The sequence below is a fragment of the Evansella halocellulosilytica genome (genome assembly GCF_002335745.1).
GTDB classification, from domain to species: domain Bacteria; phylum Bacillota; class Bacilli; order Bacillales; family Salisediminibacteriaceae; genus Bacillus_CA; species Bacillus_CA halocellulosilytica.
The window spans coordinates 4,532,007-4,589,677 of sequence record NZ_NIST01000001.1; the positions used below are offsets into that span (position 1 = coordinate 4,532,007).

Consider the following 57,671-nt stretch of genomic DNA (forward strand, 5'->3'; position numbering starts at 1 on the left):
TCATTCAAAGTACTATGGCCTCTGCTGACTCCTGACTGTTCAGCTATTTATCACTAAATAGGTTACCAAGTGAGCTTGGCGTTACAGCCAGGCCTCCCCAGGTAAGAGTGCAATCTTTCCCTCCACCTATCTGCTTCATTTACTCTGTACCACCTTCGGCAGAACGGACTTTGTTTTGTTTAGCAAACTCATCCAGTGATACCTAGCCTCATATGAAGTTCGTGTTCCTCAGACCGGAGGTCTGCCGCTCGCTTCCTTCAGATTCCACGTCACCATGGACACCCTTGCGTTTGGCTAACCACTACTTCTGCCTTCGTGGTTCGGGACTTTCACCCTATAGATTACACCCATGCTGGGCGCACGAAAGATGCAGCGCGAAGCTGTACTTCGGCTGCATCTGACTTGCAATTATTTTGTTTTTTTGTCGTTTTCTTCAATAATACTCCGTTTAAAGTCTTCCAATGAGACTACTTCTGTTTCTTTTTGTCCATAACGTCGAACATTGACACTATTTGCCTCAATTTCTTTATCTCCTAAGACGAGAATGTATGGGATTTTCTTCATTTGTGCCTCACGAATTTTATATCCGAGTTTTTCATCTCTTGTGTCGACATGTACACGTACTCCTGCCTGTCTCAGTTCATCTTCTACTTTTCGAACGTAGTCCATATGCACATCACTGACAGCAATCGCTTGAACTTGAACCGGAGCCAGCCATGTTGGAAACGCGCCTTTATACTCTTCAATAAGAAAAGCGACGAAGCGTTCCATCGTTGATACGACCCCACGGTGGATAACAACTGGACGATGCTCTTTCCCATCTTCCCCAACGTAAGTTAAGTCGAAACGATTTGGCAAATGGAAGTCTAGCTGTACAGTTGATAACGTTTCATCTTTTCCAAGTGCAGTCTTGACTTGAACGTCCAGCTTAGGACCATAAAACGCGGCTTCACCTTCTGCTTCAACGTACTCCACCTTCATGTCATCCATCGCTTCTTTTAGAAGTGCTTGTGCTTTTTCCCACATTTCATCGTTGTCAACATATTTCTCTTTATCTTCAGGATCGCGGTATGATAAACGGAAATAATAGTCTTCAATTCCGAAATCTTTATACACTGCCTCAATTAACTCGACGACACGAATAAATTCATCTTTCATTTGATCTGGTCGGCAGAAAATATGGGCATCATTTAACGTCATTGCACGAACCCTTTGAAGCCCGGCTAATGCACCAGACATTTCATGGCGGTGCATCATACCGAGTTCAGCAATTCGAACAGGCAAATTACGATAGCTGTGCAGCTGATTTTTGTAAATCATCATATGATGCGGACAATTCATTGGACGTAACACTAAATCTTCGTTGTCCATTTCCATTGTTGGGAACATGTCCTCATTATAGTGGTCCCAATGGCCTGACGTCTTGTAAAGCTCCACGCTTCCTAAAACCGGAGTATACACATGGTCGTATCCTAGTCGTTCTTCAATGTCAACGATATAGCGTTCAATTGTGCGGCGGATTGTCGCTCCTTTTGGCAGCCATAATGGAAGCCCTTGCCCGACTTTTTGATTGACAGTAAAGATGTCTAATTCTTTCCCTAACTTGCGATGATCACGTTCTTTTGCCTCTTCTAATAAACGCAAGTGCTCTTCAAGCTGAGATTGTTTCGGGAAAGCTGTTCCATAAATACGTTGCAGCATTTTATTTTTGCTGTCTCCACGCCAATATGCTCCATTAATTTGCATGAGCTGAAACTTCTTAATTTTACTCGTTGACGGGATATGAACACCACGACAAAGGTCAAAGAATTCCCCTTGCTCATAAATGCTGATTGTATCTCCTTCCGGAATATCTTCAAGCAGCTCGAGTTTTAACTCATCACCTATTTCTTCATAACGTCTCACAGCTTCTTCTCGAGAAACTTCTATTCGTTTGATTTCATGGTTTTCATCGACAATTCGTTTCATTTCTTTCTCGATTTTCGGAAGGTCTTCAGGCGTTAACGCATGCTCCATATCAATATCGTAATAAAAGCCACCATCTATGACAGGACCCACCCCGAGCTTTACATTATCATAAAGACGTTTGATTGCCTGTGCCATTAAGTGAGCAGTACTATGACGAAGAATTTCGAGCCCTTCTTCAGAATCGTATGTGACAATTTCAATCTTTCCACTTTCTTCGATTGGTGTACGAAGATCTACTAATTCTCCATCTACTTTTCCAGCAAGTGAGTTTTTTCTTAGCCCAGGAGAGATGGAAGCAGCAATCTCTTCTGTTGTGGTCCCCTTTTCAAACTCCTTTTTTGCCCCATCAGGGAACGTCATGACAATTTGCTCAGCTACTTCTGACATCGTAAATCCACTCCTTTTTTAAATGTAGTTGGGACGTTGCTCTGTTTTATACTTTTCCAGTCGGTCGATCAAACCATTTATCTCTAGAAATTAAGAAAAGCGCAAGGCGCCCGCCTATCGGCAAAAAGCGCTGGAGTCCCGACAGGAAGAAGTCCGAACTTAGACTTCAAGTGGCGGGGCGAAGCGACCTCGAGCCGATGGCGCCTGAAGTCTAGACATCAATCGAGAGATTGATATTTTATAAATTCTTATCTTTAAACAAAAACACCCGTCCCTAAAAATAAGGGACGAGTGTGTCACACGTGGTTCCACCCTAATTTCCAACAACATGAATCAAAATTATGTTGGCTTCATTTGCTCCGTAACGGGGAGACCGTCAGTACATAATAAAGAATCTCTTGTTCCGTACTGATGCTCTGAGGTGGTAAGCCGTATCACGTACTAGGAAACTCACAGCAATTGTTTCCCTCTCTGGAAAGCCGGTTGATCTGACTCATGTCCTCGTCATCACGTTCATTTTTAAAATAAGATCTTTCAAATACATTTGAATAGTTATGTCTATGGATAGTATTATAATAACCTGTTTTCAGAAAATCAAGTAGGCACCTAAATAAATCCATAAACAATGTTTCAGCAGACCTTCCTTTTTCTAAAAATACCTAAGCTCGCTTCCGTTCATACCATAATAGAAAGGCCGCCATCAATACGAGAAAGGCGGTAATGAAATGTTGCCAACTGTCTTGTGTCTCTCCACCGTACTGTGTCAGAACTAGAATGCCATCTCCGATAGGGATAACAGCTGAGACACAGGCAAGGAGCATTAACGTCTTTTTCATTTTCAACCATACAAAAAGCCCGATGGTTAAGCCTAGAACGAGATCACGCAACGCTTTGGCCATGACCATTCCACTGTCTTGCGAAGCGACAATGCCCAGACCAAATGCCCTCGAAGCTGCCTCCGGTTGAACTAAACCATTGACACCAAGTGCGATTAAACCGATAGAAAAAAGTAGACTTAACCAATATGTAAACGATCGACCCCCCCACCCCTGTACTCCAATTTCATCGGACTGTACTTTAGCTAGCATGATAATCCCTCCAGTTATTTATGAACAATGGCCATGACTGATTGAACAGCCAACCTCTCTACTTGTTCTCGTTCTGTATACATGCGACCTGATAAATACAAACTAGCTAAACCGTGTAAAGTCCCCCAACATGCATGTACAGCTTCCTCTATTTCTGTATCACGATAATCCGGAAGATACTCCTTCAAGATTGCACTGCAGATTTTGCCGATATGCATGCCTTCTTGCCACGTTTCAGCAACGCCGAAAGGAACACCATCCATTCCGTACATAATGCGATAATATACGTCGTGCTCCCATGCAAACCGACAATACGTAACCGCCAGAGAAGTTGCTTTTTCTACGGGAGGTATGTTTGCCTCTCTCACTTGCTCAAGTTGTTCGGTTAATAATGAGAACCCTCTCCGCAAGAGCTCGAGAACAATCTCATTTTTGTTCTTGAAAAGTTCATACACTTTAGTCGTGCTATACTCTATACGATCAGCGATTCCACGAACACTAACGGCTGACCACCCGTCTGAAGCAGCGATATTGAGCGCTGCGTTTAAAACCTCCTCCCGCAATCGAATTTGTTCACGTTCAAACCTTGTATTCAACTGAATCACCTACTTATGAGAATTGATAACCACCGTTTCGGTTAGATAACACCGTCGCTGAAAAATCATCACCGGAAAGTATAAACGACCCACGAAATAAAACAGTGTTATAATTTATAACACTGTTTTATTATATAACGATATAGTAAAAATAACAAGATAGTTTGTTATTTTCCATGCTCCAGCACGATCCTATTTTTCATTTTACGTTTTTTGGGTACTTGTGAAGCAATATAGCTGCAAATTTGTCTGTTCAAACGAAAAAATTGGAGCATTTTTGCGAACGTTATTGCGTTTGTGAAGAGACCCATAACTATGTCGGATTCCATCTTTTAAAAAATTGTAAGAATACTAGCGAAGTTATACTTTACAGGAAGAGTTAAGTACAAAAACATACTAACATTAGTAGTACAGACCCAGGCCAGGGTTTGTGCTACTATTTTTTTATAGTAGAAGTGAAGTAAGGCCGACCAGCCTCTAGGACCATTTAAGAGTCCGTATTTTAAACCGGCCAACTTCACACCCTTATTTGAATCAGTTTAGTATGTTGGGTCCATAGAGATCGAGTAAAAGAAAGTGGAATCGATAAGGCAATGTGAGGGCTTCTATGATTGGCAAGAGAAGGAGAAATGGATATGAAACATGTACTGGCGTTCGATGTTAGTATGGGGAAAAGTACAATGGTTATCTATAACCACTATAAGAAATGTGAATTTGAAGGCGAAATTTATCATAATAAATCGTCCTTTAAAGCCTTAAATGATAAGATTTGTGAAATGACTAAACTGGATGGTCAAGCACCTGAAATTGTATTTGAAGCATCAGGAGTTTACTCAAGACCATTAGAATACTTCTTTCAAACAGAAGGCTACACCTATCATAGAGTTAGTCCGTTAGAAGCGAATCTACAAACGGCTTCGATGCGCCGTCATAAGACGGATAAAAGTGATGCTCATGAGCTCGCTAAATCCCACTTTCGAATAGAACGTTCAACGACGTACCAGGAAGACAACTATTTTAAACAAATGCGTGCACTAACACGTTATTATGATGAATTAGCTAGTGAAGTAACAAACCTATATAGCCGTATGCATGCTATTTTACAGCTAAGTTTCCCTGAATTAGAGCATCTCCTTTCCAAACGTTCTGCACTCTTTTTAAATATCGTTCAGCTTTACCCACACCCAGAGGAAGTATTGGCATGTTCAAAAACCGTGATACGAAACCGAATAAAAGCAAATACAAAAAAGAATATATCCCTTACACGTGCCGAAGCAAAGGCTCTAGAGCTACTTAACGCAGCAATAGACTCTTATCCAGCAATTTCGAAAGAAGATATTAGATGTGAACAAATACGTGATTATGCCAAACGTATTACAGATTTAAAAGAGAAAAAAGAACAACTTATAAAACAGATGGTTGACCTTTCCAAAGAACGTATCGAGTATCAGGTTTTACTTTCATTTCCAGGGATTGGTGAAGCTACAGCTGTAAGATTAATTGGAGAATTTGGGGATCTACGACGCTTTCAAAGCCACAAACAATTGAATGCATATGTTGGGATTGATATCATGCGTTATCAATCTGGCCATACATTTTATAAAGATAAAATAAATAAACGAGGAAATAACAAGCTACGAAAAATCTTGTACTTTATGATTCAGACAATGATTAAACTTCGTAAGAAGACTAACAATCATATTGTAGAGTACTACGACAAATTAAAAACGCAACCTCAAGGAAAACCCCACAAAGTTGCGTCAATTGCGTGTGTGAATAAGTTTTTGAAAGTGGCATTTCATCTAATTACACACAACATCACCTATAATTACGAAGCAGCATAAAACTGTTCGTAAATAGTTATTTATACTATACCATACATGGCCTTTCGAAAAAATGTAACTCGTCAGGTCTATTTGGTATGCGTAAATTAATTTTGAGTGGGAGGGGTACCCCTCCCACTCAAAATTAATTCCATCTAACATAAACAAAAAAGAAAAAATCACTTGACTGTAGGTAAGAAGAGGCTGGGACAAAACCCAGCTAAATAGAAGGGCCCTCACCATCGGTGAGATCCTTTTCTTGTATGCAGCATTATGGTTGATTGTTCAAAAGTACACTCGCTTGCACTCCAGAGCACAAGTGCGACATCTACTCGTGCTGCACTTCGTTTGCATTCGTAGTGTCTTCTTTGCCGCGGGCAAGGCTTCAGCTAGCCGGGGTAAAACGTCCCGTCGGATCTTCTGCTCCTGCGGTTACTCGTCGCACAAGAGAAAGCTCTTGCTTTTCCCGCAGGCGTCTCGTGATTTTTGAACAATCAACGAATATGTACACAAAAAGGATACCTTCTGATAAAGTTAAATCACCACAACATAACAGAATCGGAGGTATCCTTATGTTAAAGATTATAACATGAATCAAGTCGTTCTGCCGATGGACCTATCCTATAAACTTCAGGAAAATGACGTTGCTTTTGCCGTCAACGATCTCGTGGAAGCCATACCTGATGAAGCATTCAGTGCCTTCCTGCGTTCAACCGGCTGTCCAGCCTACCACCCAAGAATGATGATGAAGCTGATCCTTTGCGCTTACACACAATCTACTTTCTCAGGAAGAAAAATCGATGGGCTTTTAAAAGACAGCGTTCGCATGATGTGGCTGGCTCAGGGTTATGAACCAAGTTACCGTACGATCAATCGCTTTCGGGTCCATCCTGAAAAATCGGAAGGTTCATTACAATGAAAAGTGGGAGAGCCAAAAAAGCCTTTACTCGGGAAGTGCTTTCGGAAGCGGAAACAGGCGAAATCTACGGAAAGCGTAAGATTGATGTAGAGCCTGTCTTCGGATTTCTGAAGACTAATTTGCATTTCACCCGAATGTCGGTGAGGGGCAAAGAACAGGTTAAAAACGAAATAGGATTTGCCCTGATGGCGGTGAACTTGAGAAAGTACACCGCCCGACAGTCTCATCAACCTATTTTAGGTCAACAAAACGGTGCCAACTATCGAAAAGCGATAATTGACACCGTTTTTTACTTAATTTGAGACAATTTTGTCCCAGTCTCCTTTTTCGTAAATCTGTGTAAATGCTTCGTGATTTCGTAAAAGATTACGGTTATGTCCCTCCAAGTAAACTCATTCATAATCCTCTCATATTTTCAATATATAGATGCTCTTTTATCCGAACGAATTTCCACTCTTTCTTCAAAAATTGTTAATAACGTTTGAATAATGCCATCGTGCTCATAGTTTGGATAAATAATGAGTTTCTTAGGTGCAATACTGACGACTGGACTGATGATCCATTGTGAAAAAGGTAACGGTGCCTCAAAAGAAAGGTCGTTAGAACACCATTTTCTTAATTGATTTTCACTAATTTTTTTCCCAAGATGATCATACATATCAATCGTTTTATCAAGTAATAAATGGATCGTATGAATACGAGGCGGATGATCACGTAAATAATCTCTGCATGCTGCAATCATTAGCTGGTATTCATGTTCAAGTTTATATTCATCTATTGCTTTTTCAACTACTTCAACAAGTTCCTCCTTCTTTTTGCGCAAACGAAACCGAAGAAACGAGTCAAAGGAAAACAGCATTGACTGATGAATAAACTGGTAAAACAGCTCGAAAATGTCATGCTGCCACTTTCTAAATGAAAGATTTAAAGGTACATGTTCATTTTCCTTCAAAAATAGTTGTTTTGCATAATCAACAATCGCTTCTACTTCATAAGGGTCTTCATAATAAAAGCCTTCCTTCACCCAGTCTGCTAGCCAAAGGGGGAGGTGTTCTTTAATCGTTACATTCGTTAACACTGAAGCTACTTGACTAAAATTCGCCCCTCCTTGCTTTAAGGTAGACAGCTTTATCGTTAATAAAGAATGATCCCCCTTATCTTCTATGAATGCAAACTCCTTGTCACCAACAGTTGTATGTAGTGAAAGGCATAGTTGATCGTAGAAGGCTTCACATAACTGAATATCTTTAAATTGAATCGTTAACAACAGCAGCCCCTCCCAATCGTGCAAATCGAGTTGAGAGTCATCATGTATGTCTTAATCTATGTTATTCAACTCTTTGCAAACATCTAATACATGTATATGGTGGTGCTGTCCAATTATGAATCGAATCAAAGAAAAGTCTCCCCTGCTTGTTCACAAAATTGTCACGGACCTGGTCAGTGACAATTTTGCTCTTATTGAAAATGAAAACGAGACTACTCAGTTGAATGAGAAGCCTCGTTTTTCCTGTTCTAATAGAGAAAAATCCTCTATTGTTTTAAGCATTCATTTTAGTTTTGCATGATAAAGTCTTTTTCTACTGAAGAATCGCCTTCAAATACACGCAATGTATTATACTTCGTATCACGCTGCGCAGGAATTTTTCCTGCTTCACGGATTAGGCGTAGAATTAAGTTTGTATTTACTTTATGAGTTGCACCTGCAACAGAAACAACGTTCTCTTCCATCATTGTACTTCCGAAGTCGTTACAGCCGTAAGAAAGAGATTTTTTACCTGTTTCAGCCCCCATCGTTACCCATGACGACTGGAAGTTTGCAATGTTATCTAAGAAAATACGCGAAATTGCAACGTTTTTCAAATACTCTCTCGGTGTCACTTTTTCCGCTTTCATATTCGTGTTATCAGGCTGGAAAGTCCACGAAATAAATGCTAAAAAGCATTCTGTTTCATCCTGAGCGTCACGAATACGTTTTAAATGTAGAGCACGCTCTTCAGACGTCTCGCCAAATCCGATAACCATTGTTGCGGTTCCGTGCATCCCTACTTTTTTCACCGTCTTCATGCAGTCGATCCATTCTTCCCATGTTCCTTTTAACCGGCTGATGCGTTTACGAGTTCGGTTATCAAGAATCTCTGCTCCTCCACCAGGCACTGAATCAAGACCTGCTTCGTGAAGCTGTGTTAACACTTCTTCTAAAGAAAGTCCTGAAACTTCAACCATTTTATAAATCTCAGCTGGTGAAAATGAGTGCATCGTTATATTAAATCGCTTTTTAATTTCTTTTAATAAGTTCGTATAATAGCTGAACGGTAAGTCAGGATTCGTTCCTCCCTGCATAAGAATCTCCGTCCCGTCAACATCAACCGTTTCTTGAATCTTTTCAAAAATATGGTTGTCATCTAACACATAACCTTCCTCATGCCCAGGCGGACGGTAAAATGCACAAAAGCGACAATATGTATCGCAGAAATTTGTATAGTTAACATTTCTTCCAATTACGAAAGTTGTGATTGGATCTGGATGCCATTTTTGCATAATTTCATTTGCTACCTCACCCATCTTTTCAACTTCATCACTTTCGTATAATTTCACAGCGTCTTCAACAGAGATACGTTCTCCATTACGTGCACGATCAAGAATATGATCAATACTCATTCGTTTCTCCCCCATCCTGATTAAAACTTTGTGAACCTTTTATCTTGTAGTGGCGGACAAATACATATCATTGATGGATACTGGAGTATCCGCTTGCAAACGATGAAAATTGCCTTGTCTATCTGCCTTTTGCGTTGTTCTTTTACTATCGTAACATAGAACAACGATATTTTGCTGAAAAAATGTCTTCCGAATTTGCGATAACCCCAATCTCTTACTCTCCGTTTCGTCGTAGTTACTCTCCATTTCGTAGTTACACATTGCAAAAAATAAAACACGTCCAAAAAAGAAAGAAAAAAATCCTGTTCCAATAAATGAAACAGGATCTTATTTAGCCGCGTTTATTATCACCTTTCATCTCAATGACTTCGTTAAGGTGGCGGATACGCTCTAGTATTCGTTTTGCCTTTAATTTATCCATCTTTTCTACTCCGCCTCTTTGCGTATACGTCAAATGCTCTTCGAGGCCTTCAAGATCAAAATTAGATGTGTAGAGAGTAGGCAGTTTTTCCATCATTCGATACTGTAGCATTGCACCTAAAATATCGTCACGAATCCAATTTGACATCGTCTCAGCGCCAATATCATCAAGGATAAGAACCTTCGCATTTTTCACAACATCTAACTTTTTTTGATAGGAACCATCATTGATTCCATTTTTCAATTCACGAAAAAAATCAGGAGCATAAACAATCATCGTTTCAATCGAACGTTCTGCCAATTCGTTTGCAATGGCTCCTATTAGAAAAGTTTTTCCTACACCAAAAGGGCCATGAATATACAACCCTTTCCCCTCTTCTCCTGGCTGTACGTTGACACTAAACTCCATTGCCTTTGCAAATGCCATCGTACGGGAAGTGTTATCCTCATGAAAATCATCAAAGCTAACTTGCGTAATTTCTTTAGGAATGTATAAACTTTTAATAAACGATGAATGTCGTTTTCTTTCATCATCTTTTCTCTTTAATGGACAAGCATTATACGTTATTTGCAGATCGGAATGATAGATGTTCAATTCAGGCTGATGCCCTTGAATTAAATTGGGACATTGATCTAAACCCGGACATTCATCACAATTGTCCCATTGCGATTTATACTGAAACAATTCATTCATTCCCCGTTCAACTTGTTCATTCGTCATTGTACTATTTACCTGCAAAAATGATTGAACACGTTTATTCTGTAAAATTTCCGCTTTCATCTTCGAAAACCTTTTTTCAAAACTGGTGTCCGCCATTTTTTTTAGAGAATGACCAATCGAATCCATCTATTAACCCTCCTCTCGCTGCTTCTTCTTTTTTAATTTTTCTTTATACTCTGCCGCTTTCTTTTTTGCCTCTAGCAATTTATCAGGTGATTCTTTTTCTTTATTCCAATTTTCATCTGTCATCCACTTTGGGAGTGGCTCCGTTCTGACAGCATTTGAATAAGATTTTTTTGACTGTGGCTTAGCAGAAGATTGATTCTGTTTAAAATCCGCTCTTTTCTGGTGTTCCTGTTTTGCTAAATCCATTGCTTGCTCGACAGTTTGGATTTTCTTGCGACTCCAGTGACCGGCAATTGTAAAAGCTAGTGCCTTCGAGATTTTTTTGTCATTTACTAACGTAATGTATTCGAGCAAAACATTGACAACACCTGGCTCCAATTTGTATTCAAACATGAGACGTTCAACCATGTCTAGTTCACCTTCATACACCTTTGCACCGCCACTCAATTCTTCAAGATATTCCATTGGTGATATCGTCTCAAAATATTGAATTTGTTTTTCTTTCGCTGATTTTGGTGTCGTCATTTTTTTTCGCAAATGTTCAGGCTGTGTTCTCATCCCAAGCTTCGGCGGCTGATCTTTTTCATTCATACGATATCGTCTTTTCGCTTGTTTTCTCAATTCTTCTTGATCCAATTCATCAGCATGCAGCATCGCATCTTGAACAACCTTTGACATTTCATGAGGATTAAATTTATAGAGGAAGGCCATCTGCCTAATAAAAAAAACATTTTCCTCTTTTTGAAGTTCAGACTTTGATACAAATGGCGGCATGTTTGCAACGAATTCCGTGTAATTAAATTGATGATCACCAATTTCATATTTACTTTCTTTTCCACGACCTTCCAATGTATCTTTATGAACTAACGCCTCGGTCATTTCCGGATGTGCGCTATTCATTTCTGACGGGTGAACAGATGTAAATACTTGATCGAATGATCTCGTCATCACTTCTAGGTCATCACTGTCAATTGTATCTATTTTAAAATAATTTCTTACTTGGATATATTGTTCTTTACTACCCATTCGATTATATAAAAAGACACTTAACATGTCATCATGAAAAAATGAATTTGGAGAAAGCGGGGATTGAAGTTCATAATAATAAATGATTTCATCTTCAATTTTTTTCCGATAAACGTTCAGCAATCCTATTGCTTCAAGCTTTTTGCGCTCTTCAAATATAATATCAAGTGATTTACCAGAAAAAATCATCAACGTTTTATGAGTCCGTTCAATCATTTTACCTTGATTGCGATTAATTTCACTCGCTAGTGTCATATAAAGACTGTAAGCAGTCGAACCAATTAATGGTTGATACAATAAAGTAAGGACATCGCGGTCTGTTTCATGTAGCTGCTCTTTCATACAACCAATATAACGATCTGAAGGGAGAATTTCTTTCCAATGCACCTTTTGTCACCTATACTTTCTCATAAAAAATCTTAGTTTCTTTCGTACTCACTTTGACAGATGGATAAAATACGGAAAAATGGAGCCTTTTCGCTCCATTTAATTAGTCATTTTATTCATTGTTTTTACCGTTTTCACGATCCAAAAGCTCTTTTAGTTCATCGACGAAGACGTTAATATCTTTAAACTGCCTGTAAACGGAAGCAAACCGAACGTAAGCCACGTCATCAAGTTTCGCTAGGTGCTCCATCACCATTTCGCCTACTAAATGACTATCTACTTCAGATACTCCCTGGTTTCGAATGTCTTTTTCCACTTCTTCAACAATTGTTTCAAGCTTTTCTAACGGAACTGGCCGCTTTTCACATGCTCTTATGAGTCCGCGCAGCATTTTTTCACGACTGAATTCTTCTCGGTTCCCATCTTTTTTTACGACAATTAAAGGCGTTTTTTCAACTCTTTCAAAGGTCGTATAACGGTAACCGCACTCCTCACACTCTCGACGTCTTCGAATAGACTTGCCTTCGTCACTCGGGCGTGAGTCAAGTACCCTTGTCCCATTATGCTGACAGCTTGGACATTTCATGAATGATCATCTCCACTTTGTGCGTTTTTAAAAGAGGATGTTATTCTTGTCTGTTTTATCACGAACTAAAAGGAGTCAGTTAATTTTTCTCCAAGGCCTGTACCTACGAAGGTCAACCGGCTATTTAAATCTTTGTATAAACTTTGAGCGATTTTACGGCTGTAGCCAAAGTCCGTAAATAAAAAAGTATCTGTAGAAACAGAAAAGTCTACCGCTGTTCGAAAAGGTTTCACCATAATAACCGTACCAACGATCAATGCTTTCTTTCCCTTTTCAATTCGGACAATTACCTCTCCATGTTCTTGAGAAACAGAAGAGACGGTAAATCCATTTCGCTGGTTAAACATTGTTTCAACTTCTTTTAAAACTTTGTCTTTTGTTGATTTATAATAGTGTGTTCGTAAATGTTCATCGTAGTGCTTTTCTGATGTTTCAGTATTTGTACTAAAAACACGTTTAAAAGTTTGTTTTATCCCCACTTCACATCCCACCTTACCACTATTAAGAATAGCAAGAAATTGCGGGATATTCAATCTTAAATGTCCAAATTCATATGATTATTTTTTCTGTTATGTTACACTGATATATTTAATATCATCACGATCATTGAATGTCCTCTCGTTTAGCGGGGTTTTGAAGCGTTCGCCCTGTGACCACTTTTTCTCGGTCGAACTTCAATAAGACTTTGACGGACACTGAATCTGTTATTCCTATCAAAAAGCTTATATGTATAGTTGCATGGACATACGTTCCTCTATTATGCAATTATGGTCGGCTTTTTCCTACTTTTTTATCAAATAACGAACCCTATATCCGTGAGATGTATTGTGGTTCACTAATGCCATTAGAAAAAGGAGGTGGAAAACACCTCCTTGTTGTTAACGTTGGTAAGTTTTGAACGCTTTACTTTCTCCGACTTTAATTGGACCAAGTCCTCTAGGAACTTCTACCACTTCTGTCGTTTTTGCGTCCAATGCTTGAGCAATATAATTAGAAGCTACGTTCGGGTCAATACGGTCGCCGCAAGTATACACATCAATACTTGCATACCCGTGTTCAGGGAAACTGTGAATCGTCAAGTGTGATTCACTAATGATGACAACTCCACTCACACCATGAGGAGCAAACTTATGAAAAGCCACCTCTCGAACTTCTGCACCTGCTTCTAATGCTGCGTTTACAAATAATTTCTCAATGTATTCCATGTTATTTAATTTTTCGATATTGCAATCCCATAGTTCTGCAATCACGTGACGTCCCATGGTTTCCATAAGAAATCCCCCTTTAATTAACAAAATTTCATGCCTTCTTTAAGCATGGAGGACATACATTACTGGGGGAAAGTTAGTCCAAAGAGGTCCTAACCCTTTACAAGGATGTCCAAAAGTTCCGGATAAATAACAGTTGAATCATTATGTCTTTCTAGGTCGTGTAACGTTTTGTCACCTCAATACCTTCTCATCCATAATGTTCAATGTCAGGACAAGCTCCTGTAGTTATTTTCACAAGAAAACCTCGGATTTACATTGTTGCGTCGTTTTACCGAAGAACTTCTTGTAGTCCACCTTTTTTGAACAAACTCTTTACGTAATGGATCTCCCGATTGCTTTTAGTGAAGTTCACGGAAAATAGTATACTTCGTTTGTTATGGATTTGCAATCTTTTTTTCGAAAATTACTTTGTTGCATGCAACTTCCGATATTCTTATCGTACACACGGTAAGCTCCCGCTATTCTGTGGAGTTTCGAAAAAGTATTGGTAACTCTAAAATACATATCATCCGAATAAAATAGCAATTCGGATGATATGTTTCGTGCCATTTACCAGTCAATTATGAAGCACTTACTTGTGACTCTTGTCTTAAGTGATGGGCAACGAGTTGAACTAAATTAACAACTCTGCAAGAATATCCCCATTCATTATCATACCAAGCTAACACCTTTACTTGGCGATCATTCATGACCATCGTTGACAGACCATCAATAATTGAGGAATTTTCATTTCCATTAAAATCTGTTGAAACGAGTGGTTCTTCCGTATAATCAAGTATACCGTATAACTCATTTTTAGCAGCAGCTTGTAACTTTTCGTTGACTTCCTCCATTGTTACATCTCTTTTCACATCTACAACGAGGTCAACTAAAGATACATTTGGTGTTGGAACCCGTAATGCCATTCCGTTCATTTTTCCTTTTAATTGTGGAAGAACTTTGGAAAGTGCTTTTGCTGCGCCTGTTGTAGTTGGAATAATCGATTGTCCGCAAGCACGCGCCCTTCGCAAATCTTTATGTGGATTGTCAATGTTTTTTTGGTCATTCGTATAAGAATGTACTGTTGTCATCATTCCAGACTCAATGCCAAATTGTTCATCCAGTACTTTGGCTACTGGAGCAAGGCAATTCGTTGTACATGAAGCGTTAGAGAGAATGTGGTGATGATTTGGTTCATATTCATGATCATTTACACCGACAACAATTGTGACATCCTCATCTTTACCTGGTGCTGTAATAATGACTTTCTTCGCTCCCGCCTCTAAATGTAATGATGCAGTCTCTTTTGATTTAAATTTCCCAGTTGCTTCTACAATAATATCAATGTTCATCTCTCCCCAAGGTAATTCGCGAGGGTCCCTCGATGAAAGTAGATGAACTTTTTTTCCATTGACCAATAAGTGGTCTTCTTTTGCTTCAACATCCCCAAAAAAAGGACCGTGAACGGTATCATATTTTATTAAATGAGCTAATGTTTCGGCAGGATAGCTAGCATTAATTGCTTTTACATCCAGATTAGGATCTGTAATCGCTTTCCTAAAAACCATTCGACCGATTCTGCCAAAACCATTAATCGCAACTTTTGTCATATGAGATACCCCTTCCATCTATTTATGCCATACTTTTTATCAAAAATCTGTAATATAGTATAACATATAATATGCAAAAGGAGTGTTTTTTTCTAAACATTTTTTTCGAATTTGTTTAGATATTGTTAAACAATATGGGCCAGACGTTTAACCCTTCTGTACTCCACGATAAATAAAAGTCCATGAAAAAACCGACCAACTTTGGCCGGCTTTCTAAGTTTATGTTACGTTTACGTTCCATTTTGTTAATATTCGTTCTAGTTGTTCTTTCGTATTTTGTAACGTACCGTCATTGTAAATAATCTCATCTGCCTCTGTTTTTTTCTCTTCGATCGGAATTTGAGATTGAATGCGGTTTAATGCATCTTCTTTCCCAGCGTTATCGCGTTTCAGCAGCCGCTCCAACTGTAATTCCTCAGGAATATAAACGAGTAAAACCCGATCTACCATGTGATGTAATTTACTTTCAACTAATAACGGTATATCCATTACAACTGTTTCATTGCCACTTTCCAAATAACGTTTTGCTTTCTGCTTCATTTCTTCTCTTACAGCTGGATGAACGATATTATTTAATCGCTCCCTCTTAGATTTATCATTAAAGATCATCGCACCTAATTTTTTTCGGTCAATTGTAAGGTTCTCATTTAATATTGATTTACTAAAGGTTTTAACGATCTCTTTATATGCCTTCTCTCCTGGTTCAACAACTTGACGAGAGATTAGGTCAGCATCAATAATCGGGAGTCCCTTCTCCCGCATCATCTTGGCGACTGTCGATTTTCCAGTCGCAATACCACCTGTTAAGCCGATAATCATGACCAACACATCCTTTCGCTCGTTACTCGTGCTGATCGTATTGAAAGGTCAAAGCCTCCAAACACCGAGGATAATGAGTAAAAGACCTGGTATAAAAGAAAAATGTTTAATCCACCTTGTTTCTGAAAACAACCAGCCGCTCTTCATTCCTAATGTGACAAACATTCCACACATGATACCGACGCTAATAGCCATTATCCATGGTGAAAAGCCAATCAGTGCAGCCCCAATTCCTGCTCCAAAAGCGTCTAATGATAAAGCCACTCCTAGTAAAAAGGCTTCTCTTCCAGTAATCGTTCCAGAATTATCAAGGTCAGCAACCATTGGTTTTCTCAGCACTTTAATAACAATACCTAATTTTTCTAATTCTAAATTGATGAGCGTTTCTTTTTCTTTTTTAGTTTGCTTCTCATCAGATTTTGCAGGACGATAAATTTGATAGATCGCCCAGCCCCCGATCCCAATTAGAATGATTCCACCTAATGCCTCGGCTTGAGACGGTGAGATAAATTGTAATAAAACACTTCCGATCACCATTGCTAAAAGAATTGACAGCGCAGAGCAGCCGGCAATGAACAGCAGTGACATAAAAGGCATTTTCATCCTTCTTAATCCGTATGTCAGTCCTACGCCGAAGCTATCCATACTAACCGCAAAGGCGAGGAGTAATAACGATGCAAACTCAACCATCGGCATAAGCTCCTTCCTACCGTAGATACGATAGTATATGGCAGGAGCCCATCCAATGTACTCGAAAATCGTGTAAAATGCCTATTTTTTTCTCACCGATTGATGATTCTCTTTTTTCTTAACGTAAGAATGACATTATAATGTCTGACATTTAGAACATGTATGGGTACCTCTTCCGCCGACAACAGATCGGACAATGTCAGAACCACATACGTGACACGGTTCTCCTGCACGACCGTAAACGTTCAATGTTTGCTGGAACATCCCCATTTCTCCTTGCCCATTTACATACGTTTTAATGGAGGATCCTCCCATTTCAATTGCTTCTTTTAATGTTTCCCTAATCGCAGGATATAGACGTTCAACCTCGTCAGAACTTAGCTCATTACTCACTTTTTCTGGATGCACTCTAGCACGAAAGAGTGCTTCATCTACATAAATATTTCCAAGTCCTACAACACCTACTTGATCGAGCAATGCAGGCTTTACTTTCCTTGAAGTCTTTTTTAAAAAATCAGCTAAATGTTCAGGCGTAAACTGATTTGAAAAAGGTTCAACTCCTAATTGAGAAAGGGGAAGATGCTCTTCCTCTTCACCTAAAGGAAATAAGTGCATTGTTCCGAATTTACGAACATCGCGATAGCGCAGCTCTTTCCCTTCGTCTAAAAGGAAACGGACGTGTGTATGCTTATCTGGTTCATCTTTGTCATTAAACATCCCGTACCGGCCTTCCATTCTTAAGTGTGAAACGAGTGCATGTTCATCTAGCTCGAATATTAAGAATTTCCCTCGCCGCCTAATATTGTGAAACGTTTGTCCTGTAAGTGATACTTTGAATTGTTCCACATCATCAGGAGACTTTACCATTTTTGGCCACGTAACCAATACATCCTTTATTTTCTCTCCTAAAATAAGCTGACTTAACGTTCGTCTTACTGTTTCGACTTCTGGTAATTCTGGCATGTTGTGCACCTTCTCGTCCATTTCAAATTTCTTATTTAGCATCGTACCATGTGTCACCATAAGAATAATCAACTGTCAACGGGACATCTAATTGAACAGCGTTTTCCATCACTTTCGGGACGAGCTCCTTCATTTTTTCAAGCTCATCTTCTACTACTTCAAAAATCAATTCATCGTGTACTTGTAAAAGAAGACGTGACTCCATCTTTTCTTTATCCATTTCTTCAGCCATATCGACCATCGCTTTTTTAATAATATCAGCCGCAGTACCTTGGATAGGTGTATTCATCGCTGTACGTTCTGCAAAACTACGTTGGTTGAAGTTTCGGCTCGTTATTTCCGGTAAATAACGTCGTCTGTTCAGCATCGTTGTAACGAAGCCCTTTTCTCTTGCCGTTTCAACAATTTGATCCATGTATTCCTTTACACCTGGGAAACTGTTGAAGTAACGTTCGATAAATGTTTTCGCTTCTTTTCTCGTTATATTTAAATTTTGAGAAAGACCGTAATCACTGATGCCATATACGATTCCAAAGTTTACAGCTTTAGCTGTTCTTCTCATATTCCCAGTTACTTCATCTGCTTTGACATGAAAGACATCAGATGCCGTTTTTGTATGAACATCCATATTTTCTGAAAAAGCTTTTTTCAAATTCTCATCTTGAGAAATATGTGCGAGAACCCTTAATTCAATTTGAGAATAATCTGCTGCAAAGATGACAGCATCTTTACGCTCGGGTACGAAAGCATGACGAATTTTTCGCCCTTCCTCTAAACGAATCGGAATATTTTGCAAGTTAGGCTCCGTTGAGCTCAATCGACCAGTTTGAGTAATCGCTTGGTTAAAAATCGTATGAATTTTTCCAGTCTTATTATGGACGACCTTCAACAATCCCTCAATATAAGTAGAATTTAACTTACCTAGCTGTCGGTAATGCAAAATCCTGCCGATGATTTCATGTTGATCAGCTAGTTTCTCTAACACATCGGCCGATGTTGAATAACCTGTTTTCGTTTTCTTCACTACCGGTAGCTGTAACTTTTCAAACAAAATTTCACCTAATTGTTTCGGTGAATTTATATTAAATTCTGTTCCCGCCAATTCGTGAATTTCTTTTTCCATTGCATCGAGCTTTTCAGCTAAATTATCGCCCATCTCTTTTAGTTCATTTACATCAACCGATACACCATTCATTTCCATCCGTCCGAGGATAACAGAAAGCGGCATTTCAAGGTCGCTAAAAAGAGAGTACTGTTCATTGTCATTCAATTCTTGTTCAAGAGATTGTTTCAAATCAAATACTGCGGCTGCTTTTCTTCCTAAATGTTGAGATAATTCTTCTTCAGTTGGTACTTGTCGTTTTTTCCCTTTACCGTATACAGCCTCATCATGTTGGACAGAAATACTGTTTTTACGCTTTGATATATCCGACAGTTCATGTGAACCAGAAGCTGGATCAATTAAATAGGATGCAATTTGTACATCAAAACTTACACCATCGAGCATAATATCCTGCCAGCCTAGAGCAACAACGGCCCTTTTTGCATTAAAGATATACTTTTTTTCATTTGCATCTGCAGCCCACGCTTTAAAAATGTCACTGCCTGCAGCAACATCAGTTGGAACATAAAATCTTCCGTTTTCATTAGCAACCGCTATTCCGATTATATCTGCCTGGTGATAGTTCTCATCTAACACTTCAACGACAACAGCAGAAGGAGAAATAAACATGTCTTCTTTTACGTCTTTTACAATCGTTACTTCTAAGTCGTCCATTTCTTCGGATTGGACTTCACTACCGCCAAATCGATCAAGTAAAGATGAAAATTCAAGCTCTTTAAAAAGTGAAATGAGTTCATCTTGATGTGGCTCTCCAACAACCGTGTCATCAAAAGAGACATCTACAGGGGCATTTATTTCAATCGTTGCAAGCTTTTTACTCATTATCGCCTGTTCTTCGTTCGCTTCCAGCTTTTCCTTTAATTTTTTCCCAGATACGTCACCAAGTGATTCATATACCCCTTCAACAGTTTCATATTGTTTTAACAATTTTAATGCTGTTTTTTCACCGACGCCCGGAACACCTGGAATGTTATCTGAACTGTCGCCCATCAAGCCTTTCATATCAATGATTTGGTCTGGCGTAATTCCATACTTCTCATCGATCGCCTTTATGTCATATGTATCTACGTTCGTAATCCCTTTTCTCGTTAAAGAGACATGAACATTTTCTGATACGAGTTGTAAAAGGTCTTTATCGCCGCTATATATTTTCACGTTCCAGTCTTTTTCAGAAGCTTGTTTTGCTAATGTCCCGATAATATCATCGGCTTCAAAGTTTTCCACCTCATAGTGGGAAATGTTAAAAGCCTTTAATAGATCACGCATTAGTGGAAGCTGTTCTGCCAGTTCTGGAGGAGTTTTTTCTCTCTTCCCTTTATATTCCTTGAACGTTTTATGCCTGAATGTCGTTTTACCTGCATCAAATGCAACAAGCATATGGGAAGGTTTTTCATCTTCAAGAATTTTCAATATCATCGTCGTAAAACCATATACGGCATTTGTATAAACCCCTTTTTCATTGTTTAAAAGGGGGAGTGCAAAAAATGCACGATACGCTACACTATTTCCATCTACTAAGACGAGTTTATTCACGTCATAACACCTCGTTCATTTATGATATGACTATTTTATCATGAAAGCCTGTCATTACAAACGAGATCGTCATGTTTTCAAAAGTAAAAGGGATAGTATTTCGATTTGACCGTGGTTCCTGTAGGAGTCATGTCTCGATATCTAACGTATTAAGACCTTCATAATTAGCTCCGAAACTTTTCACGGACATAAGGCCCATTATTTCACGAAAAACGTGAGAAAAGGACTCCGGCATTACATCATAAAGGAATGAGAAGCTTCCATTTTAAGACTTTAAGTTAGTCATCACGTATCCAGTGTCCGCCACCAAAATTTCACGATCAAAAAAGAACGAAAGCTCAGGGGGAGACTTTCGTTCAGAAAAGGGGATGAAATAATCTGTAATCTTTGAAAGGCGTAATAATTACCCGGTAACCCGGGGATGCATTTTAGACTTAAAAAGATTACACGTATATAAAACAGTTCACACTCTGATCTTAGCGCAAACATATTAAATCCCCATGAAGAAAATGTAAATGTTTTGTAAAGTTACGTGTCCGGTGAATCGATGTCTTTATCTGCTCGTTTTTTCGACATTGTGATCCTGAATGTAGTCCCTTTACCTACTTCACTTTCAACTGCCATTTTCGCTTTGTGAGCTTCTACTAAATGCTTTACAATCGCTAAACCTAATCCGGTTCCACCTGAGTTTCTGCTGCGAGCACGATCGACTCGGTAAAACCTTTCAAATACTCTTGGCAATTCTTTTTTGCTTATTCCTATTCCTGTATCTTCTACTTCAAGTATAACTGTTTCAACCTGTTCACGAAAACGAACAAACACCGAGCCACCCTCTGGTGTATACAAGATTGCGTTGTTAATTAAGTTTATAAGGATTTGTTTTATCCTGTGCGGATCTGCTTCTATCGTTGTATCCCCCGATATTTTTTTCTGCAAGGTCATTCTTTTTTGATCTGCTTTTTCCTGTAAAATCATGAACACTTCATCAATAATAAGGTTTACATGAATTGTTTGCCAATTCAGTTCGAATTTTTCACCTTCAATCTTTGATAGCTCTAACAAATCATAAATTAACGTCTCCAACCGTTCCGATTCATTTGCAATGATCGTTAAAAACTTTTTCCGGAGCTCTTCATCGTCCATCGCACCGGACAGTAACGTTTCTGTAAAACCCTTTAAAGAAGTAACTGGTGTTTTTAACTCATGAGACACATTTGCAACAAAATCCTTTCGTGCTTTTTCGAGCTTTTTTAAATCCGTAATATCATGAAATACGAGAACGATCCCTCTTAATTTCAGATCATTTCCGATAATTGGAGCACCATATACATCAAAATGGCGGATCTCAATACCAATCTGAAGTTTAATCTGCTTATGATGCGACTGTTCAATTAGAAAAATTTCTTGAATAACTTTATTTACTTGTTTATGATTAATCACTTTATAATACAATTGATTGAGCCATCTATCTGTATCTTCTTGAAAAATATCTTTGCATGAGCGGTTAACGAGTGTGATGTCACCTTTATCGTTTATAAATAGCAATCCGCTTCCCATATTTTCGATTAACGTTTCGAGCCGCTCTTGTTGTACTTGATATGTCGTCGTAATTTCTTCTAAATTTTCAGCAAGCACATTAATCGATCGATTCAGCTGGCCAGTTTCATGTAATGAGCCTTCAAACGTTCTTGCTTTATAATCCCCTTTAGCAAGTCTGTTCGCTACTCTTCTCGCGTCTTCAATTGGTGTTATCATTTGATTCGCTAACTTCGTCGTTAACAGAACAATAATGACAAACGCAATAAAAAAGCTAATAAAGATAATCGTCCATATATGTTGATAAACGGTATTAAGCTCTTGAACGGGCATTCCTAGCCTTATGTAGCCGACAGTTTGACCATTTTGCTCAACCGCAGTCACATAAAATAACAAATCTGCTTCAACCGTCGTACTATACCTGATCTCCTGCCCTGATCCAGTTTGTATAGCTTCAACGATCTCTGGACGTTCTGCATGATTTTCCATCGTTTCACGGTTAGCAGCTGTCTCTGCTAATACCGTTCCTTCTTGATTAATTAACGTAATTCGTACATCAAGCCGTTCTGCCATCGTCTCAGCAATCATTTGCAATTGCTCCTCATTCGAAAAGGGAACCGTTTCTAAATTATAAGAGACCACTTCCGCTTCCTTTTCAATTCGGTCACTCATTCTTTCAAAATAAAATTCTTTCAAAAGAGGTCCTAGAACTGCTCCTAGCATTGCAAGGACGACTAATATAATTAATGAAAGCGGAAAAATGAGGCGTGTTCGATAACTACTCATTTTTCGGTGGTGCCTCCATTTTATACCCTAAGCCTCGAACTGTTTTAATATACACAGGCTTTTTTGTGAAAGGCTCTATTTTTTCTCTAAGGTGGCTAATATGAACATCGACGATTCGCGTATCTCCGACAAACTCATAATTCCATACTGCATTTAACAATTGATCTCGTGTTAATACACGCCCTTTATGATTAAATAAATATAAAAGTAATTCAAATTCTTTCGGTGTTAACTCCAACGGTTCTCCCTTTAAATATACTTCATAATTTTCTGGGAAAATTTCAACGTCTCCAATTGTTATTTTTTGATCTGCTCCTTGCAATGTTTCATTTTTTTGTTCTTGATGTACTTGTGAACGTCTTAAAATTGCTCTGACTCGGGCAACAACTTCACGAGGACTGAACGGTTTTGTCAAATAATCATCTGCCCCTAATTCAAGCCCTAGTACTTTATCAAATTCATCATCTTTCGCTGTTAACATTAAAATCGGGGTCATAATTTTGTTCTGTCTCAACTGCTTACAAACTTCTAATCCGTCGATTTCAGGTAGCATTAAATCGAGCACAATTAAATCAAAAGATTCTTCTGTCGCTTTTTGTAAAGCTGTTCTTCCGTTCATTGCTGTTGTCACATTAAATCCACCTTGCTCCAAATTATATTGAAGCAACGTAACAATAGATTCTTCATCATCAACAATTAATAATTTCTGTGACAATTGACTTCCTCCTAAGTGCTTTGACCCCCCTGAAGTAGTAATAAATTGCCAAAGCTTATATTCATTAATCCCCTGTGAACTATTCTATCTACATTTTACTATAGTTGCTTATGATTACAAAGAGAAGGCTGTAAATCTTTTATGTTTAAGCTTTTATTCGTCTAGATGATTATTTTCTTAATTATACTGATTAGGATTGGCTTCTTTTTATTATAGTCTTTTTAAAAGAAGGTAAAAAATGAATTAGGATTTGCACTTATGACGGTGAACTCGAGAAAGTACACCGCCCACAAGCTTCATGGACATGATTTTGGTCATAAAAAAAGAATCCGGTTATCAAATATCGATAATCGGATTCTTTTTTTGCTTTAATGAGACTGTTTTGTCTCAGCCCCTTCTTTTTAATCAATGTTCTATTTTGGTCTTGATTATCACTACGAATACAACCGAAGTATAGCACGAGTTGATGTCGTACTCTGGAGTACAAGCGATTAATTTTTGACGACCCAAATGAGTTTTGTTTAAAAGTTTTCAAAATTTCCTTCATCAAATGTCATCGGTTTCATCGGATATGGCGGACAAACATCGAGACTTCCTTCAAGGACAGTATCACCGAGTTCATCCTTTCCGACTACACTTAATGTGACAATATGTTTTTCTTCATTGATTTCAGTAATTTCAACAGTTAAATCAAGCTTCCCATAATGATAGAGTGGCTTTGGATAAGACAGTGTTTGTGAAATAACTGCACTACCAGGTCCAGGTAAATACATAGACACTGTAGAAAACACAAAACCATTCATTAATACGTGGGGAACAATCGGTTTTTGAAAAGGTGTACGTGAGGCATAATCATGTTGAATATAAATCGGATTCGCATCGTCTGTATACCCTAGATATAACAAAATATCTTTATCCTCGATTTTTTTTGTTACTTCTACCTTTTCTCCTATTTCCAGTCCATCAATTGTTCTACCTAGCTTTCGTTTTTTCGTAAACATGTCAATCCCTCCTTGATGTAAACTTACCTAACGTTAACAAAATCACTCTTATATAGTAAGCGCTTACATATAGGCTATGAATAAATCCGGTTTTATAACCGGATTTTTCCAAACCTTTATTTCAGCAACTTCATAACGTTTCGAACAGATTCAGCAGATTGTTCAAGCTGAGCTTTTTCATCTTCATTTAAATCTAGTTCAATGACTTTTTCAATTCCATCTCCACCGAGAATTGAAGGTACTCCTAAGTACATATCCTCATAGCCGTATTCTCCTTCTAAATATGCAATCGAAGGAAGAATTCGTTTTTTATCTTTTAAGATAGCTTCGACCATTTGGACGATAGAAGCAGCAGGTGCATAATAGGCACTTCCCGTACCTAGTAAATTCACGATTTCTCCGCCACCTTTTCGAGTACGTTCAACGATTGAGTCTAAACGGTCTTTTGATATAAGCTTTTCCAGCGGAATGCCTCCCGCATAAGAATATCTTAGCATTGGCACCATGTCATCTCCATGTCCACCTAAAACAAATCCTGATACATCTTCAACAGACACTCCTAACTCCTGTGCAACAAACGTTCTGAAACGTGCAGTATCCAAGACTCCTGATTGACCGATTACACGATTTTTTGGGAAGCCTGACTCTTGGAAAACTGTATAAGTCATAGCATCTACAGGATTTGTTAACACGATAATGTAACAATCAGGTGAATATTTAACAACCTCTCTCGTTACTTGTCTCATTATATTAGCATTCGTGCTCACTAAATCATCACGGCTCATCCCTGGCTTACGAGGAAGTCCAGCAGTTATAACAACGATATCCGATCCTTCTGTGTCCTTATAATCAGAAGTTCCGATTATGTTTGAGTCAAACCCTTGAACAGGACTCGCTTCAAGCATGTCCAACGCTTTACCTTTAGTTGGGTCCTCATTGTTAGGAATATCTACAAGAACGACATCACCAAGTTCTTTTTGAGCTGCCATAAGTGCAGTCGTCGTACCTGTAAACCCGCCACCAACTACAGTAATCTTTTTTCGTTTGATAGCCATACCTTACTCTCCTCTCAATCATTCGTATGAAATTGCATGAATTAAAAGCTAAGGAAAGGACGAGCCATATAAGCTATGGCTCCTCCTTTTTATTATAAATTAAAGGTTTTTAATTAGTTCATCTGCAAATTCAGAGCATTTCACTTCTGTTGCGCCTTCCATCAAACGGGCAAAGTCATAAGTAACTACTTTGCTGCCGATCGTTTTATCCATGGATGACTCTACCATGTCAGCGGCTTCACTCCATCCTAAGTGACGCAGCATCAATACTCCGGAAAGAAGAACTGAAGATGGATTTACTTTATCTAGTCCTGCATATTTCGGTGCTGTTCCATGAGTTGCTTCAAAAATTGCATGTCCAGTTGCATAGTTGATGTTAGCTCCTGGAGCAATTCCAATTCCACCGACTTGTGCGGCAAGTGCATCTGAGATGTAATCACCATTTAAGTTCATTGTTGCTACTACATCGAACTCTTTAGGACGAGTTAAAATTTGTTGTAAGAAAATATCAGCGATTGAATCTTTTACAATGATCTTTCCTTCTGCTTCAGCTTTTGCTTGTGCATCATTCGCTGCATCACGGCCTTTTTCTTCAACAATCTTGTCATACTCAGCCCAAGTAAAGACTTTATCACCGAATTCTTTTTCAGCCAGTTCATAACCCCAGTTTTTGAATGAGCCTTCAGTAAATTTCATGATGTTTCCTTTATGAACAAGAGTTACACTCTTACGTCCTTCGTCAATTGCATATTGAATAGCAGCACGAACTAATCGATGTGTACCTTCTTCAGAAACAGGTTTAATACCAATACCAGAAGTTTCAGGGAAGCGGATTTTCGTTGCTCCCATTTCATTTTGCAAGAAGTCAATCAGCTTCTTCGCTTCATCAGTTCCTTTTTGATATTCAATACCAGCATAAATATCTTCTGAATTTTCACGGAAAATAACCATGTCTGTATCTTGTGGACGTTTAACTGGTGAAGGAACACCTTCGAACCAACGTACTGGACGAAGGCATGTATAAAGGTCTAATTCTTGCCTGAGAGCAACATTTAAAGAACGAATCCCTCCGCCAATCGGTGTTGTTAAAGGACCTTTAATTCCGATAATATACTCACGTACTGTATCTAATGTTTCAGTTGGAAGCCATTCACCTGTTTCATTGTATGCTTTTTCTCCAGCTAAAATTTCTTTCCATACAATGCTCTTTTCACCGTTGTATGCTTTTTCAACAGCTGCTTCAATAACACGTGAAGCTGCTGCCCAAATATCTGGACCAATTCCGTCTCCTTCAATATAAGGAATAACTGGATTATTCGGGACGTTTAATACCCCATTTTGTACTGTGATTTTCTCTCCTGCCATTAAAAAAACCTCCTAAAATTCTTGATTTATGTAATTGACAGTGGGTAATTGTAAATAAATACTCCACACACCCACCGTCACATTATCTCATTATCTCTCTTCCAATGGAATCCATTCTTGCTTATCTGCACCTACATATTCTGCACGTGGACGAATTAATCGATTGTTGTCATATTGCTCAAGGATATGGGCAATCCACCCAGATACACGGCTTACTGCAAATATTGGTGTAAATAAGTCATGTTCGATCCCCAAGCTGTGATAGACAGATGCAGAGTAAAAATCTACGTTGGGTAACAAGCCTTTCTCGTTCGTGACGATTTCGTCGATCTTGACACTCATTTCATACCATTTTGATTCACCAGTGATATCTGTAAGCTGGCGGGACATCTCACGCAAATGCTTTGCACGAGGGTCTCCATTTTTATAAACTCGGTGACCAAAGCCCATAATTTTCACTTTACGATCCAAGGCATCTTTTATATAGCTTGCTACATTGTCAACTTCGCCAATTTCAGTGAGCATTTTCATAACGCGCTCGTTTGCCCCACCATGTAATGGACCTTTTAGAGCGCCAATCGCAGCAGTTACCCCTGAATACATATCTGATAATGTCGCTACACATACACGTCCTGTAAACGTAGAAGCATTTAATTCATGATCAGCATGAAGGACTAAAGCTTTATTAAATGCCTTTACTGATATTTTATCAGGGTCTTCACCATTTAACATATATAAGAAATTAGCAGCAAAACTTAAGCCTTCTTTTGGAGCAACAGGCTCTTTTCCTTCACGGATGCGGGAAAATGCTGTTACAATCGTTGGGATTTGGGCTTGAAGCTTCAATGCTTTACTCTTGTTTGACTCTTCACTTGTATCATCAGCTTCACTGTCAAATAAAGCTAAATTTGACACTGCTGTTCTTAAAGCAGCCATTGGGTGAACGTCGCCAACAGGGAACGTTTTCAGTTGATCTAGTACTTCTTGAGGTACTTTTGCAGCTTCGTTTAATTGCTTTTGGAACAATTCTAACTCCTCCGCCGTTGGAAGCTTATCGTTCCAAAGTAGATAAACAACTTCTTCAAAACTTGCATGATCTGCTAAGTCATCAATGTTGTATCCTCGGTATGTTAATACGCCGTCAATAATTGAGCTTACACTTGATGTTGTAGCTACAACACCTTCTAAACCTTTTGTTCCACTCATTTTAACCTCTCCTTTGTTAAAAAAGTTTCGGTAGGTTGACTTAAGAAACTCCGCCTACCCAATGGTTTTTCGTTTATTCAACTAGAATTATGGGATGATGGCTCACTTATTATTACAAGATAGTGAAAAAAGAACCACATAGTAAATTCTTATTAACACTCCTATAATGCTATTTCAGAAAAGCAATCATATTCTTTCGTGTACAGGCAAGTAAACGAAAGCGGTTACGAAAAACCTAAATATAAGAGTCAAATCATTGAAAAGTATGTAGTTTTCAGTCCACTTGACTACTATTATACCATTTTTCAAACTTTTGTGAACGCAAAATTATTAAATCAAATCAAGATTAAGACTTATATTATTATTTTAATTTGTTAGAATATTCACATTAACTAGCGCGATTATCCGCCTAATGAAGAAAAAAATTGAACGATTTTCATCGCCATATAAGCGATTCCGGCACCGATTAACGGGCCAACGGCTACACCATTAAATAACGCAACAGCTAAAATGGTCCCGAAAACTAAAGCTGCTGTAATATGTGGATCAGTTTTTAATAAATCAATTCCGCTTGCTGCAATTAAAGCTACGAATATTCCTGATGCGAGGGCTATCCATGCATAGGAAGACTTCATCGCTTCCTGTAATTCTCTAAAACCAATATCACCTGTAACAATCGGAACTAATACAGCGATTGTTATAATCGTGACACCTATATGAATCCCTTTGTCTTGAGCAATTGGAAAAAGTTTGTCTCCAAGTCCGGTCCACTTCACAATTAATAGAAAAACGACAGCTATAATTAACGATTGGTTTTTTGCAAACATACCAATTCCTAATAATATAAGCATAAACAAAGTTGCTTGTGAGATCAAAACTTCCACCATCCTGTTCCGTTTATCGTAACACATTCTCACTCAGAAGAAAAAAATATTGATTCTTCATTCCATTTTATTTTCCTTATTCTCTCTACAGTGGCATGAGGGAAAGAATGTAAGCATAGATTGATCATATATGCAGCTTGTCTACAGGAGGCTAATCTATGCTCAATTCATTATCACTTAATCACTTATTTCGCGCCTTAATCATTATTTTTTCAGCAGGGTTTCTCATCCTTTTTATATATTTGTTTGTTACGTATATGTTTCCTTTCTTTATTGGATTGTTATGCTCTCTCATTTTCTTGCCAATCGTCAATTTTTTAGAAAGAACTTTTCACTGGAAGCGTTCTGTTGCGGTGTTTAGCGTCATGATCACATTTGTTCTATTTTTTTTATCTGTCGTTACTTTTTTAATTGCAGAAATGGTTGTAGGCCTTAGTTACTTGACGAAAGAGCTTCCTTTTTACATTCATGAAGCGGTTGATTTGATGCATCAATGGTTTGATAGCATTATTTTGCCTCTTTATGAAAACTTTCGGACAATTACCTCTCAACTTAGCTCAGATCAGCAGACAACGATTCATCATTCACTCGAAAGTGTCTTTCAAGATGCTGGTGCACAAATAGGTTTGCTTATTCAGCAACTACTAAATAGCCTTGCTGATTTATTACTATCATTACCTAATGCAATGACCGTCTTTTTCTTTGCTTTATTAGCTTCTTTTTTCATCACAAAAGATTGGCCAAAGATTGTTAGCTGGCTGCGTCACCATACACCGCAGCGAGCTCAGAGTTTGTTTAGTAAATTAGTTGATCAATGGAAAGAAGCGATCGTCGGTTATGTATTTGCTCAATTAACGTTAGTTACGATGACAGGGTGCATTGTCTTAATTGGTCTGTGGCTTATTGGAGTCAAGTATGCATTGACGACCGCATTGTTAATTGCTTTAGTCGATTTGCTTCCCTATTTAGGGACAGGTATAGTGTTTCTGCCATGGATCATCTACGCATTTGTAACAGGTGAATTTGGACTATCAATCGGTCTCTCTATATTATACGCGGTAGCGATCATACAAAGACAGTTAATGGAACCGAAAGTGATGTCTCAACATATGGGGATTTCCCCTTTAGCATTGCTCGTCACTCTCTTCGCTTGTTACCAGCTATTTGGTATGGTTGGTCTGCTGTTAGGTCCGGCAATATTAATCATCATCCAATCAATTATCCGAGCAAACGTGTTCCCAGAAATAAAAGACTACATCATGAACGGTCCCAAAACATAAAACAAAGTGCCCGGACCTCATCAGAGGAATAGGCACTTCGATATTACCAGCGTCTGTTTGAAAAATAAATCACATTTCCTGACTTCATCATTTTTTCAATGATCCGTCTTATTATTCCTTTAAAAGAGGCTCTCGTTTGCGGAATGAGTAAAAAGAACCCTAATGCGTCAGTAATAAAGCCAGGTGTTAATAGGACGACTCCTCCAACTAATATACAAATACCATCTAAAATGACATCACTCGGCAACTGTCCTTGAGAGGCTTGCATTTGAGCTGATCGAATTGCATTCAACCCTTCGCGTTTTGCAAGAGCTGCTCCTAATATGCCTGTTAAAATAATTAATAAAATCGTTGGAATGACTCCAATAGTGTTTCCTGACAAAATTAATATCCCAATTTCCATTGCCGGAACGATGATCAACAATAATAAAAATATGCGGCCCATATTATTCTCCTGCCTTTACATGACCATTTATTTTGTCGCGACTTCCTTAATGAATCTAAGCTATTTTTCAGCTGCTTTCATCATAGGTACGCGTAACTTATTCAATAAGATTAGTAAAAAGGAGAAGGGTCTATCCCCTCCTCCATTTCGTTCAATCATATTATAAGACACTTGCTTGTCCTTTGTAAATATTGCCTTGCTTCCCGTCAACAGTCACGACTTCTTCATCCACGAACGTAGACGTAGCATTTTCAACACCGACAATAACAGGGATACCAAGATTTAAACCAACAACTGCCGCATGAGAAGTTAAACCACCTTGTTCAGTGACAACTGCTGAAGCTTTTTCAAAAGCTTCCATCATATCACGGTCAGTACTTGTCGTAATTAAAATATCTCCCTCTTTTGTTTTTTCCAATGCTTCCTGAGCGGTATGTGCAACAACGACACGTCCAGTAGCAGTTTTACGTCCAATACCTTGCCCTTTTGCTGCTACTTCACCGACAACATGAACTTTCATTAAGTTCGTCGTACCTTTTTCTCCGACTGGAACCCCAGCTGAAATGACGACAAGATCACCATGGTTTACGAGCTTTGTTTTTAAAGATTCTTCAACAGAAAGCTGAAGCATTTCATCCGTTGTAGTCGCTTTAGGTCCTACTTGCGGGTGGACTCCCCAAGTTAATGCTAGTGTACGATATACACGTTCATTGCTCGTAATCGCCACGATAGGAGATTGTGGGCGATATTTCGAAATCATTCTAGCAGTATGGCCACTTTCAGTTGCAGTAATAATTGCGCCTGCATTTAAGTTCATAGCTGTATGAGAAACAGATTGACTGATCGCATCGGTAATTGTTTGTTCACTCTCACGACTTTGTTTTCTTAACATATCTTCGTATTTTAAAGCAGTTTCTGTTTTGACCGCAATGTTATTCATCGTTTGAACGGATTCAACAGGGTAACTTCCTGCAGCCGTTTCACCAGATAACATAATCGCATCTGTACCATCAAAGATTGCATTCGCAACGTCACTCGCTTCTGCTCGTGTCGGGCGAGGATTACGCTGCATAGAATCTAACATTTGAGTTGCAGTAATAACTGGCTTACCGAACTTATTACACTTTTTAATTAAGTCTTTTTGCACTAACGGTACGTCTTCAGCCGGAATTTCAACACCTAAATCACCACGTGCCACCATTAATCCGTCAGAAACTTCAAGAATTTCGTCGATATTATCGACCCCTTCTTGGTTTTCAATTTTAGGGATAATTTGAATGTGCTCTGCTCCATGCTTTTCTAGAAGCTCACGGATTTCTAACACATCTGATGCACGACGTACGAAAGAGGCAGCAATGAAATCAACATCTTGTTCAATACCAAAAATAATGTCATTGGCATCTTTTTCAGTGATTCCTGGTAAATTAACACTCACATTTGGTACGTTAACACCTTTTTTATTTTTTAATGTTCCGCTGTTAACCACTTCAGTGACAAGCTCATTTTCTTCAACTGCTGTCACTTTCAGCTCAATTAATCCGTCATCTAAAAGTAATGTTGAACCAACATGTACATCATTTATTAGCCCAGGATATGTGACGGAAATTCGCGCTTCGTCACCTTCTACTTCAGTCATGGAAACACGCACAGTCGATCCTTTTGTTAATTCAGCTTCTCCTTCTCTTAATGTTTGAGTACGAATTTCCGGTCCTTTCGTGTCAAGTAGAATTGCAACGTTTTTCCCTAGCTCCTCAGCTGCGTTACGAATGTTTTGAATACGTGCACCATGTTCTTCATAATCACCGTGGGAGAAGTTTAATCGTGCAACATTCATCCCAGCTTCTATAAGCTCTTTTAATTTTTCAATACTTTCACTGGCTGGTCCGATCGTACAAACAATTTTTGTTTTTCTCACTATATATCCTCCTCTTTATACAATAAACAGCCCTGTTTATTGACACTCCTACTTATTTTAAAATGTAGAAGGTAAAAAATCTTAAGTATTCTTATTAAAATGACCTTGTTTTCTATTCCCATACGAAAGCTAGGACAAAAACAGTTTGTCCCAGCAAAAACTGTCACATTCTTTGGCCACTATGGCGGAGTATCTTAGCTTAAGAACTAGATCGATAAGATCACGCTCATAACGAGAACGTATTATTCATTGAATAGGCTATATGGTAACTTCAAGTTCTATACAGCCAACTGAAAACTTGCCACTCTTATTTATATAGAAAGTTCTTTTGAAAGTTTATACATGCCTGCATCGACACGATGTTTTCTCGATAATGCTTCATCGATATCGTGATATACGAGCTCGTTATTTTCAATTCCTACCATTTTTCCAGCTTCACCATTTAATAACAGTTCAACTGCTTTAGCACCTAGTCTGCTCGCTAATACCCGGTCAGAAGCAGTCGGTGAACCTCCACGTTGAATGTGACCAAGTACTGTTACTCGTGTCTCAAGTTTTGTTTCGTTTTGAATTTCTTTACCAATTTCAACCCCTGAACCGACACCTTCAGCTACCACAATAATACTATGTTTTTTACCGCGTTCATGGCCGCGTTTTAATCGAGCGATGACATCATCCATACTATAGTCCTCTTCAGGTATAAGAATCGTTTCAGCACCGTCAGCTAAACCTGACCATAGTGCGATGTCTCCTGCATCTCGACCCATGACTTCAATTACGTATGTACGCTCATGTGAAGTGGCTGTATCACGGATTTTATCTACTGCATCGATCACAGTGTTTAATGCAGTATCAAAACCAATTGTAAAATCGGTGCCTGGAATATCATTGTCGATCGTACCAGGAACTCCAATTGTTGGATAACCATGTTCTGCTAGCTTCTTCGCTCCTTGGAATGATCCGTCACCACCAATTACGACTAAAGCATCAATACCAAACTTCTCTAGTTGTTCGATTCCCTTCTTCTGTCCTTCTAGTGTTTTAAACTCTTCACAGCGAGCAGTATAAAGCATCGTTCCGCCGCGATGAATAATATCACCTACTGAACCAATTTCCAGCTTTTTTATATCTCCATTAATTAATCCAGCATATCCATAATATACTCCATATACTTCTAAATCGTGGTAGATCGCCTTTCGTACAACTGCACGAATCGCAGCATTCATTCCCGGTGAGTCTCCACCACTTGTTAATACACCAATTCGTTTCATTATCTTCGTTCACCTCTTATTTTCTTGCTTCTATGTTTTTAATATGTGTTAAAAATAACACTTTCACTTACTAAAAACAATAGAGATCAGACGTCATACAAAAAGGCTTTCTCAATAGAGAGAAAGCTCATTCCTTATTTTATAGCAATGGTACCGTTTACATCCGTAAATTCCCCAATTTCATTAAATTTTTCATATCGTTCATTTACGAGCTGCTCGCCATCTTTCTCGCTTAACTGCTGCAATGCACTTGCTAAAATTTTACGAATTTCTTCCGCTTGTGTGTCAACATCACGATGTGCGCCACCTCTTACTTCCGGTACAATTCCATCAATTAATTTTAACTCTTTTAAATCGGGAGCTGTAATTTTCATACTTTCAGCAGCTTTTTTTGCTAATGATGCATCTTTCCAAAGGATTGAGGCTGCCCCTTCTGGTGAAATGACAGAGTATGTTGAATTTTCAAGCATATAAATCCGGTCTCCAACACCTAGCGCTAACGCTCCTCCGCTTCCTCCTTCTCCGATCACAACACAAATAATTGGTACTCGTAATGAGGCCATCTCAATTAAATTCCGTGCAATCGCTTCACTTTGGCCACGTTCTTCTGCTGCTCTTCCTGGAAATGCTCCCTTCGTATCGATTAAACAAATAATCGGACGATGGAATTTCTCTGCCTGCTTCATTAACCTTAATGCTTTACGGTACCCTTCAGGGTGAGGCATTCCGAAGTTTCTACGAATGTTTTCTTTCGTATCTTTCCCCCGCTGGTGTCCAATGATCGTGACAGGCTTTCCGTCAAACTTAGCGACTCCACCAACAATCGCTTCATCATCCCCGTGCAAGCGATCTCCGTGTAGTTCTAAAAAGTCAGTAAACACTCGTTCAATATAATCAAGAGTTGTCGGACGCTGACTATGACGGGCAATTTGTACACGTTCCCACGGATTCAGGTTTCCATATATATCCTTTTCAAGCTGTTCTAAACGCGCTTCTAGTTTTTCTATTTCACCTGATAAGTCAATCTCTTTTTCAGCAGTAAAAGTCTTCAATTCACTAATTTTATTTTTCAACTCAATAATAGGTTTTTCAAAAGGAAGCTGTTCAGCCATATTATTTCCCTCCTTTACCGATATGCTCCGGAGCATGGATATCTAAAATCAGACTTAGCTTTTCTTTCATATCATGTCGTGGCACGACAAGGTCGAGCTGTCCGTGTTTTAATAAAAATTCTGAAGTTTGAAAGTCCTCAGGAAGCTTTTCTCTTACCGTCTGTTCAATAACACGTCTCCCAGCAAATCCGATCAGTGCATTCGGCTCTGCTAAGTTATAATCACCTAGAGAAGCAAAGCTTGCTGAAACGCCTCCTGTCGTAGGGTGTGTCATAACACTAATAAATAATAAACCTCTTTCATGAAGCCTGTTAAGTGCAGTACTCGTTTTCGCCATTTGCATTAAACTAAATAGTCCTTCTTGCATTCTAGCACCGCCAGATGCCGCAAACATAATAAATGGTTTCTCTTCCTCAATTGCTCTTTCGACAGCACGTGTAATTTTTTCACCAACAACCGACCCCATACTTGCCATTCTAAAACGCGGGTCCATAACACCGATAACCGTTTCATTGCCATTAATCGTTCCACAACCGGTTACGACCGCTTCATTTAAACCTGTTTTTTCACGATCAGATTGGGACTTTTCCAAATACGATGGAAAGTTTAAAGGATCTTCAGCAATTAAATGGTCATCAAATTCTTGAAAGCTGCCTTCATCGAAAGTCATATTAATACGATCGTAAGCCGTTAAGCGGTGGTGGTAGCCGCAGCTTTCACATACAAACAAGTTTTTACGCAATTCTTTTGTATACATAATCGTCTTACATTCAGGACATTTAGTCATAAGCCCTTCAGGAACATCCATTTTTGCTTGTTCGGAAGGGATTGTGGCATACTTTTTCTTCTTTGTAAATAAATCTTTAAACACGTTTTCACCTCTTTTTAAGAGTAATAAATGCTTTACAAGAATGTCCAAACTATTTATTGAACACGTACTTTAATAAAAAATAATAATATTAATAGTAATATAGCAGAAAAATAATATGAAAATTTCTTTCATCATACACTTTTCTTTCTCTCATTTCAAAGTAACTAATAGGAACTGGTACTAATAATTTTCGATTAAAAACGACTGTTTTCTAGATGTTTCTTCAAAGATTTAACAGCCAACTGTTCATTATTTTTTTGAATTGCTTCAAAAATCGCAGTATGTTCTTCTATCGAATGTCCTGTTCGCCCTTGGCGTGACAACGATTCTTTCAAGGCAACTTTACTATACTCTACTAGCGGTCGCCAAATGTTCAACATTAAACGATTTTGACTTGATTCGACTAACGTTTTATGAAATAAATAATCTTCTTCTACCGGAATGTTTCCTTCGCCCCATCGTAATCTTGATTGCGTAATTAATTCACTCATTTTCTTTAACTGAGCTTTTGTTACTCGAAGACAAGCAAGTCGAACAGCTTCAATTTCAATAATTTTTCTCGTTTCCTTTACATCTTGTCTTGCTTGATGATCTCTTAAAAAGAAGCCAGCTAATACTTCAGCTAATCTATGTCCTCCAGAACGCCTCATGAAAGTTCCTTCACCTTTACGTGTTTCAATCAAGTCTAGTAACTCTAGTGCACGCAGCGCTTCCCTGACAGATGACCTACCAGCTTGAAGCCGTTCTGCTAACTCTCTTTCTGACGGTAATTTATCCCCAGGTGAAAGATTGTCTTCATGGATGATCCGGTCAATTTCTTTTAAAATATTTAAATAGACCTTTTGATTCCCATTCATTACGAACACTCCTGCTCCCTTCATAACATCGTTCTAGCATAAACAGAGGGATTCCTTCATGTGAGTGCAGCAAAGAAAAAGTTCAGAGTCCGCTTTTCTCACTTCATCCTCTGAACTGGATCCTCTACTCTTGCTCGATCATTGTTAAATCATATGTTCTTTTTTCAACTGCTTCTGGATCGACTTTCCGACGCGCAACACCAGTTTCCATCGCTGCAATTGCAACACTTTTCGCAACTGCTGGTGCTACCCGTGTATCGAATGGGCCAGGAATGACGTAATCGCCATTTACTTCGTCTACCCCTACTAAATTCGCAATAGCTTTAACTGCCGCAACCTTCATTTCCTCATTTATATGAGTTGCATAAACATCTAGTGCCCCTCTGAATATTCCAGGGAAGGCTAACACATTATTGACTTGGTTAGGGAAGTCTGATCTTCCGGTACCAATGACACTTGCCCCTGCTTCTTTCGCTTCATCCGGCATGATTTCCGGTACAGGGTTCGCCATTGCAAAAATAATCGGGTCCGGATTCATACTTTGAACCATTTCTTTTGTCAAAGCTCCAGCGACTGAAACACCAATAAAGACGTCTGTACCTTTCACAACCTCTTCTAACGAACCTTCGACTTTATCTTTATTTGTCACTTTGGCGAGTTCGTCTTTTAAATCGTTCATACCATATGGTCGTCCTTCAAAAATCGCACCTTTTGAGTCACAGAGAATAAACTCTTTACATCCCATGCTCATTAAAAGTTTAATAATCGCAATACCAGCTGCACCAGCCCCATTGATAACGACCTTTATTTCTTGCATTGACTTTCCGGTAATCTTTAGGGCATTTAACAAACCTGCTGCAGTAACAATCGCTGTTCCATGTTGGTCATCATGAAAAACAGGAATGTTCATTTCTCGTTTTAGGCGTTCTTCAATTTCGAAACATTTCGGTGCTGCAATATCTTCTAAATTAATCCCGCCAAATGTCGGTTCCATCAATTTCACAGTTTGAACGATTTGATCAACGTCGTTTGTATTTAAGCAAATTGGAAAAGCATCTACTCCTGCAAAAGACTTAAACAAAACAGCTTTTCCTTCCATGACCGGCATTGCGGCTTCTGGTCCAATATTCCCTAAACCTAAAACGGCTGTTCCGTCAGAAACAACACCTACCATGTTTCCTTTTACTGTATAATCATAAACTGATTGTGGATCTTCAAATATTTCTTTACAAGGCTCAGCTACACCTGGTGAATAAGCTAACGACAGGTCGTGTGCATTACGAACAGGTACTTTCGTTTTCGTTTCCAATTTCCCTTTTTTCATACGATGCATATGTAGTGCTTCTTCGCGTAATGTCGCCAAACTCCCCACTCTCCCTTTTCTACTTTTTGAGTGGTCTGACCACCCTTTTTGCCATCTATCATTATAACAAAAACATGTACAAGTTACACCCTTTGTTCTTTTAAAATAACATTTTTTTGACCGAGTAAAGCCTTTAATCGGTTTAGCAAACTATCATCACCTGACACATCCCACATTTCAGACAAATGAATTGCTTTTTCTGTTCGCTCGTAAAAAAGTACGACACTTACTTCACCAGGATCATCCTGTAGTATACGTTTTAACCGGTCTAAGTATCCTTCATGCTCATGCAAATGGGATATTTTCAAATATAAAACCGGCTTTTTATTTTTCTCATGTTTACGTTTCAAATCACTTAATGTAATACATTTTTCCATTATCACTTTCTTTTCTCCACGATGATCTTGTATTTTCCCCTCAACGAAGATCATCTCCCCTTTATTCAGCTTCGTCCTGTACCTTTCATATGCTTCCGGAAATACTGTCACATCAACTTCCCCTGTTTCATCAGAGATGTTTAAAAACGCCATTTGCTGTTTTTTCTTCGTTTGAATGGTACGGCTCCCCTCAATTAACCCCGCCAAACGGACTCTGCTGTGAACGTCTAGCTGTTTAGCCTCATAGATCGCTTTTCTGTCATACGGCTTCACAATACTTAATTCTGCTTCTACAGGGTGACCGGAGGCATAAAAGCCTAGCACCTGCTTTTCAAAATTCAATTTGTCTGTATCTCTTAATGGAGGGACATCGATGTACGCTAATGGCTTATCTTCCTCATAAAACAAAGCAGTTTGTTTTCCCTCATCTTTTTCCCGCTCTTTTTCACCATATTCAATGGCAGTATCGACAGTAGCTAACATTTTTGCACGATCTACACCAAAATCATCAAGAGCTCCTGACACGATAAAAGCTTCTAACGCTCGTTTTGGCAAAAGTTTTGCAGGAACGCGATAGCACAGATCAAACAAGCTGTCTATCTGATGTTCTCTTCTTATTTTTGCAATTGCATGAACGATCGGGTTTCCAACATTCTTTATCGTTGCAAGTCCGATCCAAATGACACGATCTTTAACAGTAAATTGTGGTTCACTATGTTTGATTGATGGCCCCTTCACAACCATTCCTTGCTTCCTTGCTTCAGAAATATATTCAGCAAGCTTTTCGTGATGGTGTACGACTGTTCCCATTAAAGCACTCATAAACTCTAACGGATAATTCGCTTTTAAATAGGCGAGCTGATAAGCAATAATACTGTACGCAACAGCATGACTCCGGTTAAAACCATAATTTGCAAACCGGACAATTGTATCATACATATCATTCGCTTCTTGTTCAGAATATCCTTTATTTAACGAACCTTGGACAAACTGCTCTCGCCCTTGGATTAAATCCTCATGCTTTTTCTTCCCCACAGCACGTCTTAAAATATCTGCTTCACCTAACGAATACCCAGCCATTTTAGATGCTATTTGCATGATCTGCTCTTGGTAGATGAGAACACCATAAGTCGGCTTTAAAATTGTTTCTAAATCTGGGTGCAGATATTTCACAGGTTCATTTCGGTTCTTCCGGTTAATATATACCGGGATATTTTCCATCGGACCCGGTCGATAAAGGGCATTGACAGCAACGATATCTTCAAACTCTGTCGGCTTTAATCGGCGCAATACACTTTTCATCCCAGAAGATTCCAGCTGAAAAACCCCGCTCGTTTCTCCTCTGCCTAATAATTCAAATGTTTTATGGTCATTAAAAGGAATGTCGTCAATGTTGATCAATTCTCCTCGGTGTTGATGAACTAATCGAATAATTCTTTCGAGAAAACTCAAATTTCGCAATCCTAAAAAATCCATTTTTAATAACCCAAGATCTTCTAAATCTCCCATTGGAAATTGCGTTAAATTCATACCGTCATTTCCTTGCTGAAGTGGAACGACATTCGTTAGTGGCTCCTTACTCATGACGACACCAGCTGCATGGATCGACGTATGTCGCGGAAGACCTTCTACATCACATGCAATTCGGAAAAGTTCCTTAACATCATGATCACTTTGGATCATTTCTCGTAAAGATTCAGATTCAGAGATTGCTTCTTTTAGACGGATATTCGGCCGGGAAGGAATTTTTTTTGCGACACGGTCAATTATTTTAAGGTCAATTCCCAATACTCTTCCCGCATCACGAATCGCAGCTTTCGCAGCTAACGTTCCAAACGTAACAATTTGCGCGACACGGTCAATACCGTATTTATCTTTTACATAATGGATCACTTCATCTCTTTGGTCATCTGGAAAGTCGATATCAATATCGGGCATCGAAACACGCTCCGGGTTTAAGAACCGCTCAAATAACAACCCATATTTAATCGGATCGACATTCGTTATTTTCAATGCATACGCAACGAGAGAACCAGCAGCCGATCCCCTTCCAGGTCCAGTTAAGATTTTTTGTTTATGAGCATAGTTCATAAAATCAGCAACAATTAAAAAATAGTCTTCATACTGCATGTTCGAGATAACGGTCAATTCATAATCTAGCCGATCCCAAATTTCTTTACTTGGTGATGCATAACGCTCAGAAATCCCTTTGTGACATAACATTCGTAAATATTCTGTTGATGAATGTTGTTGCAACGGATAATGCGGCAAAACCGGTATACCGAAAGTTAGCTCGACATTACACCTTTTGGCAATTTCAACCGTTTGTTGAACAGCATTTGGCCATGCTTGAAACAGTTCAAGCATCTCTTCTTTCGTTTTCAAATAGTAATGCTCTGAAGAATAGCTCTCCGGCAATGTAGACAATTGCTCACCGAGTCGAACTGCTTGTATCACTCGGTGAGCATCGCTTTGTTCTTTTTTCGTAAAATGAACGTGATTGCTTGCAACCATGGGATTATTAGTCATATCACACCATTTAGTCACAGCTAAAAGCTTTTCGCGTTCCTCTTTTCTCCAATGATTCTGAATTTCGATAAAGACATGTTCATGACTAGTCATTTGCTGAAGCCTGTCCACGATTGCATTCGCTTTATCTGGCTGTCCATTCATCAAGTATTGGGCAACTTCACCGTCTTCAAACGGGATGATTATGATGACGCCATCAGCATGTTTTTCTAATTCCTCAGCTGTAATATGTACGCCTTGCCTTACTTGCTTTTGTTGAGCGAGTGATGTCAGCTTCAAAAGTGACCGGTAACCAGTAAGGTTCTCTGCCAGTAAAACAATACGTGAAGATACTTGTTCCGTATCTGCTAATCGTTCAGAGGTAAAACCAAGCTCTACACCTATAATCGGTTTAATATGATTTTCTTTGCAACATTTATAAAATTGAATAACACCGTACATGGCATCAGTATCTGTTATAGCAAGTGCTTCGAACCCTGATGCTGCACTTGCCTCTATTAATTCATTAATTTTTCCTGTACTTCGTAACAAGCTGTATTCACTATGTACATGTAAATGAACAAATGACATTCCTTTTCCCTCCTGTCATTGGAGAAACGTTTACGTGCGTCAATTATTGTTTTAGCAGACGTGGGATATCGTTTTCGAATCCTTTCACTGTATACCTCTATTGTAACGCAAACATCTGTTCTTTTCACGGTACAATTATTGTTTCATACATTGCAAGTCATATATTTATCTTGTTGTCCATAAAAATGTACAAAGTGATGTTTACGTACTTCGTGTTTATTGCCAACTTCAGGGGGGCAGAAAGAGGGGATTTACTTGATAGATAAAGAATTTTTAGCGACTTTAGTCATTGATTACTTCGTTGCATTCGGTGTTATTATTGGGGGAACGATTATCGGCGGAATTGGTGCTTATTTAATCGGTAAACCACCACTTTCTGTTATGTATGACTTAGCTTCAAGCTTAAAAATTTGGGCACTCGTTGCAGCGATCGGTGGTACTTTCGATGCGATCTCCACACTAGAAAGAGGAATTTTTGAAGGGACTCATGCTGATATTTTTAAAACATTACTCATGATATTTGCGGCTCTGAGCGGAGCACATACAGGCACAGTGATTATTCAATGGCTCACTCAGGAGGGGGTTTGATGCGAATCCCCCCTTTTTATAGAGAGAAAAGCTGGCAGCGCTTCTTTGCAGGAATTCTTCTAGGAATTCTTATCGGTTGGCTCTTTTTTCTCTATCAGTTCGGCCTCGTTCATGAAAAACTTGTATTAAAAATTAATGACCAGCAAAAGGAGATTGAAAGTCAAGCAAATACGATTGAAATTCTTCGAAAAGATCAAGATGAACAAAATGAGGAAAACCAACGAAAGTTAACCGTACAAGATATTAAGCTTCATTTTGTGAATGAAAACGATATTAAATTAAGTGAACTAACTCTTCATGAGTTGCGAAGTGCTGTTGAAAGTGAGCTAGATTTGATTCGAAATAAAAATATTGAAACGGTCTATAATTCGTTAGATTTTTTAGAACGAACGGTGGAAAACAAAATATTTACAATCAAAGGGAACGATAAGCGCTATCAATTGAAAATAGAACGGCTTATATTATATACGACCGTTGATTTTTATTTACGAATTGAATCTGCAGAATAATAAAACCTTTACTTTCCTCTATCAGCTATCAGCCATACTAAAAATCCCGCGGGGATTAAGTCCCCTCGGGATTTGCGACCTCCAACATTGACTTCTATGCCATCATTATCCATCTACTCCCTAAAATAGGTTCTGTCGAAATCATTCGATAAGACGATGGATCATTTTTTTAGCATTTAGCATATGGTATCTAGAATGAACAAAAAGGTACCCCTCGTAAACCTTTTACATTTCTGTGAACATTTTTCATAATCATAATGTTTTCATCATTAAACGGTTATAATAAACATAAATAAGTAAATAGATTTAATTGATGCAAAATTCTTTACAATCGATTCCTAAGGCTATTTAATAAAGAGAGACTGATGATCTGATTTTGTAATGATCTTCTAGATTAAGGAGGCAAACGCAGATGAGAGTAATGAGTAGAAGTAAGTTAGTAAAAGAGAAAGTTAAATCGATTCAAGATGGATATTCTGCTTATGCTGAGACAGAAGAAGTGACAAAACTTATAAAAAAAGAATTATCAACTTTAGGAATTGACGTGATTGAAGATACTTCATCATTGGGAAACTGGTTCATCCCAAAAAAGAGAGCGTGAGTTTTCGAAAAAACTCTCGCTCTCTTTTTTATTATTTATTGTGATTCATATAATCGAAAAGTCAGCTAATATTTCTCACACAATTCGTTTAGTTCATTAAGTAATTGCTTCGCTTCTCCCCAAGAATGTACAGATGCGCCTGAGGCCATTGGATGGCCCCCTCCATTATATTTACCTGCTAATTCATGAATCTCTGGTCCTTTTGAGCGAAGCCGTACTCTGATCACTTCTTCTTCTTCTTCGACAAAGAATACCCATGCTTTTAAACCTTCTAATGTTGAAAATGTATTGACAATTCCAGCTGCCTCTTTCGACGATACCTCGAACTTCTTTAAAATTTCAATAGGCAGGTTTACATATGCTGCACCAGAAGGAAGAAGTTCCATTTCACTTAATACATACCCTTCTAGCCTTGTTAAACGTAAAGACGTTTTATATAGCTCATTGTAAAGGTCATCACGTGAAAATGAGTATTGGATCAAGTTCGCAGCCCAATAAAATGTCCTCTCAGTTGTGTTTGGGAATCGGAAACGACCAGTATCTCCAATAACCCCTGCATATAATAGCCTTGCTCCTTCTGTCAATTCAGCGTTACCTTTAATTAAATCATCGGCAAATAACTCACATATCATTTCACTTGTTGAACTTGCCTTTGTATCGACCCAAGAAATATCACCGTATACATCAACATCAGGGTGATGGTCAATTTTGACTAAAAGTTGACCTTTTGTAAACCTTTGATCGTCGATTCGCTCGCGATTAGCTGTATCACAAACGATGACTAGTGAGTTGTTATACGTCTCGTCACCGATTTGATCCATCTTGTCTAAAAAAGTTAGTGACTCTTCATGCTCTCCTGCTAAATAAACGTTTTTCGTTGGATATTTTGATTTAATCAGTTCTTTTAAACCGGCTTGTGACCCATATGCATCAGGGTCCGGACGGACATGACGGTGAATAATAATCGACTCATATTTTTCAATCGCATCTAAAACTTGTTGTTTCATTTATTTACTCCTTTAGTGTATATGTTCATAGTAGTTAAAATTTATAGTCTATTAAAGAGACATAAAACTCATCGTGTCAAGGAGCTTCATTCTTCTTTTGAACGATGGTAGCTCCTTTTTGAACATAGACGTTTTAATAAGCTTGAATTTATATCATACCTTATGCTACCTTTACTTAGTGGAATTACATTTGATTGTAAAGGAGTCCAAACGATGATCTGGGTCATTTTAATATTTACATCACTCGTCTTTTTTGTTTATTTTAAAGTTCAGCAAGCTCGAGCCGTAGGGCCGATGGAAAAGCGATGGTATTCTTCAAAGGGAAGCATCGCTGTAGGCGTGTTCTTTATTTCTTTTGCGATTAATTCATATTTAAGGTTTGAAACGACCGTTGCTGCGATCGTCTCACTTGTCTTTTTTGCATTCGGCCTTATTAATCTCATATTCGGTATCCGTTTTTATAAAACGTATCTCCCCTATGCACAAAAGGAAGCGGAAGAACTGAAAAAAGCTGAAACGAAAGAGAAGTAATGAGAACGGGATCCCCCGTTCTTTGGGCTGTTGAGAAAGTGTCTCGACAGCCTGTCTTTTTGACTTTTAACCATATTTCGTCGTTACTAACGAACAACTAGCAGCCGAATAAACAATAATACTCATTACTTTTTTAAAACGACCATTTGCTCATTTTCCTAAATTCTATCTGTCAATTAGTTGAGCCATTAACATCGCTTTTCCAACGATTTGTGAATCATGATATAACTCGACATCGACTTTCCCAAACTTCCTCCCTACTTCCATTACTTTTGGACAAACATCAATTTGACTATCGATTTGAACAGGTTTTATAAAAAATAACGTAATATTCTCGACAACGAGATCGCCTTTTTTATATTTTCTTAATACCCGGCTTCCCGCTTCTGTCACAATCGTTGTTATAACCCCATATGATATCGTTCCGAGATGATTCGTCATTTGCGGCGTCACATCTAAACGGAAACGGTGTTCCTGAGACGTCGAAAGGTCTTCAAAATGACGAGTAACTAAATCCTCAATTGTCTCCCCGACATGAGGTTGCCGTTGAATCATTTGTAATGCCTTTAATACATCCTGCCTGCTAATAATGCCGAGAAGACGTTTATTATGATTGACGACTGGAAGCATTTCAATTCCTTCCCAAACCATCATATGGGCTGCAGACGCAACAGACGTTTGTGCATTTACTGAGATTGGATGCTTGGTCATGACTTTTTCAATCTCAATAAAAGGACCGACCCCCATCACATCTTTTGCTGTGACCATCCCTTGCAATTTATTCTCATCATCGATAATCGGGTAACGGCTATGTCCTGTACGGTTATTTAACTCATGCCATTTTTCAACAGTATGACTCGTTGTCATGAAATCAGTTTGTTCAATTGGAATTAATATATCCTCGACAAGAATGATTTCTTTTTTGATCAGCTGATCATAAATCGCTCGGTTAATCATCGTCGCAACCGTAAACGTATCGTAAGAAGTCGAAATTATCGGTAGCTGCAACTCATCTGCTAATTGTCTTACTTCATCACTTGTATCAAATCCACCAGTTATTAAAACTGCGGAACCTTCTTCTAAAGCTAATTTATGTACTTGTTCACGGTTACCGACAATCAGTAAGTTCCCAGCTTCGACATAGCGCATCATCGCTTCTGCTTTCATCGCACCAATAACAAACTTGTTTAACGTTTTATACAAACCATCTCTGCCGCCGAGTACTTGTCCATCAACAATGTTGATCACTTCAGCATACGTTAATCTTTCAAAGTTATCTTTTTGTTTTTTTTCAATTCGAATCGTTCCAACACGTTCTATTGTACTTACATGCCCTTGGTTCTCTGCGTCTTTAATCGCCCGGTATGCTGTACCTTCACTCACATTTAACGCTTTGGCGATTTGACGAACAGATATTTTGCTCCCAACTTCAAGAGAACGTATATGTTGTAATATTTGCTCGTGCTTTGTCATCGAGCTTGCCACATCCTTTTTCATTTGGCTATGTTATAGTTATGATAGAAGGTGTTCAAAAAAGAATTAAGGTACAAGGATATAGATGAGATTAACTCATTTCCCCTTCTGTATTGAACACGATCACTAATCATTTATCATACACATCTTTTCAACATTAAACTGTTTAATCATTTTTTGTCTTCTGTTCTACTACAAGTATAATCTTGACAATGGAGGACTTCAAGGAGATTTAGGTTTGTTTATTATTTTATGAAATAAACAGAAATTGATGAAGTTGACTGTTGATCAAATACGTATGAATGTATTAATTTAGGGTATAGGAAGAATAGACATTTTTTTGATCAACATTCTCATGATATTCTGTGACTTATTTCTTATATTGGTTCTGTTAAAGTTTGATGATATAAATGTTGACTCGTAATTTCATAGGAGTTTCGCCAATTTTCATTATCACCTACATGATCTTTTAACAGAACAATTTTTTTAAGGAGGCGTCGAAATGAGGGTTTTAACACTCTTCTCGTTCCTCATGACTTTTTTCTTAATATCTGCGTGCAGTCAGTCAAGTTCTGAACCGCCTCTAATTGTTACTGGTGGAGAAGAAGTAAATATTGTATTTGAAGATGAAGTAAGTTCTCTTAACGAAGAAGATTATAAAGATATGACCACTGAAGCAATAGAACTTTCGGAAGAACATTCGATTTACAATGAAAAAGTGAAAAAGTGGATTATTCGTTATTATATTCAAAATGAAGAGATGCAACAGAGATGGACAGAAGATGAAATTATCAAATTATCTAAGGATCGCGTAGAGTTCGAAGAAGCTTGGAAAGACTACGCTTACTTACAGTACGGAGTAACGATTACTGAAGAAGCAATAGAATCTCAAGTTGAATATAATTTAGAGGTTTATCGTAATCATTTGCCGCCGGCAATTCAAGGAATTTCTAAAGGGCTTGATATTTCACTAGAGGAGTATTTACGAGAGTTCGACCGTGACCATGTTGAGCGCACAGTTTTATGGCAAAAGCTAATGCCAATCTTGCTTGAAAAACATCGTAATGAATCATCTGAGAGATTAGACGGCGTGTATCTCGGAGAACGCTATGAGGAAGAAGTTCGCAAGTATATGGAAACAAAATAAGCAACATGAAGAAGCTGTTCCAAAAGTGCTCTAATTAGAGCCAACTTTTAAGAACAGCTTTTTTCTATGAGCAACTTGTCCCTTTCATCAAAGGGTCAAATCATCTCCTGCATGTAACACGATCCCTTCTCCTTTCGAAACTTTTTTCACAAAAGCAGATGCATCCTGCTCAATAACAGGGAAAGTATTATAATGAATCGGTACTACTCGCTCGGCCTCTAACCACTTTGCTGCGATCAATGCATCTTCCGGTCCCATCGTGAAGTTGTCGCCGATCGGCAAGAAAGCGAGATTAAGATCATGTTGCCCACCAATTAGCTTCATATCAGAGAAAAGTGCTGTATCTCCCGCATGGTAGATCGTCTTCCCTTCTGCTTTAAAAACAATCCCTGCTGGCATACCGGTGTAAACAATTTTTTGATTTTCTTCTTCTGTATACGATGAACCGTGAAATGCTTGTGTAAGTTTCACTGTCCCAAAGTCAAATTCATGTGCCCCGCCAATGTGCATTGGGTGTGTATTCACTCCTTGCCACCCTAAATAAGTTGCCAATTCGAATGGAGCAACTACTAATGCATCATTCGCTTTCGCAATATCGACTGTATCTCCGACATGATCATTATGACCATGTGTTAGTAAAATAACGTCCGCCTTGACTTCATCAGCTTTCAAGTCAGACGTTCCGTTTCCTGTTATAAACGGGTCAATAATAATGGTCGTCCCATTCGTTTCAATTTTCACAACTGAATGTCCATGAAAAGAAACTTTCATCAATGATCCTCTCCTTTAATTACATGTCCAAAAAGTGAGAAGAAGAAAGACTTCTTAATTCAATAATCTTTTTGAACAAATATTTTTCTTCCCTACACATAATTACTAGATACCCGTAAAAACTCCTTCTTATTCAACCGATTTTTTCAGACTTAGTTTAAATGATTCCCAGATAGTGATAAGATAAAATGACATACATAGTAGTTAAACTTTTCGGAGGTGCACATTATGAGGAAAAATAGAATAGTGTCTTTACAACAATGGATGAAAAACAATGATGTCGACAGTATCATGCTCCAATCAAGACCGAATAACTTTTATATTACAGGTTTTGATACTGATCCACATGAACGACTATTAGCTGTTTTTTTATTTCAAGATAAAAATCCGTTTATCGTTTGTCCTGGGATGGAAGTCAATCAAATTCAATATGTCTTTCAACAAGGAGACATTGTCGGCTATAGTGACTCCGAAAATCCTTGGGAGAAAATTCAACAGCAGTTTGAAAAGATTCACATTTCCCCAAAAAAAATCGCTGTTGAAAATGCATTATCATGGCAACGTGTTAGAGAAGTGGAAGGAATTTTTCCGCTCGTTGAACTTATCGAAGTCGATGAAGCCATTTTAAATGAACGAATTATCAAATCTGAAGATGAACTGAAAATATTACGAGCTGCTGCAAAGCTGGCAGACTTCGGTATAAAAACAGGCGTAGCTGCTTTAGAAGAAGGCGTAACTGAAATGGAAGTTCTTGCAAAAATCGAATATGAACTAAAGAAAAAAGGTGTACGCGAAATGTCGTTTTCGACGATGGTTCTATTTGGGGAGAAGGCTGGTGACCCGCACGGAAATCCTGGCGACCGAAAACTGAAAAAAGGAGATGCCGTCCTTTTTGATTTAGGTGTCGTTTGGGAAGGCTACTGCTCTGATATTACACGTACGGTTTTCTTTGACCACGTAAAAGATGAAGACCAAGCTGTCTATGAAACGGTACTTAAAGCACAAGAAGCGTCCCTTTTTGCGAGCAAACCAGGAAACCGTATCGCTCTCCTTGATAAAACTGCAAGAGAGACCATTTCAAACAACGGTTATGGCGACTACTTTCCTCATCGTATCGGACATGGTTTAGGGATTGAAGTACACGAATTCCCATCGATGAATGACCAAAACGAAAGTCTTCTCCAGCCAGGTATGACATTTACTATTGAACCGGGAATTTATATTCCTAATCAGCTTGGAGTACGCATTGAAGACGATGTCGTCATTACGGAAACAGGCTTTGAAACGTTAACCCAATTCCCGAAAGCATTAACCGTTGTACCTAGCAGATAAATAAGTCAACGTTATAAAGGGCTGTCTCAAAAGTTTCAACTTTGCGGACAGCCCTTTTTTATTATATTCTTTGTAAACCACAAGCTCTGCCTGCGTGAAAATAAACTTTCAAGGGTTGTATTCGTGAATCTCTTTAAATGTAACGAATAGTTGGAAGGTATACTGTGCTTCTTCCTCTGCAAGATTAATCGAAGAAGAGAATGCGTCGAAGCAGCTTGACTGCTTTTCCTACCGCCAAGGATCACGAAACCTTCTCTTGACGGTACTATTACAGTCTTTCCTACCGCAAGAGTCACGCACGAGTAGATGTCGCACTTGTACTTTGGAGTGAAAGCATTCGACTATAGCGATTTCGAATTCTATATGATTATGAAAAGGGATATCCTCGAAAAACTTTTGACACAGACCAAATTAAATAAGGTCCCTTAAGGGACTCTGGTGGTAAGTGTCCTTATAGGGCGAAATTAAAACCGCCCGTTTTACGGACGGATACTTATTTTATAAAATAGAATTCGAAGTCGCTGTCTTACGGGAGCATTTTAAAAAATAAATAAGTTGTTGAGGTACTTTTTTTCAACAGCATGTTTCCGAAAACAGTTATGCTTCCGGCCATTTTATGATTGATTTTTCCAGACCCACGTTTTATAGCGGTGATTTCCGTCAAGTAAATGGATTTCCATCCTTTCTATTCCATGAAGGTCTAGTTTTTCTAATTCATGTATTTGTTCGTTTGTTAGCTTCGGTTCAGACAGGTCTATATGTGATAATAACTTTTCGTATTCCACTTTTGCCTCTTCGCCTTTCACAATCGTATTTCCTTTTTCATATTCAAACATATCAGGATTTTCATATTCCCACTCATATTCGATGTCGTTTGCCCAAATCGTTACTTTCATCTCAATGTTTTCATACCAATCAAAGGCAAATGTTTCATCAGCTGTGAAGAAAATGCCAAGTAATATGATCGAGATCATCATCCATTTTCGCATTTTTGTTCTCACCTCAACTAATAGTTTGAGACGAAAATTAGTAAAATATACCTTTATCAATGTATCATTATCTATATCGGTGTAATACATCCATACCGCCGGTAACTTCTATGACGGATCCTGTAATCATATCTGCATTTTCATGACTTAAAAAGCTGACTGTACGCGCAATATCTTCACCCGTGCCTGACCGGCCAATCGGAGTTTCATCATCTATCATCCCGCGCGCTTGTTCAATCGTAGATTCTTTCATATCACCGACAATCTTCCCTGGGCAAACCATGTTCGCAGTAATCCCATTTTCTGCTTCTTCAATTGACACTGTCTTCGTCAATGAAGCTAAACCGACTTTCGCCGCAGCAAACGCAGACCGGTACAGCCAGCCTGGTGAATGATCCGCTCCTTGAAAGCCATAAGTAATAATCCTTCCATAATTTTGCTTTCTCATCATCGGTATGACTCTTTTAAAAAAATAAAATGCTGCATTCAAGTTTCCGTGAATCATCATTTGCCATTCTTCCTCTGAGTAATCGGCAAGTTTTTTTCGTTCAAAAATATATGGTCCGGCATTCATGACTAACACATCAATTTTTCCCCATTGTTGTAATGTTTCATCAATGACGCGGTTAATATCGCCCTTATTCGTCACATCTCCCTGTACGAACTGAATTCGCTCTAGATGCGTTGACCAATCTTCTTTAAATTGACTAACAGCACGCTCATCACTACGATAATGGACTGTAACACTGTAACCTTCTTGCAGTAATTGTTCTGTTACTTTCTTTCCTAATCCTTTTGAACCTGCTGTAATTAATGCATGCCGCATCGGTTCACTCCTCCACAACACCCATATTTTTCTTCCCATTTTTCTTCATTGTCTTTATTATATCTATAAGTTCATTCTCTTGTAAAAAAACTTGACCACGATTTCTTTATCTGTTCATTTTTTTAGTAAGACTGGTATATCAAATGCTTCATCTAGCCAAACCCAACAGTGACTTTAAAAACTTAAGTAAAAAAACGACTTCCCATGGAACATGTCCACTCCACTAATATAAAAATATAGATAAATGTTGAATTTATACCTCTATATTTTTTACATTCGTAAGAGAGCACTGTTGGGAAGTCATTTTTACACCTAGTTACTTTTCATTTTTCATCCAGATTCGCTTCTTGCTGCAGTTGTTCGTCTTCTTCATTCGTTAAAGACTGTGAATGTTGATAATATGAACTAATTAACTGGTCATGGACATAGTTTTGTCCATCTTCTTCTGTAAACTTCTGATCATTATATTTCCGTTTTTCCATTTTCATATCCCTCCCTTTTTCTCAAGTAGTATGTGTCAAATCATCGACGAATATCACGATATTTCGTATAAATACAATGATTTTGGTATAATAAGAGAAGCAACATCTGATTATTTTACGAAGGAGGCTGACGATAAATGAGTGTTCGTTATCATAACATTCTCGTAGCAGTCGACGGGTCAGACGAGGCAAGAAGAGCATTTAAAAAAGCATCACTTTTATGTACGGAGCATGGTGCAAAGTTAATTATTGTCCATATTGTCGATACACGTACCTTTGCATCTGTAGAACATTATGACCGAACGATTTTATCAGAAACAGAAGAATACGCGAACAACATGCTCGCAGAGTATAAGCAACAAGCACTAGATGCCGGGGTAAAAGATGTAACATTAGTCATTGATTATGGTTCTCCGAAAGTAAAGATTGCTAAAGATGTCGCTAAAAAACATGAAATTGATCTCATTGTTACAGGGGCCACTGGTTTAAATGCGGTGGAACGATTTTTAATCGGAAGTGTGTCAGAGCATATCGCAAGGCATGCACGTTGTGATGTCTTAATTGTTCGTACAGATTCTAACGAATAGATGGGAGGGATATCTTTGTCAATTACGTTTGTTTATGACGAACGCCTCGGGATTTCTATTCCGAACCTCAGCTGTGAATGGAAATCACTAAGTCAATCCCAACAAGAAAATACGATCTCTGAATGGGAAACGTACCGAGGCGATATCCCTGAACGAGTAAAAGAAATTGAACATGAAATTAACCAGCTTCAAGAAAGGTTATATATTGAAGATGATTTTGATAGAAGCTGTCATCTCAATGAACAAATCTCAGAGTTAGCTTCAGTCATTAATGACCTATGGATTTGGTACAGAACGAATGCATCTGTTACTGAATCGAAAACACATTTTTAAGTAATAGTAGAAACGCACCAAAAATTCCCGGCCATATGGAGGAGGGGACAAAACATAGTAAATTAGAGTGGCCCTCATCGTGAGAGCCATTTCTTATTTACAGGAACTTAATTCGGGTTGATTAAAAAAACTCGCTTGCACTCCAGAGCACAAGTTCGACATCTTCTTGTGCTGGACTTCGTAGTGCCTTCATTGCCGCGGGCAAGGCTTAAGCTTCTTAGGTGAACACTGTGTGCATCTAGGGGATTTTAAGCCAAAGGACTTTTGGAACAAAACAAAATTATTTCTCTTTTATTCTTTTCGCTCTAACAATAACCTTTTTTGGTAAAACATATGAGCTGACTCCGATATAAGATATGAAAACTGATAATTCATCGTTGCACCTAAAGCAATGCCTAGAACAGGAATACCTTGAATAACTTTTTTACGGGCAAAAGATAAAAACACCAGCTTTGCAATATTGTGTAAAGGTTTTTGCAGCCACGCTTGTGTTGTCACATCTTCTTCACCTTCGTAAAACATAAATTGCTCCCCGCTAGCACTTACCTCATTAATCAATTGATCCCAAGCTTGTTTTCGCAAATGCTGCGGCAATGAAATCGCATGAAATAACTTTAATACGAGCATCATCTCGTAAGGTTTTCTCAAATCATAGCCATACGTCAATGATGTCAGTTGTACCGTTCTTAAGTTGATAGCAAGCATCAGTGGAAGGTCACTTAGCGTAAAAACGATTCCTCCTATCCCAGTTAAGCCTCCTTGGGCGAACGATGTCAATCGTTGTTTTGCTAGCTGCTTTTTTGCGATAAAACGAAGTTGATCAATCGACAGCATTTTCATATCTTCAACAGTTTCAATTTGACTGTTGAAGACTCTTGCCTGTGTAAGGATAAAATCCATTGCCTGTTGGTCAAAACGACCTTGCTGTACTGTTGCATGAAGATGAAATAGGATACTGTCTAACGTTGTAAGCATTTTTTTCTTCCATTTCGGGTCCAGCATCTCTATACTTTTATCGAGCCACCTTTGATATGTCTTGGATATGTCGGTTCCAGTATGATCTAGCTCATTTGTTTCCCATTGGATAATATCATTCCAAACAGTTTCTTCGCGGTTTGTCCAGCTCATTTTAAGTTGCCAACTCCTTTTTTCGTGTTCAATAATTAAACATTCTTCACCAATGAGCATCTTTCCTTCAATAGCTATAAAATTTGACCTAATTTACCACAAAGAAAAAGCACCGGTATGATTGGAGTTTTACCGGTGCAAATAAGTATACAATTATTGAGTTAATCTAATTGTATCACGAGCTATCATTACTTCTTCATTTGTAGGAATGACAATTACTTTCACAGGCGAATGAGGATAATTTAAAAATGCTTCTTTTCCTCGTACTTTATTTAAGGAAGGATCCCAATAAATGCCCATGAACTCAAGGCCTTTTAATACTTGAGCACGAATCGTGTCACTATTTTCACCAATTCCAGCAGTGAAAATAACGGCATCAAGACCGTGCATACGGGATGCATAAGAACCAATATATTTATGAATTCGGGAAGTAAATACTTCAAGTGCTAGTTTTGCACGTTCATTTCCTTCTTCTGCTTGGATTTCAATATCACGCAAGTCACTTGAAAAACCTGAAAGGGCTAGCATGCCACTTTTTTTATTCAACACTTGAATGACTTCTTCTGCACTTTGGTTTGTCTTTTCCATAATATAAGGGATGAGCGCCGGGTCAATATTTCCTGAACGAGTTCCCATCGTTACCCCTGCTAACGGTGTGAATCCCATAGAAGTATCTATTGATTTCCCACCATCAATCGCAGCGATACTTGCACCGTTTCCTAAGTGACAAGAAATTAACCGCAAGTGTTCCAGTGGACGTCCAAGAATTTCTGAAGCACGTTGAGAAACATACTTATGCGACGTACCGTGGAAACCGTATTTACGTATACCATAGTCTTCATAATATTCATAAGGAAGGCTGTATAAATAAGATTCTTTTGGCATTGTTTGATGAAATGCTGTATCAAATACTGCTACTGCCGGTACATTTGGCAGCACTTCTTGGAAGGCACGAATGCCAACTAAGTTAGCCGGATTATGAAGTGGAGCAAGTTCAGATACTTCTTCAATACCTGCAATCACTTCTTCATTTATTACAACAGAATCGTTGAATTTTTCGCCACCGTGAACAACACGATGGCCAATTCCATCTATCTCGTCAAGTGAAGTGATAATATGAAATGTAATCAACTTGTCTAATAAAATTTTTACTGCTTTTGCATGATCTTCAATGTCAGCTATATCCTTCTTTTTTTCTCCATCTACTTCAATCATAAAGATTGAATCTTTTAAGCCTATACGTTCAACAACACCTTTTGTAACGACTGTTTCTTCAGGCATGTCTAACAGTTGGAATTTTAACGATGAGCTCCCCGCGTTAATCGCGATAATTTTGGACATCTGTTAACCGCTCCTTTTTATCAAAAAATAAATTGATTAGTTTTCATGAAAGAAGAAGAGGTTTACCTCTTCTATAAAACCAATGTCTCCTATTGTTTTCACCATACACTATTAAACACTATGTTTTACAGTTTTGCAACCTCTGTTTCATGAAAGCGCATTAACAGAATATAACACAGAAAAATCACAAAAGTCTCATTAAAAAGGGTTGAAAAACGTTTCATTATAATCTGTTCATATTTCAAAACAAAAACAATGAAACAGTTATATTGTGAATAGTATCAGTTTTATGAATATTTGCCGTTACGTAGACAAATGCTCATCAAACCAGTCTGAAATACGCTTCATCATATCTTGTAGAGATTGTTCATTCGCAAAGGAAGGAAGTTCCGCCAATAATGCTTGCTTTGGTCCTTGTATTCCTTTTGTACGTTTTCGTACTATGAGTATACTTTTTCCCCACTGTTCATTTTTAAACATTGATTTCGGCAGTTGCATTAATGAATAAATGTATCCATCTGATTTTAAATATTCATGAAGCTTTTTCGCTTCAGCTGATTCAAAAATGAAATTAGGTACAATGAAAAACATAAAACCGCCTTCTTTTACGTGAGTCATCGACTGTTCAATTAATAAATGATGGACAAAAGAATGCCCTTCATCTGCTTTTAATTGATATGATTCGGCAATATCATCATTAGGATAAAATCCGACTGGAAGGTCTGATACAACGACATCCACATTTCGAATAGTCGGTGTCGCTACACTGTCTTGATGAAAAAGGTCGATAGGATGTGATTGTAGGTTTGCATTAACATAAGCTAATTTTAGTAATGTTTCATCAGCTTCCGCACCGATTCCGTGTGATGAACGTTTTAATTGATTCATAACACCTGTTAGTAAGTTCCCGGCTCCTACAGCTGGATCTAATACAATCGTTACTTCATTGCTTTTTTCATAACTGAGAACTTTTTCAACTAAGTAGCCGACAAATAAGCTGACAGCATCAGGTGTCATAGCATGATGCGGCTGTGTTCCTTCTTTCATCCCTTTTAAAACAGCGAGCTGGACTGCTCTTCGACTTTCTTCTTTATGTATTGTGTCACTTGTTGGAGCTTGGTCAATTAATTTTTCGAGCTTTTTCTTTCTGATCTCATCAGTTATTTGTTCAACTTCTCCTTGAAAAAGTATTTCTCCCATTACACCTAGCGCATCTAAATAAGGGATGTCCAATTCTTCTTTAAGAATCGTAGCCCCTTCGTCTAATACTTCAAACATTTTTTCAGTATTTGTTTCTGCATGCATCGCTCTCTCTCCTATCATCATTGTTCATTCAAGTATTGTACCAAAAATACTTAGGTTATGCTTAAATGAAGCGAATTGAAACACTCATGTGTTTTGATCTTTTTAATTTTCACTATTTATTTGGACTGAAGTTGAAATACACTTCGCTTTCCGCGGATGACTAGTGAGCCTCGAACTCCACTCTTGTTACGTTCTATGGGGTCTCACTTTGGTAGCTATTCCCGTAGGAGTCTACGTGCTTTCAACTGCTTCCATCATCTAACATTCGGTATATGGGAAGCTACTCCTTTTTTCATGTCTTAGAAACGGTGAGTCGCAAAGATTCAGATGTATGAAATTTATTCGTATGTTAAAAAATCATCAAAAAGAATCCAATTATCGCGATTGGATAATCAGATTCATTTGACGCAACTTCTCTTTGCTTTGGCGCAACTTCTCTTTGCTTTGACGCAACTTCCCTTTGCTTTGGCGCAACTTCTCTTTGCTTTGACGCAACTTCCCTTTGCTTTGACGCAACTTCCCTTTGCTTTGACGCAACTTCCCTTTGCTTTGGCGCAACTTCTCTTTGCTTTGACGCAACTTCTCTTTGCTTTGGCGCAACTTCTCTTTGCTTTGACGCAACTTCCCTTTGCTTTGACGCAACTTCTCTATTCCCTTTAAAGAGACTTGTTTTATCCCAGCCTCATAACCCTCCGCAAAAACGCGTTTTTTTATTTGACTTTGAATGTTTTGAACTAGAAACGTCTGAATTGGTTACAGAATTATTCTTCTTTTTGTCTATTCCTTTTGTTTGCTGATGTTTCACCTTTTATCCTCAGTTCCGGTTTGCTCATTTAAATATTGATTCTCTCCTGGATCGTATGAACCATTCTGTAAATTGAATTCTT

Annotated in this window: 52 protein-coding genes, 1 pseudogene and 1 other annotated feature (1 of these 54 only partly in view); of the genes and pseudogenes, 12 read left to right on the forward strand and 41 right to left on the reverse strand. The window is 38.4% G+C overall.

Annotated features, from left to right (window positions below):
* Positions 1-408: 408 nt before the first annotated feature.
* The 3 genes from thrS to CD001_RS21540 form a co-directional block, all read right to left on the reverse strand.
* The gene (thrS, locus tag CD001_RS21530) at positions 409-2,355 is read right to left on the reverse strand and encodes a threonine--tRNA ligase (protein ID WP_096189678.1); all 1,947 of its coding nucleotides are present in this window, start codon (positions 2,353-2,355) and stop codon (positions 409-411) included.
* A gap of 280 nt (positions 2,356-2,635) precedes the next feature.
* Positions 2,636-2,872: a binding site (T-box leader), on the reverse strand.
* A 142-nt stretch (positions 2,873-3,014) separates the two neighbouring features.
* Positions 3,015-3,443, reverse strand: coding sequence for a DUF4267 domain-containing protein (locus CD001_RS21535; RefSeq protein WP_096189679.1), 429 nt, complete (start codon positions 3,441-3,443; stop codon positions 3,015-3,017).
* Between the two features lie 14 nt (positions 3,444-3,457).
* Positions 3,458-4,039, reverse strand: a complete 582-nt coding sequence (locus CD001_RS21540) for a TetR/AcrR family transcriptional regulator (protein WP_179298856.1) — start codon at positions 4,037-4,039, stop codon at positions 3,458-3,460.
* Between the two features lie 635 nt (positions 4,040-4,674).
* Here CD001_RS21540 and CD001_RS21545 point away from each other — a divergent pair.
* From CD001_RS21545 to CD001_RS21555, 3 genes and pseudogenes are all read left to right on the forward strand, one after another.
* The gene (locus tag CD001_RS21545) at positions 4,675-5,883 is read left to right on the forward strand and encodes an IS110 family RNA-guided transposase (protein ID WP_096186284.1); all 1,209 of its coding nucleotides are present in this window, start codon (positions 4,675-4,677) and stop codon (positions 5,881-5,883) included.
* A gap of 568 nt (positions 5,884-6,451) precedes the next feature.
* Positions 6,452-6,766: pseudogene (locus tag CD001_RS21550) on the forward strand (transposase); the annotation flags it as partial.
* A gap of 11 nt (positions 6,767-6,777) precedes the next feature.
* Positions 6,778-7,083, forward strand: a complete 306-nt coding sequence (locus CD001_RS21555; RefSeq protein WP_096189681.1) for a transposase — start codon at positions 6,778-6,780, stop codon at positions 7,081-7,083.
* A 113-nt stretch (positions 7,084-7,196) separates the two neighbouring features.
* On the opposite strand, the gene CD001_RS21560 is transcribed toward CD001_RS21555, so the two are convergent.
* The 19 genes from CD001_RS21560 to CD001_RS21655 form a co-directional block, all read right to left on the reverse strand.
* Positions 7,197-8,048 (reverse strand): putative sporulation protein YtxC, encoded by an 852-nt coding sequence (locus CD001_RS21560; RefSeq protein WP_179298857.1) that lies wholly within the window; start codon positions 8,046-8,048, stop codon positions 7,197-7,199.
* A 287-nt stretch (positions 8,049-8,335) separates the two neighbouring features.
* Complete coding sequence (mqnC, locus tag CD001_RS21570; protein ID WP_096189684.1) at positions 8,336-9,442, reverse strand: cyclic dehypoxanthinyl futalosine synthase; 1,107 nt, start codon at positions 9,440-9,442, stop codon at positions 8,336-8,338.
* 331 nt (positions 9,443-9,773) lie between these two features.
* The gene (dnaI, locus tag CD001_RS21575; protein WP_096189685.1) at positions 9,774-10,709 is read right to left on the reverse strand and encodes a primosomal protein DnaI; all 936 of its coding nucleotides are present in this window, start codon (positions 10,707-10,709) and stop codon (positions 9,774-9,776) included.
* A 3-nt stretch (positions 10,710-10,712) separates the two neighbouring features.
* Positions 10,713-12,122, reverse strand: a complete 1,410-nt coding sequence (locus CD001_RS21580; protein WP_096189686.1) for a replication initiation and membrane attachment family protein — start codon at positions 12,120-12,122, stop codon at positions 10,713-10,715.
* 112 nt (positions 12,123-12,234) lie between these two features.
* The gene (gene nrdR / locus CD001_RS21585) at positions 12,235-12,708 is read right to left on the reverse strand and encodes a transcriptional regulator NrdR (protein ID WP_096189687.1); all 474 of its coding nucleotides are present in this window, start codon (positions 12,706-12,708) and stop codon (positions 12,235-12,237) included.
* 65 nt (positions 12,709-12,773) lie between these two features.
* Entirely contained in the window at positions 12,774-13,187 is a 414-nt protein-coding gene (locus tag CD001_RS21590; protein ID WP_096189688.1) for a DUF1499 domain-containing protein, read from the reverse strand.
* Positions 13,188-13,586: 399 nt separating this feature from the next.
* Complete coding sequence (gene speD / locus CD001_RS21595) at positions 13,587-13,979, reverse strand: adenosylmethionine decarboxylase (protein ID WP_096189689.1); 393 nt, start codon at positions 13,977-13,979, stop codon at positions 13,587-13,589.
* 560 nt (positions 13,980-14,539) lie between these two features.
* Positions 14,540-15,568, reverse strand: a complete 1,029-nt coding sequence (locus CD001_RS21600; protein WP_096189690.1) for a glyceraldehyde-3-phosphate dehydrogenase — start codon at positions 15,566-15,568, stop codon at positions 14,540-14,542.
* Between the two features lie 219 nt (positions 15,569-15,787).
* Positions 15,788-16,393 carry a dephospho-CoA kinase gene (coaE, locus tag CD001_RS21605; protein ID WP_096189691.1) on the reverse strand — a complete coding sequence of 202 codons (606 nt, stop codon included), beginning with the start codon at positions 16,391-16,393 and terminating at the stop codon, positions 15,788-15,790.
* Between the two features lie 42 nt (positions 16,394-16,435).
* Complete coding sequence (gene ytaF / locus CD001_RS21610) at positions 16,436-17,077, reverse strand: sporulation membrane protein YtaF (RefSeq protein WP_096189692.1); 642 nt, start codon at positions 17,075-17,077, stop codon at positions 16,436-16,438.
* Positions 17,078-17,212: 135 nt separating this feature from the next.
* Positions 17,213-18,040, reverse strand: a complete 828-nt coding sequence (gene mutM, locus CD001_RS21615) for a DNA-formamidopyrimidine glycosylase (protein WP_096189693.1) — start codon at positions 18,038-18,040, stop codon at positions 17,213-17,215.
* A gap of 31 nt (positions 18,041-18,071) precedes the next feature.
* On the reverse strand, positions 18,072-20,696 hold the full coding sequence (gene polA, locus CD001_RS21620) for a DNA polymerase I (RefSeq protein ID WP_096189694.1): 2,625 nt from the start codon (positions 20,694-20,696) through the stop codon (positions 18,072-18,074).
* Between the two features lie 528 nt (positions 20,697-21,224).
* A complete protein-coding gene (gene pnpS, locus CD001_RS21625) occupies positions 21,225-23,018 on the reverse strand; it encodes a two-component system histidine kinase PnpS (RefSeq protein ID WP_096189695.1) in 1,794 nt (597 codons plus the stop codon).
* The gene (locus tag CD001_RS21630) at positions 23,011-23,733 is read right to left on the reverse strand and encodes a response regulator transcription factor (protein ID WP_096189696.1); all 723 of its coding nucleotides are present in this window, start codon (positions 23,731-23,733) and stop codon (positions 23,011-23,013) included. Before CD001_RS21630 ends, pnpS begins: the two co-directional genes overlap by 8 nt.
* Positions 23,734-24,254: 521 nt before the next feature.
* Positions 24,255-24,734, reverse strand: a complete 480-nt coding sequence (locus CD001_RS21635; protein WP_096189697.1) for a MaoC/PaaZ C-terminal domain-containing protein — start codon at positions 24,732-24,734, stop codon at positions 24,255-24,257.
* A gap of 116 nt (positions 24,735-24,850) precedes the next feature.
* Complete coding sequence (mdh, locus tag CD001_RS21640) at positions 24,851-25,789, reverse strand: malate dehydrogenase (protein WP_096189698.1); 939 nt, start codon at positions 25,787-25,789, stop codon at positions 24,851-24,853.
* 99 nt (positions 25,790-25,888) lie between these two features.
* Positions 25,889-27,154 carry an NADP-dependent isocitrate dehydrogenase gene (gene icd / locus CD001_RS21645; protein WP_096189699.1) on the reverse strand — a complete coding sequence of 422 codons (1,266 nt, stop codon included), beginning with the start codon at positions 27,152-27,154 and terminating at the stop codon, positions 25,889-25,891.
* A 90-nt stretch (positions 27,155-27,244) separates the two neighbouring features.
* Entirely contained in the window at positions 27,245-28,360 is a 1,116-nt protein-coding gene (citZ, locus tag CD001_RS21650; protein WP_096189700.1) for a citrate synthase, read from the reverse strand.
* Between the two features lie 401 nt (positions 28,361-28,761).
* Positions 28,762-29,235 (reverse strand): DUF441 domain-containing protein, encoded by a 474-nt coding sequence (locus CD001_RS21655; RefSeq protein ID WP_096189701.1) that lies wholly within the window; start codon positions 29,233-29,235, stop codon positions 28,762-28,764.
* 167 nt (positions 29,236-29,402) lie between these two features.
* On the opposite strand from CD001_RS21655, the gene ytvI reads away from it, so the two are divergent.
* A complete protein-coding gene (gene ytvI, locus CD001_RS21660) occupies positions 29,403-30,524 on the forward strand; it encodes a sporulation integral membrane protein YtvI (RefSeq protein WP_096189702.1) in 1,122 nt (373 codons plus the stop codon).
* Between the two features lie 43 nt (positions 30,525-30,567).
* On the opposite strand, the gene CD001_RS21665 is transcribed toward ytvI, so the two are convergent.
* From CD001_RS21665 to dnaE, 8 genes are all read right to left on the reverse strand, one after another.
* Positions 30,568-30,969, reverse strand: a complete 402-nt coding sequence (locus tag CD001_RS21665) for an FxsA family protein (RefSeq protein ID WP_096189703.1) — start codon at positions 30,967-30,969, stop codon at positions 30,568-30,570.
* Positions 30,970-31,129: 160 nt separating this feature from the next.
* A complete protein-coding gene (pyk, locus tag CD001_RS21670; protein WP_096189704.1) occupies positions 31,130-32,884 on the reverse strand; it encodes a pyruvate kinase in 1,755 nt (584 codons plus the stop codon).
* Between the two features lie 311 nt (positions 32,885-33,195).
* Positions 33,196-34,155 carry a 6-phosphofructokinase gene (pfkA, locus tag CD001_RS21675; protein WP_096189705.1) on the reverse strand — a complete coding sequence of 320 codons (960 nt, stop codon included), beginning with the start codon at positions 34,153-34,155 and terminating at the stop codon, positions 33,196-33,198.
* 134 nt (positions 34,156-34,289) lie between these two features.
* Positions 34,290-35,267 (reverse strand): acetyl-CoA carboxylase carboxyl transferase subunit alpha, encoded by a 978-nt coding sequence (gene accA / locus CD001_RS21680; RefSeq protein ID WP_096189706.1) that lies wholly within the window; start codon positions 35,265-35,267, stop codon positions 34,290-34,292.
* Position 35,268: 1 nt separating this feature from the next.
* On the reverse strand, positions 35,269-36,138 hold the full coding sequence (accD, locus tag CD001_RS21685; RefSeq protein WP_096189707.1) for an acetyl-CoA carboxylase, carboxyltransferase subunit beta: 870 nt from the start codon (positions 36,136-36,138) through the stop codon (positions 35,269-35,271).
* Positions 36,139-36,332: 194 nt separating this feature from the next.
* Positions 36,333-36,995 carry a FadR/GntR family transcriptional regulator gene (locus tag CD001_RS21690; RefSeq protein WP_096189708.1) on the reverse strand — a complete coding sequence of 221 codons (663 nt, stop codon included), beginning with the start codon at positions 36,993-36,995 and terminating at the stop codon, positions 36,333-36,335.
* A gap of 124 nt (positions 36,996-37,119) precedes the next feature.
* The gene (locus CD001_RS21695; protein WP_096189709.1) at positions 37,120-38,358 is read right to left on the reverse strand and encodes an NAD(P)-dependent malic enzyme; all 1,239 of its coding nucleotides are present in this window, start codon (positions 38,356-38,358) and stop codon (positions 37,120-37,122) included.
* Between the two features lie 83 nt (positions 38,359-38,441).
* Positions 38,442-41,834, reverse strand: a complete 3,393-nt coding sequence (dnaE, locus tag CD001_RS21700; RefSeq protein WP_096189710.1) for a DNA polymerase III subunit alpha — start codon at positions 41,832-41,834, stop codon at positions 38,442-38,444.
* Between the two features lie 258 nt (positions 41,835-42,092).
* Between dnaE and CD001_RS21705 the strand changes: the two genes are divergently transcribed.
* The 3 genes from CD001_RS21705 to CD001_RS21715 all read left to right on the forward strand — a co-directional run bounded on the left by CD001_RS21705 (position 42,093) and on the right by CD001_RS21715 (position 43,532).
* Entirely contained in the window at positions 42,093-42,422 is a 330-nt protein-coding gene (locus tag CD001_RS21705; RefSeq protein WP_096190714.1) for a YtrH family sporulation protein, read from the forward strand.
* The gene (gene ytrI, locus CD001_RS21710; RefSeq protein WP_096189711.1) at positions 42,422-42,931 is read left to right on the forward strand and encodes a sporulation membrane protein YtrI; all 510 of its coding nucleotides are present in this window, start codon (positions 42,422-42,424) and stop codon (positions 42,929-42,931) included. Before CD001_RS21705 ends, ytrI begins: the two co-directional genes overlap by 1 nt.
* 412 nt (positions 42,932-43,343) lie before the next feature.
* A complete protein-coding gene (locus CD001_RS21715) occupies positions 43,344-43,532 on the forward strand; it encodes a hypothetical protein (RefSeq protein WP_096189712.1) in 189 nt (62 codons plus the stop codon).
* A 65-nt stretch (positions 43,533-43,597) separates the two neighbouring features.
* On the opposite strand, the gene CD001_RS21720 is transcribed toward CD001_RS21715, so the two are convergent.
* Complete coding sequence (locus CD001_RS21720) at positions 43,598-44,539, reverse strand: DHH family phosphoesterase (RefSeq protein WP_096189713.1); 942 nt, start codon at positions 44,537-44,539, stop codon at positions 43,598-43,600.
* 213 nt (positions 44,540-44,752) lie between these two features.
* On the opposite strand from CD001_RS21720, the gene CD001_RS21725 reads away from it, so the two are divergent.
* On the forward strand, positions 44,753-45,070 hold the full coding sequence (locus tag CD001_RS21725) for a YtpI family protein (RefSeq protein WP_179298858.1): 318 nt from the start codon (positions 44,753-44,755) through the stop codon (positions 45,068-45,070).
* 165 nt (positions 45,071-45,235) lie between these two features.
* On the opposite strand, the gene CD001_RS21730 is transcribed toward CD001_RS21725, so the two are convergent.
* Complete coding sequence (locus CD001_RS21730; protein ID WP_096189715.1) at positions 45,236-46,543, reverse strand: CBS domain-containing protein; 1,308 nt, start codon at positions 46,541-46,543, stop codon at positions 45,236-45,238.
* Between the two features lie 502 nt (positions 46,544-47,045).
* Here CD001_RS21730 and CD001_RS21735 point away from each other — a divergent pair.
* The gene (locus CD001_RS21735; RefSeq protein WP_096189716.1) at positions 47,046-47,690 is read left to right on the forward strand and encodes a hypothetical protein; all 645 of its coding nucleotides are present in this window, start codon (positions 47,046-47,048) and stop codon (positions 47,688-47,690) included.
* Positions 47,691-47,777: 87 nt separating this feature from the next.
* Here CD001_RS21735 and CD001_RS21740 read toward each other — a convergent pair whose 3' ends face one another.
* Positions 47,778-48,461: a metal-dependent hydrolase gene (locus CD001_RS21740; RefSeq protein WP_096189717.1), complete on the reverse strand. Its 684-nt coding sequence runs from the start codon at positions 48,459-48,461 to the stop codon at positions 47,778-47,780.
* A gap of 228 nt (positions 48,462-48,689) precedes the next feature.
* Between CD001_RS21740 and CD001_RS21745 the strand changes: the two genes are divergently transcribed.
* Positions 48,690-49,793 (forward strand): M24 family metallopeptidase, encoded by a 1,104-nt coding sequence (locus tag CD001_RS21745; RefSeq protein WP_096189718.1) that lies wholly within the window; start codon positions 48,690-48,692, stop codon positions 49,791-49,793.
* A gap of 614 nt (positions 49,794-50,407) precedes the next feature.
* Here the strand turns inward: CD001_RS21745 and CD001_RS21750 are convergent.
* The 3 genes from CD001_RS21750 to CD001_RS26575 form a co-directional block, all read right to left on the reverse strand.
* Positions 50,408-50,782, reverse strand: a complete 375-nt coding sequence (locus CD001_RS21750; protein WP_096189719.1) for a hypothetical protein — start codon at positions 50,780-50,782, stop codon at positions 50,408-50,410.
* Between the two features lie 67 nt (positions 50,783-50,849).
* Entirely contained in the window at positions 50,850-51,608 is a 759-nt protein-coding gene (locus tag CD001_RS21755; RefSeq protein ID WP_096189720.1) for an SDR family oxidoreductase, read from the reverse strand.
* 323 nt (positions 51,609-51,931) lie between these two features.
* A complete protein-coding gene (locus tag CD001_RS26575) occupies positions 51,932-52,090 on the reverse strand; it encodes a hypothetical protein (protein WP_179298859.1) in 159 nt (52 codons plus the stop codon).
* A 137-nt stretch (positions 52,091-52,227) separates the two neighbouring features.
* Here CD001_RS26575 and CD001_RS21760 point away from each other — a divergent pair, with 137 nt between their 5' ends.
* Together CD001_RS21760 and CD001_RS21765 are read left to right on the forward strand one after the other, a co-directional pair.
* The gene (locus CD001_RS21760; RefSeq protein WP_096189721.1) at positions 52,228-52,677 is read left to right on the forward strand and encodes a universal stress protein; all 450 of its coding nucleotides are present in this window, start codon (positions 52,228-52,230) and stop codon (positions 52,675-52,677) included.
* Positions 52,678-52,692: 15 nt separating this feature from the next.
* On the forward strand, positions 52,693-53,010 hold the full coding sequence (locus tag CD001_RS21765; protein ID WP_096189722.1) for a hypothetical protein: 318 nt from the start codon (positions 52,693-52,695) through the stop codon (positions 53,008-53,010).
* Between the two features lie 291 nt (positions 53,011-53,301).
* On the opposite strand, the gene CD001_RS21770 is transcribed toward CD001_RS21765, so the two are convergent.
* The 5 genes from CD001_RS21770 to CD001_RS21790 form a co-directional block, all read right to left on the reverse strand.
* Positions 53,302-54,138, reverse strand: a complete 837-nt coding sequence (locus tag CD001_RS21770) for an EcsC family protein (RefSeq protein WP_179298860.1) — start codon at positions 54,136-54,138, stop codon at positions 53,302-53,304.
* 153 nt (positions 54,139-54,291) lie between these two features.
* The gene (locus CD001_RS21775) at positions 54,292-55,479 is read right to left on the reverse strand and encodes an acetate kinase (RefSeq protein WP_096189724.1); all 1,188 of its coding nucleotides are present in this window, start codon (positions 55,477-55,479) and stop codon (positions 54,292-54,294) included.
* Positions 55,480-55,782: 303 nt separating this feature from the next.
* Positions 55,783-56,784, reverse strand: coding sequence for a class I SAM-dependent methyltransferase (locus CD001_RS21780; protein ID WP_096189725.1), 1,002 nt, complete (start codon positions 56,782-56,784; stop codon positions 55,783-55,785).
* Positions 56,785-57,159: 375 nt separating this feature from the next.
* The gene (locus tag CD001_RS26115; RefSeq protein ID WP_142303626.1) at positions 57,160-57,426 is read right to left on the reverse strand and encodes a hypothetical protein; all 267 of its coding nucleotides are present in this window, start codon (positions 57,424-57,426) and stop codon (positions 57,160-57,162) included.
* 159 nt (positions 57,427-57,585) lie between these two features.
* On the reverse strand, positions 57,586-57,671 hold the final stretch of the coding sequence (locus tag CD001_RS21790) for a hypothetical protein (protein ID WP_096189727.1). It continues 94 nt past the right edge of the window; 86 of the gene's 180 nt are visible here — the last part of the coding sequence; its start codon lies beyond the right edge, outside the window; the stop codon is at positions 57,586-57,588.

Bases quoted from the DNA above. Each gene is read 5' to 3' on its own strand.
- ytaF (WP_096189692.1), bottom strand. From the start codon at position 17,077: ATGGTTGAGTTTGCATCGTTATTACTCCTCGCCTTTGCGGTTAGTATG.
- CD001_RS21690 (WP_096189708.1), bottom strand. From the start codon at position 36,995: ATGAATGGGAATCAAAAGGTCTATTTAAATATTTTAAAAGAAATTGAC.
- CD001_RS21755 (WP_096189720.1), bottom strand. From the start codon at position 51,608: ATGCGGCATGCATTAATTACAGCAGGTTCAAAAGGATTAGGAAAGAAA.
- CD001_RS21725 (WP_179298858.1), top strand. From the start codon at position 44,753: ATGATCTGGGTCATTTTAATATTTACATCACTCGTCTTTTTTGTTTAT.
- CD001_RS21745 (WP_096189718.1), top strand. From the start codon at position 48,690: ATGAGGAAAAATAGAATAGTGTCTTTACAACAATGGATGAAAAACAAT.
- CD001_RS21715 (WP_096189712.1), top strand. From the start codon at position 43,344: ATGAGAGTAATGAGTAGAAGTAAGTTAGTAAAAGAGAAAGTTAAATCG.
- thrS (WP_096189678.1), bottom strand. From the start codon at position 2,355: ATGTCAGAAGTAGCTGAGCAAATTGTCATGACGTTCCCTGATGGGGCA.
- citZ (WP_096189700.1), bottom strand. From the start codon at position 28,360: ATGAGTGGAACAAAAGGTTTAGAAGGTGTTGTAGCTACAACATCAAGT.
- mdh (WP_096189698.1), bottom strand. From the start codon at position 25,789: ATGGCTATCAAACGAAAAAAGATTACTGTAGTTGGTGGCGGGTTTACA.
- CD001_RS21750 (WP_096189719.1), bottom strand. From the start codon at position 50,782: ATGCGAAAATGGATGATGATCTCGATCATATTACTTGGCATTTTCTTC.
- CD001_RS21545 (WP_096186284.1), top strand. From the start codon at position 4,675: ATGAAACATGTACTGGCGTTCGATGTTAGTATGGGGAAAAGTACAATG.
- nrdR (WP_096189687.1), bottom strand. From the start codon at position 12,708: ATGAAATGTCCAAGCTGTCAGCATAATGGGACAAGGGTACTTGACTCA.
- CD001_RS21780 (WP_096189725.1), bottom strand. From the start codon at position 56,784: ATGCATGCAGAAACAAATACTGAAAAAATGTTTGAAGTATTAGACGAA.
- CD001_RS21730 (WP_096189715.1), bottom strand. From the start codon at position 46,543: ATGACAAAGCACGAGCAAATATTACAACATATACGTTCTCTTGAAGTT.
- ytrI (WP_096189711.1), top strand. From the start codon at position 42,422: ATGCGAATCCCCCCTTTTTATAGAGAGAAAAGCTGGCAGCGCTTCTTT.
- CD001_RS26575 (WP_179298859.1), bottom strand. From the start codon at position 52,090: ATGGAAAAACGGAAATATAATGATCAGAAGTTTACAGAAGAAGATGGA.
- CD001_RS21720 (WP_096189713.1), bottom strand. From the start codon at position 44,539: ATGAAACAACAAGTTTTAGATGCGATTGAAAAATATGAGTCGATTATT.
- icd (WP_096189699.1), bottom strand. From the start codon at position 27,154: ATGGCAGGAGAGAAAATCACAGTACAAAATGGGGTATTAAACGTCCCG.
- ytvI (WP_096189702.1), top strand. From the start codon at position 29,403: ATGCTCAATTCATTATCACTTAATCACTTATTTCGCGCCTTAATCATT.
- pfkA (WP_096189705.1), bottom strand. From the start codon at position 34,155: ATGAAACGAATTGGTGTATTAACAAGTGGTGGAGACTCACCGGGAATG.
- CD001_RS21775 (WP_096189724.1), bottom strand. From the start codon at position 55,479: ATGTCCAAAATTATCGCGATTAACGCGGGGAGCTCATCGTTAAAATTC.
- dnaI (WP_096189685.1), bottom strand. From the start codon at position 10,709: ATGGATTCGATTGGTCATTCTCTAAAAAAAATGGCGGACACCAGTTTT.
- CD001_RS21760 (WP_096189721.1), top strand. From the start codon at position 52,228: ATGAGTGTTCGTTATCATAACATTCTCGTAGCAGTCGACGGGTCAGAC.
- accA (WP_096189706.1), bottom strand. From the start codon at position 35,267: ATGGCTGAACAGCTTCCTTTTGAAAAACCTATTATTGAGTTGAAAAAT.
- dnaE (WP_096189710.1), bottom strand. From the start codon at position 41,834: ATGTCATTTGTTCATTTACATGTACATAGTGAATACAGCTTGTTACGA.
- mqnC (WP_096189684.1), bottom strand. From the start codon at position 9,442: ATGAGTATTGATCATATTCTTGATCGTGCACGTAATGGAGAACGTATC.
- CD001_RS21740 (WP_096189717.1), bottom strand. From the start codon at position 48,461: ATGAAAGTTTCTTTTCATGGACATTCAGTTGTGAAAATTGAAACGAAT.
- pnpS (WP_096189695.1), bottom strand. From the start codon at position 23,018: ATGAGTAGTTATCGAACACGCCTCATTTTTCCGCTTTCATTAATTATA.
- CD001_RS21600 (WP_096189690.1), bottom strand. From the start codon at position 15,568: ATGACAAAAGTTGCGATTAATGGTTTTGGCAGAATCGGTCGAATGGTT.
- CD001_RS21635 (WP_096189697.1), bottom strand. From the start codon at position 24,734: ATGTTTACGAAAAAACGAAAGCTAGGTAGAACAATTGATGGACTGGAA.
- mutM (WP_096189693.1), bottom strand. From the start codon at position 18,040: ATGCCAGAATTACCAGAAGTCGAAACAGTAAGACGAACGTTAAGTCAG.
- CD001_RS21535 (WP_096189679.1), bottom strand. From the start codon at position 3,443: ATGCTAGCTAAAGTACAGTCCGATGAAATTGGAGTACAGGGGTGGGGG.
- CD001_RS21735 (WP_096189716.1), top strand. From the start codon at position 47,046: ATGAGGGTTTTAACACTCTTCTCGTTCCTCATGACTTTTTTCTTAATA.
- CD001_RS21555 (WP_096189681.1), top strand. From the start codon at position 6,778: ATGAAAAGTGGGAGAGCCAAAAAAGCCTTTACTCGGGAAGTGCTTTCG.
- CD001_RS21770 (WP_179298860.1), bottom strand. From the start codon at position 54,138: ATGAGCTGGACAAACCGCGAAGAAACTGTTTGGAATGATATTATCCAA.
- CD001_RS21665 (WP_096189703.1), bottom strand. From the start codon at position 30,969: ATGGGCCGCATATTTTTATTATTGTTGATCATCGTTCCGGCAATGGAA.
- speD (WP_096189689.1), bottom strand. From the start codon at position 13,979: ATGGAAACCATGGGACGTCACGTGATTGCAGAACTATGGGATTGCAAT.